Source organism: Candidatus Binataceae bacterium (genome assembly GCA_036495685.1).
Lineage (GTDB): Bacteria > Desulfobacterota > Binatia > Binatales > Binataceae > JAFAHS01.
Genome location: DASXMJ010000172.1, coordinates 57672 through 106780, shown reverse-complemented (window position 1 = coordinate 106780; position 49109 = coordinate 57672). Strand labels below are relative to the sequence as shown.

Sequence of the window (49109 nt, the reverse complement as noted above, 5' to 3'; positions counted from 1 at the left end):
GTCCCCTAGGGGTAGACTTGGCCAGCTCATCGGCCTCCACAGGGGTCGGAGCAGCGGACCAGGCCTCGCAATGGCTGATGTAATCGGGAAACTCAAGTTCGGGGAGCGGCTCGACTGACTCCCGCTGTGCGGGCTGAGCGGCCGGCAGCCGCACCTCGGGTACAACCCGCGCCGCACGCATCTCCGCAACCTTGAGCATCATCTCGTCAACTGAGAGATATCGAATGGGAATTTCGCTTTCGGCTCTGGCACTCATGTGCACACCTTGTGGCAGCGAGTTTTCGGCGACTCACGCGCCAAATACGCCTCAGCCACCTCGATGGTCAGAGAAGGCGTGACCTACCCGACCCTCTCAGGTCCGCTTAGCGGAATTTGAACTCAACTAGCGCGCAGGCCCAACTTCTCAAGCTCAGCTTAGCAAACTCTCGCAACTTCCGCCAACTTTGAATAGGCAAGGAATATGAAGAAATTTAGCCCAAGTAAATAAGCAAAAGAATGCTGGCCAGCAGTTTTTAGCTCAGATTGCCTCACTAACCGCATCTTCACGTTGTGTTGGCTTGGGTCTTTTCTCGATTGGAGTGTAATGGCGCAGCTGCTCGCCGCCATAAACCTGCCGGGGCCGGGCGATGGCTTGCTCGGGGTCGCGTACCATCTCCGCCCATTGCGCCATCCACCCGGCGGTCCGCGGGATTGCGAACAGTACCGGGAACATCGTCATGGGGAATCCCATCGCCTGGTAGATGATCCCCGAGTAGAAATCGACGTTCGGATAGAGCTTGTGGTTAACAAAGTAGTCGTCTTCGAGGGCGATATGCTCCAGTTCGACCGCGATGTCGATAAGCGGGTTCTTGCCGGTAACTTCGAACACCTCGTAGGCCAGCTGTTTGAGGATCTTGGCCCGCGGGTCGTAGTTCTTGTACACCCGATGTCCAAAGCCCATCAGGCGGCGCTCGCGGTTTTTCACGCGCTTTATCATGTCCGGAATGTTCTGCACGGAGCCGATTTCCATCAGGCCGCGGATAGCCTGTTCGTTGGCTCCGCCGTGCAGCGGTCCATATAGAGCCGCCACGGCGGCGGCCGCCGCCGCGTAGGGATCGGGTTGTGAGCTCCCCACCGCCCGCATCGCGTTGGCCGAACAGTTCTGCTCGTGGTCCGCGTGCAGGATAAACAGAACGTCGAGTGCGCGCTCCAAAATCGGATCGGGCTTGTACTTCAGTTCCGTCATCTTGAACAGCATTGACAGAAAGTTGCCCGTGTAGCTGAGTTCGTTGTCAGGATACACATAGGGGAGACCCCGCGTATGCCGATAGGCGAACGCCGCTAGCGTGGGCATCTTGCCGATTAGCCGGCGAGTCTGCAGGCGACGCGACTCGAGGTCGTGAATGTTCGCGGCGTCCGGGTAGAAGGTTGAGAGTGCGCCCACAGTCCCGAGCAGCATTCCCATCGGGTGCGCGTCGTAGCGATAACCCTCCATGAACTGCTTGATACTCTCGTGGACCATCGTGTGAATCTTGATATTGTTTTCCCATCGCGAGTAATGCGCGGTGTCGGGGAGCTCGCCCTTGACGATCAGATATGCGGTCTCGAGGTAGTTGCTCTTCTCTGCCAGTTCTTCGATCGGGTAGCCACGATAGCGCAGGATACCTTTGTCGCCATCGATGAAGGTGATGCGGCTGCGGCACGATGCGGTGTTGACGAACGCCGGGTCGTAGGACATCAGCCCGAAATCGTCGGGCGATGTCTTAATTGCGCGCAGCGCGGCGGCCCGAATCACGCCGCCCTCTTCGACTGGAATTTCGTAGCTCTTGCCGGTCCGGTTGTCGACTATGCTGAGACTGTTCTTTGCCATCGCCTTCCACCCAGAGTTCTGCGGCCGTCCCATCGGTCCACGGCCCGTCAACATATATGCAGTAATGCCAGTGAGCAGTCTACGTCAATCGCGCGCGTTGGAGCAATCGCGAACGTCTCGCTTTGCCGCGCGTCCCATGGCAGGCTCGGACCGCGTCCTGCCACTTGGTCCGACACTTTTTTTCGAAGGCGGCGCGACGCTGGCGATCTCCGAAATGAGGCGTGCCGCACGGGTGCGAATGGCGAAGCCGCGGTTGTGGCCCTGACCCAACAATGAGTGCGAGGATTTTTTCAGCAGTATCAGCGTTCATCATCACCACCATTTCGTCGCTTGGTTACGGCGGCATCATCCTCATGATGGCGATCGAGAGTGCCTGCATTCCGCTGCCATCCGAGATCATCATGCCGTTCTCCGGCTACCTGGTTCATACCGGACGGTTCGACCTACAAATGGTCGCGGTAGCAGGAGCAATTGGATGCCTGCTCGGTTCGTATGTCGCCTACTATTTCGGCGCGAGCGGCGGGCGCTGGTTCCTCCTGCGATACGGACGATGGGTCCTGATAGCGCCTCACGAAATCGAACTAGCCGATTGGTTCTTCGCTCGCTGGGGTAAACCGGCGGTGTTCATCAGCCGCCTGCTGCCGGTCGTGCGAACCTTCATCGCATTTCCGGCCGGCGTGTCACGCATGCGCCTCATTCCCTTCAGCGTGTACACGCTGGCGGGCTCGTACCTGTGGTGCCTCCTTCTCGCGTATGCCGGGATGAAGCTCGGCCAGCATTGGGAGTCGCTCGCGCCGTATTTCCACCAGTTCGACGCGGTTATCGGGATAGTGATCGTCGCGGGCGTCGCTCTTGTGGTCTACAATCGGGTAAGGAGCATCATGAGTGCGCCCGCACGCGACGCGGCCAGCGACTAGCTGACCGAGTAGGCGCTCCTTTCGGCAGGGAACCGTTTTCTTGCCGGTTCGGTGCTCGGACGAACTTGCGCGTGCGGGAGTCGGTTTCGGTCGGGCAGAAGTTGAACTTGCGTGAGGGCCAGACGCTCTGCCAGAGCGCTTCCCTCCTGATGATCGAAGAGACCTCGTAGGAGCTTTAAAATGACTCCCAACGATTCCCCGCCTTCGCCGGACGAGCTCGAAGAGGTATTCAACAGCATCGACGCGGTCGAAGTTGGGATGGCGCGCGATCTGCTGGAAAGCTCCGGGATGGAATGTTTCGTCTTCGATGCCAGCGCATCGCAAATGCTTGGGTCAACGGCTGCGATCACGGTGCGCCTGATGGTCCGCGCCGAGGACGCGGTCGAAGCGCGCGAGGCCCTAAAGGAGCTCGGCTTCTAGAACACCTGTGCTAAAGAAGTGAGCTTCCGGCGATCAACGCCACCACAGATGACAGGCGCTCTCTTGCATCATTCCGGAGCCAATCCCCTAAAGCGAAAGGTTACGTCCAAGACAAATGTCTTCTGAATGGTGGCGCAGCGCGGTTTTCTATCAGATCTACGCACGTAGTTTTGCCGATTCCAACGGTGATGGCATCGGCGACCTCGACGGCATCACCGCGCACCTGGACTACCTGAATGATGGCAGCGATCGATCGTTGGGTATCGATGCGATTTGGCTCACCCCCATCAATCCCTCGCCGCTCCAAGATTGGGGCTACGATGTCAGCGACTACTGCGGTATCCATCCCGAGCTGGGCGACCTCGGCGCGTTTGAACGATTGATTCGCGAGGCGGGCCGCCGGGGCATCCGGATAATCCTCGACCTGGTCCCCAATCACACCTCCGATCAGCATCGCTGGTTTCGCGAATCGCGCTCCGTGCGCAACCACCCCAAGCGCAACTGGTACATCTGGAAGCCGGGAACCCCGGAGCGCACGCCGAACAACTGGGTCAGCATCTTCGGCGGCCCGGCCTGGAAATGGGACGAGGCGACCCGGGAATGGTACCTGCACCTGTTCCTCGCAGCACAGCCCGACCTCAACTTCCGCAATCCGGAGGTCGTGGCCGCGATGCACGAGGTGATCCGCTTCTGGCTCGACCGCGGCGCCGCGGGGTACCGGGTCGATGTGATGCACGGGCTGATCAAGGACGCAATGTTTCGCGACAACCCAGCGCTCGACAAGGTTGAGCGGGGTTCACAAAACGACGTCAGCTTCAAGCAGAAGCATCTCTATGACTTCGACCAGCCCGAGGTGCACGAGATCATCCGGGGATTCCGCCGGGTCATCGATGAATACGACGCTCGAATCATGGTTGGCGAAGTGTGGCCGCACAGCAATCAGTCGCTGGCGCTTTACTTGCGTCCCGATGAGCTCCAGCAGGCATTCAATTTTCGTTTCCTGTTCTGTCCCTGGGAGGCCGCGCGCTTTCGCGCCCAAGTCGAGGAAATCGAACGCATTCTCCCTGCGGACTCGTGGCCAACCTGGACGCTATCGAACCACGATTTTGCGCGACACCTCACGCGTCATGCGCATGGCACCAGCACCGCGGCGCGCGCACGCCTGGCCGCAGTAATGTTGCTGGCGCTGCGCGGCACCCCGTTCCTCTACTACGGCGAGGAGATCGGAATGCCCAATGTCTCGATCGCGCGGGAGCGATGGCGCGATCCGGTGGGACGCGACGGATGTCGTACTCCCATGCAATGGTCGGACGCGCCCGGAGGCGGCTTCACGAGCAGCAAAACCCCGTGGCTGCCGCTTGGAGATTGCGCGGCAGTCAACGTGGCTAGGCAGATAGACGATCCCGGTTCGATGCTGTCCCTTTACCGGCGCGCAATCCGGGTTCGGAGGGCATCGCCGGCGCTGAGGGTGGGGACGATTCGCGTAATCGAGCAGGCACCCGAAAACTGTCTGGCGTTCGTTCGCGAAGCCCCCGCCAGCCGGGCGATGGCAGCGCTTAACTTCAGCGAGGAGCCGCGCGACATCGAAGTCCCATCGGGGAGAATCCTGCTGAGCAGCGATCCCGGGCGTGACCCGGGCAAGACAACGCTGGGCAAGTTTCGTCTCGCGCCAAATGAAGCGATCGTGATCGAATGCTGAGGGCTCTTTGCTGGACAAGCTCGCGCCTGTCCTCACACGCCTCGCTTCTTTGTTAAGATCGCGGTCATGTATAAGCCGCGATTCCTGGACGAAGTTGCCGAGCAGCTGGGAGACCGCGACGCGTTCGCTGGACATCTCGTTGCCGGGCGCCGCCCGTTTCAGCCATCCGATGTTGAACCGCAGTGGCCGCGCGATCGCGCGGTCGACATTCTGCACATCAAACTGGACGTCGCACTCGACTTCGAGCGCAAGCGCATCGCCGGCACCGCCACTCACCGCCTGACTGCGATAGTGGATGAGCTCAAGACGCTCGAGTTCGACGCGACCGAACTCGAGATCGGCTCGGTGCGCGTCGGCAGAGAGTCGGCATCCTTCCAATCACAGGACGGGAAAGTGCAGGTGACGCTGCCACGCGCGCTCAAAGCGGGCGCCGAGGTTGAGGTGGCCATTGAGTACTCGGGAGCGCCCCGCCGTGGTCTCTATTTCGTCGGTCCCGACAGCGCCTACCCGGACAAGCCCGTCGAGGCCTGGACCCAGGGCGAAGATGAAGATTCGCGCTATTGGTTCCCGTGCTACGACTACCCAAACGATCGCGCGACCAGCGAAGTCATTGCGACCGTTCCCGACCACTTCACTGCGATTTCCAATGGCGCGCTACTGTGCAATAGGCACAATCCGGCAGCGCGCACCCGCACGTTTCACTGGCGTCACGACGTGCCGCATTCCACCTATCTCATCACCCTGGCCGCCGGTGAATTCGTCGCCATCGAGGATCGCGCGGGCAACACTCCCGTCCTGTACTACGTGCATCCGGGGCGCGAGGATGACGCGCGCCGCGCGTTCGGCAATACGCCGCGCATGATTCAATTCTTCGAGCGGATCATCGGCGTTCCCTACCCCTACAGCAAGTACGCGCAGGTCGCGGTCAGCGATTTCATCTTCGGTGGGATGGAAAACACCTCCGCGACGACCCAGACCGCCGACACCCTGCACGATGCGCGCGCGCATCTCGATTTCAAAAGCGATCCGCTGGTCGCGCACGAACTGGCCCATCAATGGTGGGGCGACCTGCTCACCTGCCGTGATTGGTCGCACGCCTGGCTCAACGAGGGCTTCGCCACCTATTTCGAAGCGTTATGGTGCGAAGAAAACCTGGGGGCCGACGAGTTCGCGTGGAACCTGCGGCAGGATCGCGAGGCCTACCTCGCGGAAGACTCGCACGACTATCGGCGCCCCATCGTATGCAACCGCTATCGTGCGCCGATCGAGCTGTTTGACCGGCATCTTTACGAAAAAGGATCGCTGGTCTTGCACATGTTGCGGCGGGAACTGGGCGATACCCTGTTCTACAAATCCTTGAACGTCTATTGTACCCGGCATCGCGGCGGCAACGTCGTTACCGCTGATCTGGAACGCGCCTGCGAGGAGTCGACCGGGCGGAACCTCGAATGGTTCTTCGACCAATGGGTATACAAGGAGGGCCATCCGGAGATCGAGGTTGCGAGCTCGTACGACGACCAGCGCAAGTTGGCCAGCATCACGGTTAAACAAACCCAGAAGACCTCCGCGACGACTCCGCTATTTCGATTCACCACCGCGCTCGCGCTGCTGGACTCGGAAGGCAAAGAGACGCGTCATCAGGTCGAGATTCGCGAAACCGAGCAGGTGTTCAATCTTCCATGCGATAAGGCGCCCAAGTCGGTTCGCCTCGATCCGGACTTCGACATCGCCAAGACCCTCAAGCACAAGCGTGGGCGCGAGGCCCTGGAATTAGAGCTCAAGCAACTGCCCGAGGGGATCGGACGCGCGGCCGCTGCGCGCGAGCTGGGTAAAGAAGGCAGCCCACAGGCCACGGCGGCGCTCAAGGACGCCCTGCTGAGCGACAAGTTCTGGGGCGTGCAGGCCGACGCCGCCGCGGCGCTCGGGGAGGTTCGCACCGACGCCGCACTTGATGCACTTATCGAGGGTCTCGGCGGTCAGCATCCCAAGACGCGCCGCGCCGTTGCTCGCGCACTCGGGCAGTTCCGCGACAATGAGCGGGCCGCATCCGCACTCGCCGCGCTGCTCGAGAAGGGGGACGAGAGTTATTTCGTCGAGGCGGAAACCGCACTGGCGCTCGGCAAGACCCGCGACCGTCGCGCGGGTGGAATTCTGGAGCGCGCTCTTCAGCGCCCGTCGTATTTGGATGTGATCCGCGCTCACGCCCTCGGCGGTATCGCCGAGAGCCGCGACGAACGCGCGCTTGGGGTCGGCCGGGAATGGAGCACGTACGGGAAGCCTCCACGCGCTCGAGTCGCGGCTCTCGGCGCTCTAGCCAAAATAGCGCGGCAGCGCGAAGCTTGGCGCGAGGAGATCATTGACTACCTGATGCCGCTGAGTGACGACCGTGAATTCATGGTTCGCATGCGGCTGCCCGGAGCGCTCGAGGAAATAGGCGATTCACGTGCGATAGCCCCGTTGCGACGGCTGGCCGACCGCGAGCTCGATGGCAGAATCCAGCGGCGCGCACGCGCCGCGGTCGCCGCGATTAGCGAAGGCCGCAACCGTACCGAGCAGGACACCCGGGTGCGCGAGGACTTGGACAAGCTCCGCGACGAGAACAAGAAGTTACAGCAGCGCCTCGAAAAACTGGAAGCACTGGCCAAGAACAAAGCCTGAGAAACCGCTATGGCAGGGAGACGCCGATGGAAGCCAAAGTCACGGTCTGCCTCACCTTCGATTTCGATGCACTCTCGCTCTGGATCGGCGGCTTTCGCGCGCGATCGCTGAGTGCCATCTCGCGCGGGGAATTCGGCCGGGTCGGCGCGTTGCGCCTCATCGAGATACTCAAGCACTGGAAAATCCCGTCGACCTGGTTCGTTCCCGGTCATAGCGCCGAGACGTTTCCTGAAATCATCGAACGATTGGTTGCCGAGGGCCACGAGATTGGCAACCACGGCTACCTACATACCCATCCCAAGAACCCGGAAGACGAAGAGCAGATTCTGCTTCACGGCAACGAAGTGTTGTCGCGGATGACCGGCCTCAAACCGGTGGGATTTCGTTCGCCCGGCGCCGGGCTTAGCGAAAACATGGTTCGTCTGCTTCTGAAGCATGGCTTCGAGTACGACTCCAGCCTGATGGGTGACGATTTCACGCCCTATTACATGCGAATGGGTGACCAGGCGCCGGACGATGGCCCCTACGTGTTCGGCAAACCGGTCAACGTACTCGAGATTCCGTTTACCTGGGGCCTGGATGATTTTCCCGCCTTCGAGTACACCGTTATCCGCGGTTCCATCCAGCCGGGACTGGCCTCGCCCAACGCGGTTTTCGACATCTGGGCGGGCGACTTCGATTACCTCTACGATCGGCTCGGCGAGGGCATCTACACCCTGACCATGCATCCGCAGGTCATCGGCCGCGGCCACCGCTTACTGATGTTGGAAAGACTAATTGATCACATCCACTCTCATCGCCGGGTCGAGTTCAGCACGATGTCGGCGGTCGCCAGCGCTTGGAAGCAGGCTCACCCGATAAGCGCTTAAGCCTCTCTGTGGGGTGAGCCGCGGGATGGTCCGCCGGCGCGACGGGCGTTAAGTGTGCGTCACGCGCCTTCTCGAGTCGTTTTGGCCGACCTGGCGCCAACTCGACCAATGGACGAGAGTCGTCGAAGACAAAATCCCGCTCCGCCTGAACCGACCTGCAGATGCTCGCTTTGAACCGATCGTCAAAACCGACACCAGACCGCGTGAGGTCACCGGTCGCTCGTGGCTCGGCACCTCATAACAAAAGCGGCGGGCTGTCGCCCGCCGCGTCGGTTCTCGGTTGCAAAGCCGCCGCGTCGTCTACGCGTCGAAGTACAGCGCGAATTCGTACGGATGCGGGCGCAGGCGCATCGCGCTCACTTCCTTGGACATCTTGTAGTCGATCCAGGTCTCGATGAGGTCTTCGGTGAACACATCGCCCTTGAGCAGGTACTCGTGATCGTTCTTCATGTTGTTCAGTGCTTCATCTAGGGATGCCGGCATGCTCGGCACTTCCGCCAACTCCGCAGGCGTCAACGCGTAGATATCCTTGTCCAGCGGCTGACCCGGGTCGAGCCGACGCTGGATGCCGTCGAGACCGGCCATCATCATCGCGGTGAACGCCAGGTATGGGTTGGCCAGCGGATCCGGGAACCGCACCTCGATGCGCTTGGCCTTCGGCGACGGCGAATACATCGGGATGCGCACCGAGGCCGAGCGGTTACGGCTCGAGTACGCCAAATTGATCGGCGCCTCGAAGCCGGGCACCAGACGCCGATAGGAATTGGTGGTGGGGTTGGTGAACGCCGCGATCGACGGCGCGTGGTGCAGGATGCCCGCGATGTAGTGCATCCCGAGCTCCGACATCCCTGCGTACCCGTTGCCTGCAAACAACGGCGTTTCCCCCTTCCACAGGCTCTGATGCACGTGCATGCCGGTGCCATTGTCGCCGAAAATCGGCTTGGGCATGAAGGTTACCGTTTTGCCGTGCCGGACCGCGACGTTCTTGCAGATGTACTTGTACCAGGTCAGCCAGTCCGACATCTTCACCAGCGGCTGGAAGCGCATGTCGATTTCGGCCTGCCCGGCCGTCGCAACCTCGTGATGCTGCTTCTCGACTCGAATTCCAACCCGCTCCATCTCGAGCACCATTTCGGTGCGGATGTCCTGCATGGTGTCGGCCGGCGGTACCGGGAAGTAGCCTTCCTTGTTGCGCGGCTTGTAGCCAAGGTTGCGGCCCGGGTCGCTCACGTTGAACTCACGACCGGTGTTCCAGTTGCCTTCATTCGATTCGATATAGTGGAACGACTGATGCTGGCTCGTCTCGTAGCGCACTCCATCAAAGATGAAAAACTCCGGCTCCGGACCGAAGTACACGGTGTCCGCGATGCCGGTTGACTTGAGATATTTCTCCGCCTTTCGGGCGACGTTGCGCGGGTCGCGCGTGTAATCGGCGCGGGTAATCGGGTCCGAGATATCGCAGATCATGGTGAGCGTTGGATCCTTGGTAAACGGATCCATCACTGCGGTGCTCGGGTCCGGGATCACGAGCATGTCGCTCGCGTCGATTGCCTGCCAGCCGCGTATCGAGGAGCCGTCGAAGCCTAGTCCTTCCTCGAATGGCCCCTCATCCTTGAACTCGGAGATCGGTGCGGTGAAGTGTTGCCAGGTACCGAGCAGGTCGATGAACTTCAAATCGACCATCACCACTCCCTTGTCCTTGATCGTTTGCAAGACTTCTTTGGGCGTCATCGAAGCCGTAACCCTCCTCGCCGTTTATATACGGGGACGGCGAACCCTAAGTATGTGCGTTTGATGATGCGAATCGCGGACGCTGTAGCGCGCTTCATTTGGCAATGCGTGCGCTGTCTCACCCAATTCGATCATCGTTTTTCTCACGAAAACCAGCCTAAGGCAACGGTCGCTTCTCGCGGCAGGTGCGAGGGTATCCGCCGGGAACTGCCGCCCGTTTGGACAGCAGCGATCCCTGCGATCTCGATCTCAGATCGCGATAACACCAACGATTCTCGACTTTGTTTTCGCATCGGCGCCTTCTCACGCCATGACCTTCAGCAGAGCAAAATAGATGCCCAGACCTGCCAGACCGATGGGTATGCCGATGCGCGCCCATGCCGCACTGCCGATCTTCAGGGCGCCAGCACTGATGACGTTGGGAATGTTGCCCGGAATGAGCATCCCGCCCGAAACCAGCAGCGAGATGATTGCCTCGCGGGCGCGCGGCAGACTCATGCTGTGAACTTCGAGGGCCACCAGCGTGGCGTTGTCGAGCACCGCCGATATCGTATTGATCCAGAACAACGCGTCGTTCGATAGCGCACTGACCAGTTGCGTCGCAATTTGGGCGTATGCATCGCTCACCAGAACCAGTCCGGCGACAAACACGTAAACCTTGACGCCCTGAATGATCGCGGCCAGCGGCGTTTCGTGCACGTGCACACCGACCGCGGGGTCGTGATAGTCGCCTCGCGCAAACCACCCCGCCAGCGCTGACGCAACCGCAACTCCGGGTAAGATCCACGGGCCCAGCAGGAGGAACAATCCCGTAAAGGGCAGGTTCAAAGCGGAGGCCGCGAGCGCCGAAAGCGGCTCGCCGACACGGGTCAACGCGGCGCCCAGACCGATCGCAAAACAGGCCGCAACCGTCATCCGCGTGCGCGCCTCACCCTGAAGATGCAGCAATCTAACCATCTCGACCAGCACCAAGGCGGCCACTATCGCGGTGATGATGCCCGCAAGGACCGCCAGCACGAACGTCGCGAGCGCGGCCAGTAGCGGACGGCTTATGCGGCGGCGAAGTCGCACGAACGCCCGGTCGAGACGATGGCGGGAAAAACTGAACAGAATTCCGGCGATGACCACCGCCAGGGTTATGAGGATCGGTTCTTCACTTGCCTTCAGTACCAGCGTCCGGTCGAACCCGGACCCCGTGAGTGTCGCGACGATACCGATGATGAAGATGTAGATCTCGATGTTCTGTTCGATGAAATGTATCGAGAGCGGGCCGATTAGGAGCAGAAGCAGGATAACTATCGCAGCGGGAACGTTCATGCGGAGCTAGATTCGCGCACCGGAGCTGACGCGAGTCCAGATCGATACCAGAAAGCGGCGCGGTCGCGCGATAAGCCGAGCGGCGGAGCCGGTTGCCCGGTCCGCCGCTCGTGCTGCTTTGACGGAAACCCTCCCCAGCGAGGGATGGAGCTTACCTAAAAAGCGTAGATAAAGTTGGCACTGAGAGTGTCCTGTCCCTCCCACAGCTGCTGCTGGTGGGTCGTGGGGTTGACGAAGTTGTTGTTCGGGAAGATCGCCACGTTCGAACTGTCGTGCCGGTATTCCAGGCGCGCCAACAATCCGGTGACTTCGGGGACCTTCCAAGTGACGGTCTGCGTAAGCTCCCACAGGGTCTGCGCGGTTCCCGTGCGGGCGCCATCCTCGTCGTCGAAGAATTCACCGCGCGTTGCGAGTTCCCAGGCGTTCCAGTCGTAGACGAAGTACCCGGCCAGTCCCTGCCAGGTAGCCGAATGCCCGTTCACCACCGGCCCGCTTTGGCTGGCGTACAGATATTCCGACTCCAGTGTAACGCCGGGAAGCCATGCCGGTTTGTAGGTGACAATCGGGTCGATCGCGCCCAGATTCTGGTTGGAGTGGCTGGTGGTGGTCGGCGAAGCGGGGTTCGGTCCCCAGATGCCATTGACGACCAGCGAAAGACTCTTGTCCTTGGTATTAAGAACCAGCTCGCCTTCGTAGTTGGGACCGTTGTTGCTATTGAGCTGCGGATTATCCCATCCGTTGTTGAGCCCTCCGGTGACCGACACGTAATCGTTGAAGGTATACGCACCCTGGATGCCGGTGTGGGTCAGCGGCTCGCCCAGGGTGAACAGGAAGCTGCGCGTTTCGTTGTAGTTCTGGTTCTGGTAGGTCGGAATGACTTCCGCGCCAAGCAGAGTCACAAACCGGCCCGCCTGCGCCGCGATCCCGGCACCTAGCGGGATGGTATAGGTCAGGTAGTACTGGGTCGGATCGATCCACTGGGCGCTGGTCTGGTGCACCGGCCCAAAGTTGGTCGCGGACGAGATTGCGTTGGCAACGTTGCCGAAGTTGATGTCGCTTACGAAGCCGACGGTCCCGTCTCTTTCGATATGCAGATTGGCCTGCGTGAGCTGAAAACCATCTGCGTCCCAAGCACGAAACAGGTTGGTGTTTCCGTTGGGCTGGTTGAAGTTGTGCTCATAGCCGGCATCGACCAAGCCGTGGATTGAAACGCCCAGATTGGTTTTAAGGTCGCTCTCAATCTTGGCTACGTGTTCGCCGACGGTCTGCGGCTGCGCGCCTTCGGCGGGCGGGGCCACGGTTATTGCCTTTTCGATCTGTTTCACTTCTCCCTGGGTCTGAGTCACCTCCCCCGCGAGATTGGTTACGTTCCCGCTGAGCGCATCGAGCCGTTGTTGTTCACTGACTGAGGTTCCCCCCGCAGCGAGCGCTTGCGACGTTGCAAAAAGCAACGACAGCGTCGTCGGACCAAGCCACGATACAGCTTTTCCTCTTGTCCTCCGTTTCACTCTTTTCCTCCCTGACGGCTGATAAGCCGATCTCACCCGCGCACCACGGCGGCGCCGGGGCCAAGCCGCACGCTTGGTTTCAAGATTCATACCGGCGTAATGTTCCGTTTTAGTCGTCTATTCAGTATCAGCGCCCGCGATGGATCCCATTAACTGGCGCCTATCGAACGTGCATGTGCCGCTTGACTACTCATTGAGGGATGCAGATAACCCTGGCAAGGGAGTCAAAGATGGATTTCGAATTGACCGAAGCACAGCAGGAGATCGTTCAGCAGATCCGCGCGATGGGACAGAAGTTCCCCGACGAATATTGGCGCGATCGCGATGCGCGCGCCGAATTTCCCCACGAGTTCTATGCGGAAGTCGCGCGCGGCGGGTGGCTCGGCGTAGCGATTCCCGAGCAGTACGGCGGCAGCGGGCTTGGAATCACCGAGGCGGCGCTGGTGATGCGCGAGGTTGCCGGATCGGGGGGCGCGATGGCGGCGGCGAGCGCGATTCATCTCTCGATCTTCGGCGTGAGCCCCCTCGTGTTTCATGGCAGCGAGGAACAGAAGCGCCGCTTTCTGCCCGAAGTTGTGAGCGGAAAGCTGCACGTCGCATTTGCAGTTACCGAACCTGATGCGGGCAACGACATCACCCATATCAAGACCGCCGCGCGGCGCGACGGCGACAACTATGTGATCAACGGGCGTAAAGTCTTCACCACCAAGGCGCGCGAGGCGCAGCGCATGCTGCTGTTGACCCGAACCACGCCCTTTGAGCAGGTCCAAAAGAAGACCGACGGAATGAGCCTGTTCTTCGCCGAGCTCGAACCCGCAGCGGTCGAGGTTCGCGAGTTGCACAAGCTCGGCCGCGCCGCGGTCGATACCAACATGCTCTTCATCGACAACCTGCGCGTGGCGGTCTCGGATCTAGTGGGAGGGGAAGGGCGAGGGTTTCATTGCCTGCTCGATGGCCTCAATCCCGAACGCATCCTGGTCGCTGCCGAAGCGATCGGAATCGGGCGCGCCGCGATCGCCAAAGCCGTGCGCTACGCGAAGGAACGAATCGTGTTCGGACGTCCGATCGGTCAAAACCAGGCGATCGCGCATCCATTGGCCGATGTGTATGCGAAGCTGGAAGCCGCGGAGATGTTGATGCTCAAGGCGGCTTGGCTGTTCGATCATCGCAAGCCCTGCGGACCCGAGGCCAATATGGCCAAGCTGCGCGCCGCCGATGCTGCCTTCGAGGCCTGCGATCGTGCAGTGCAGACGCTCGGCGGCTACGGTTATATCCGCGAGTACGATGTGGAACGGTACTTCCGCGAATGCCGCCTGCTTAAGATCGCTCCGGTGTCGCAAGAGATGGTCCTGAACTCGATAAGCGAGCACGTGCTCGGGCTCCCGCGCTCGTATTGAATCTCTGCCGACGTCGATGCGAATTTCGAAGATCGCAATCCCGGTTCTGTGCCTGGCATTTGCGGGATGGGTGTTCCACGCGCTGCACACCGCAGAGCCGGTGCGGGTGGTGGAGACCAGCCTGCAGCACGCGGATGGTGGGGTGTTCGTGCAGGGCAAGATTCAAAATACCGGGCCCGACACCGGGCCCGTCGCCATCGAGGTGCGCTACTACGACGGCAGCGGGCATCCGGTCGGCCAGGACAAGATCGTGGTGCAGCACCTGCCACAAGGCCTGGTCGCAAGCTTTCGAACTCCGGCGCGCGCGATCGACCGGGCAGCGAGCTTTTCCCTCTACCTCAACCATGGTCGCAATCCTTACGGCAATTAGACTGTATGAAAAATTCTTATGCTATCTATAAACCACACTTAACTATCGTAGTTATGATGCAGTCTGAGATAGGCATTTCTGCTCAAGATTGCTCATGGATGAGATAAAAACCCTCAAATATGTGGCTTCGCATTGATCTGAGCTTCATTTGCTCAGGTCTCTCGCGCAGTGTTACTACAAATAGTCTACAACATGGTCCAATTGTTTGATGAGCGGTGTGCTCGGGCTGAGAAAGCCGGCCGTTCGTCATGCGAGGCAGAGCATCAATGCCACGGTTCAGGGAACGTAGTTTCGGCCAGACAATTCGCGAACGCCGACGCCAGCTCGACCTCACCCAAGAAGAAGTTGCTCGCCGCATCAGGACCTCCACTCCCTATGTCGGTCATCTCGAATCCGGCAAACGCCATCCCTCCGACAAGATCGTAAATCGGCTTAGCGAAGTACTCGGCCTCGATTGCCGTGAGCTGTTCTTCCTGGCCAATCCGCGCGCCCACGCGCTTCTTAATCCTGCGTCCGAGAACAACTCCTCGTCCGCGTGGGAGCAGTTCAAGAGCAACGAGCAGCTGCGCCGCATTCACAATATCAGCACAGAAGAGATGGACATGCTGTCACGCGTCGCCTTGCTGGGCGAGGTCCGCGAGCCGCGCGACTTCATTTACATCCTGAACACAGTTCGCCACGCGGTCGGCCGCTAATCGGTCCGCGAAAGCGCGCCCTCAGCTCACGAAAATTGCGATAAGCGGCGCGCGCAAGCTGCTGGTAAAGCCGTTCCTGCCGGGGTCTGTTCACGCTTCTTTTGGCACATCCGGTGAGTCCTTTTCAGGGGACATTCTTCTTGCGCAAGGTGAGGGAGTTTCTTTGCAAAACGACACCGACTCTCTTCGCGCGCGCGGTCCAGAATAGCGATGACAGACAGTAACCGCGGAAGTTCATCTCGAGACTGGCACGAGCCGTCTTGCGCGGCTAAGCTCGCGCGCGATGTCCGAGCTGCTGGAGATTCGCGACTCGCCCGCGACAGCCGCGTCGCGGTGGCCCCGACGCTACACAATCGCGGCGCTGTTCTTTTTCGGCACGGTTCTCTGCTACCTCGACCGCGTTAGCATCTCGGTTGCGATAATTCCGCTGGCCGCAGACCAAGGCTACGATTCGGCCGCACAGGGTCTCATCCTCTCGGCGTTCTTCTGGGGCTATATATGGCCGCAACTCGCGGGCGGATGGCTCGCCGACCGATTCGGCGGCAAGCGGGTGCTCGCGTTCGGCGTTGCAGTCTGGTCGGTGGCGACGTTCATCACCCCGGGCGCCGCGCGCATGTCTTTTACGGCGCTCTTCGCCGTTCGAATCCTGCTCGGTCTTGGTGAGGGAGTTAACTTTCCCGTGATTCACAGCCTGACCGCCCGTTGGATGCCACCGCGCGAACGCGCCCGAACTCTCGCGCTGAATTTTAGTGGTATGTACCTGGGGACGGTCGTCGCCCTCATCTTCAGCCCGTTGATAATCGCGAGGTTTGGTTGGCCAGGGTTGTTCTACCTTTCAGGCGCAGCCGGTGTGGTCTGGGTCGCCATCTGGGCAATCAAAGCCGCCGACGGGCCTGCCAATCCTCTCCCCAGGACCGAGGGGCAAACCAGCGAGAGGTACGACACCGGCAGCGAACCTGCCCACCACACGGTCCCGAGCTCCTCGCGCCCAGCAAGCATTCCCTGGCGCGCCATCGCGCGCGAACCCGCGGTGTGGGCGATTGTACTTGCCCACTTCTGCAGTAATTTCGGCTTCAACATCCTGCTGCTCTGGCTGCCGACCTACCTGCATCATGCCTTCGGCGTTACCGTGAGTCGCGTGGGATTATATTCGTTGGTGCCGTGGGTGGCGTCGTTCGCGGTAGTCAACACGGGAGGATGGGTGGCCGATGCGATGCTGATTCGCGGGGTGAGCGTTGGCTTTACTCGAAGACTGATGCAATCTATCGCGTTCGGCCTGGGCGCTCTGCCACTCCTAACGCTGCCGTGGGCCAGCAGTCCCGCCGCTGCGACCGCACTGCTGACACTGTCCGCAGCAGCAAGCGGGCTGGGCCAGTCCGCCTATGGCGTGAACCATCTGGACGTGGGCCCAGAATATGCGGGAGTGCTCATGGGCATTTCCAACTCCGTTGCTACCATCCCCGGAATCGTGGGGGTCGCAATCGTGGGGTTCATCGTTCAAGCAACCGGTTCATTCAGCGCGGTGTTCGTTCTGATCGCCGCGGTCTATGCAATCGGCCTGGCCGGCTACGTAAGGTGGGCCAGGGGTGACCGCCGTTTCTGAAAAGTCCCAGGGTTGCTTTTCGTCCTTTCACCCCGCAGGTCGCAAACCTACGACGCCCTTTCGCTTTGGATTTTCTCCTAAAGTTCGGCTCAACGCGGGTACGGTTTTTTCGTACTTCCCCCGCAGAAACGCGGTGGCAATTGCATCGCCGGACGGGCTATATCGACAGCATCACCCGGGGCGGTTAAGACCATGAATGAACGGGCAAAGCTATCGCCGTATCGTTGGGTAATCGAGCTTCTTCTGCTTCTGCTCCTAACCGTGCAGTCGCTGACCTGGCTCGCGCCAGCCCCGATTCTCGACGAAATCAAGAAAGGACTCGGTATCACGCTGGGCTCCGCCGGGCTGATCATCTCGATAATAGCGCTTTGCATCGGCATCTTCTCGATCCTTGGTGCGGTCGTGATTGAGAAGCTCGGCGCGCTGCGCTGCCTCCAGATCGGCGTGTGGTTGATGGCTCTCGCCGCGATCGCAAGCGGCTTTGCCGGGAGTTTCTCCGTGCTGCTCCTCTGCCGCGTGCTGGAGGGCGTGGGATTCGGGATGGTGATAGCCCCGCCGGGCGCCCTCACCATGGAATGGTTCGGCGAATCCGAATGGCCTTACATCAACATGATAAACTTCGCGTTCGCATACGTCGGGCTGACGGCGGTCTTTCGCATCACACCGACGCTGTTCGTGGCGGTAGATTCGTCATGGCAGTCGGTGCTCTTCGACTACGGCATCGCAACCGCGGGGGTGGCGTTGTTGTGGACCATCCTGGGACGCCAGGGAACTACTGCACCAGTCCCCACCGAGGTGGAGAACTATGTCGCCAGCGAGTCCGCACTGATCGAAGTGATGAAGATGCGTAACGTGCTGCTGATCGCGATCGGTCTATTCGGCGGCATGTGGGTGTTTCAGCTGTATACCGCGTTCCTGCCGCAATTCTTCCGAGGGTTTCGCGGGATGAGCCTGGCAGAGGCCTCGTTGCTGACGCAGGTCTTGCCGCTCACCGGATTCTTCGCGGTGCTCGGAGGCGGGTTTGGGACCGCTCTTACCGGACTGCGCAAACCCTTCACCTGGCCGATCGCAATTTTTACCCTGGTCGGATGTTTCGGCGCGATCGAGCTGAGCAACCCCACGTGGATTGGCCTTTCACTGGTCCTGGTCGGAATCGGCTCGGCCGGATCGCTCGTGGCCATTACCACCCTGATGATGGAGCTCCCGAACATGAATCCCACCCGCCTAGGCGCCTCGTTGGGTTTCGTGTGGGCGGTCGGATACTTCGGGGCGTTCCTGTCGCCGGTGCTAGGCGGCAAGCTGGCCGCATCGATCGGTCTGCGCGAAGTGATGCTCGGATTCCTGGCCTTCCAAATCCTGCCGACGGTCGCACTTTACTTCTTGCCCGAAACCGGTCCGGGCAGGGCCGGCGTTGAAAAAGCCGCCGAACGCGCCGTGCAACCGGCCGTCGAACCGGCCAAATCCGCCTGAGTTTATTGAGGTCCGGATCCCCTCGTCGTGAAGGGAGGGATTTTCCTACTCGGGAGCTCTTTCCGGATGCGGCGCGATCTTTACCAGTTGTTCGTGTAGCACCGTATTGTCCGCGATCATTCCCGCCACCTTCACGCGACGCTGGTTAAACCGGATCATGGCGCCGTGAATGTCAGTCATGGTGCCGCCGGCTTCCGCGAGCAGCGCGGCCCCCGATGCGATGTCCCACTCACTCTTCGGTGAACGCGTGAAGGTCGCGTCGCCTTTCCCGGCCGCCACCAGCGCCAATTTGTAGGCGACGCTCCCGGTTGGGCTCACCTTGAGCCGACCGTGGAATACTTCCCATTCGCCCCGCGCGGTCTCGCTTCGGCTCGCCAGCACGTTTGCGCGATGGAGCACGCGGGTCCGCGTCACCCGCACCGGTTCGGTATTCAAATGACAACCCATCCCGCGCGCCGACCAGAACATCTCGCGGGTTATGGGATTGTAAGTAACTCCCAATACCGGGTGGCCTTCCTCGACCAGCGCGACCGCCACGCAGAATTCCGGAATGCCCTGGATGAATTCCTTGGTTCCGTCGAGTGGATCGACGATCCACACCCGCCGACATTTAAGGCGCGCCTCGCTGTCGGCGGTCTCTTCGGAAAGCCAGCCGTATTCAGGAAATGGATCGTGCAGCAGGCGCTTGAGTGTGCGATCTGCTTCCAGGTCGGCCTGGGTTACCGGATTGTCCTTTCCCTTGGAGCTGATTTGGTAGTCGCCGCGGCGCCAATAGCCGCGCAGGATATCGCCGGCCGCACGCGCTGCCTTTCGCGCCAGGGTGAGTTCGCGCCGCAGGTTTCCATCCGGGGAAATCATCTCGCGTGCTTTGCGAACGGGGGGTTCTGAATGCTTAGAGGCTTTCCTGGGCACTCGATGCGGACCCTGCCCTCCTTCAACTCTCGCCCCGTTTGAGGCGCCTCTTGCGCACCTTCTCGTAGGCGGAAGCCAGCGTGTTCATCATCTCCCCGCGCCGGTCGTAGAGTCGCCGCGGCTTGCGCCGCTTTCGGCGGGCCAGGGCGTAGGCGGTAATGAGCGGGAGTGCCACGGTGGAATCCACGTAACAGACCACCGTGTCCGGCAGACGATTGGGATCGATCTTGCCCCAGCTGACCGCCTCCGACGGGGTCGCACCGGAGAGTCCGCCCGTGTCCGGGCGTGCATCGGTCACCTGCAGGAAATAATCGTGACCTTTTTCGGCGACGCCCATGACTTCCTGGATCTGGGGTTCAGTCTGGAGAACGAAATTTTTGGGCGAGCCGCCCCCCAGAATAAACACCGCGCTCCTGCCGCCGCTTTGCTTGGCCGCGTAGACTATCGACGCGGTTTCATTCACATCGGCCAGCGGGTCGATCCGCAGGCCGTGACCTTCCATCTCCAGCAGCGCCAGGTTCATGCCAATCGAAGAATCTCCCGGCGACGAGGTGTAGATCGGCAGTCCATATTCATACGCCGCCGCCAGAAGCGAACGGCGCTTGAGCTTTAAGATCCGCTCGCGCTCGGCAACGTACCTTCCGGCCCGATAGTGGAATTCGGCCGTACTCATCGGACGCTGAAATTCCTCGAGCCGAGCGATTTCCCGAAAAAAAGTGTCGGTCGAGAGCAGCACGCGGTAGTCGAAAAAGATGTCGTAGATTCGCACCACGCCCGCATTGCGCAGCGCCACATCGTCGGCCTCGGCCGAGCCCTGGTACATCTTGAGCCCGATTCCGAAGTGGGTATCGTGGTAGAGGTTCGCGCCGGTCGAGACCATCCAGTCGACGAAGCCGTTCTCAATCAGCGGAATCAGGCACGACATCCCGAGACCCGCGGGCGTCAGCGCGCCGGTCACGCTCATCCCGACCACCACGTCGGGTTCGAGCATGCGCTCCGCGAACAGCCGGCACGCGTCGCGCAGCTTACGGCCGTTGTAGGCGAGAAACGCGGTATCGATCAGCTCTGCCGCGGTCATGTCGCCGCGCACCCCGCGTGGATTTATTTCCGCGCCGGCCAGGCGCGGCCGTGCCATTCTTGCTGCCATCGGAATTCGCTTCCCAGCCTCGCTTTTTGCTCAGGTCGCGCGCAGAATTTCACGCCACGAGCAGTCAGAGTAGCCGCCATCCTAGCCGCGCCGCCGCGAGGATTCCATCTCCGACGTTTGCGGTTCGGTGTGTATTGTCCCTAATATGCGGCGCGGGTGCGGATCATCGGGAAGCCGGAGAGATTCCCATGGCGGTCATCGCGATAAGCCAACAAGTCGGAAGCCGCGGCATCGAGTTGGGACGCCTGACAGCGGAGCAGCTCGGATGGCGCTTTAAGACCGGACAGGAACTGATTGCGGAGGCGGCTCGCCGCTTCGGCGTGAGCGAAGACCAGCTGCTGGTGTTCGATTTGCGCACGCCCCACTTCTGGGAGCGGCTGCGCAGCGAAAGCCATCGCTACCTTGCCTACATTCGCGCCGTCTTGCTCAAGGAACTCGCGCACGATTCGATCGTCGTCGCCGGGCGCGCGCTCGCCCATCTGACTCCGCCGCTTCGCTATGCGCTGCGGGTTCGGGTGGTCAGCCCGATGGCTGAGCGAATCAAGTGTACCGAGCAGGAAGAACGGCTCTCGGCGGCCAGCGCGGAGAAACACGTGCGCGAGGTCGATCGCGAAACCAAGGCGCGCAGCCAGACCTTGTCTGGCGTCGATGTCGACGACCCTACCCTCTATGACGTGATCGTGAATTCTTCCGCGCAGCCGCTCGGCGCGATAGCACGACTGCTGGCCAATGCTGCGGCCGAGATCAATGCGGCTGCGGATGCTGCGGCGCGCTCGGCCCTGAGCGATGCGGCCATCGCCGGTGAAGTTCACGCCGCGCTATTGGCACATCCGAAGATTCGCGACGCGCAGATCTCAGTGGCGTGCCGCGCCGGCACCGTATCGCTCAGCGGCCCCGGCCTGGTTGCGCCCTGGGACGAACTAGTCTGCGGCGTGGCCCGCACCATCGACGGGGTAACCGCGGTAGAGGTAGGTGCCGAACAACCTCCCATGCCATACCCCACAGCGTGAGCGGCGCCGAGCTTCAGTACAGGCACCAACCCCAAACGGGAGCTGCGGCTCGCCACCGCTCGCGCTCCGAAACCCGATGCGCTCGCTCATTATCTTTATCGCCACCGGCGCCTATAGCGGATTTTCGCCATTCGCACCCGGTACGGCAGGTTCGCTGGTGGGAGTGCTCGTGGTCTGGCTCGCCTTCGGACCGTTGTGGAGCGATTCGCCGCCGCTGGCGTTGGTCGTTTTCGTGGCCGCTTTTGCGATCTCGTGCTGGATCGCGGGACGCGCCGAAGTGATCTTCAAGGAACCGGACAGTTCCAAAATCGTGATCGACGAAGTCCTCGGAATGGTCGCAACCATGTACGGTAATCCGCTCACGGTGCCGTGGATGCTCGCGGGTTTTGTGTTGTTTCGCATCTTTGACGTGATGAAACCGTTCCCCGCCGGCTGGATCGATCGCCGGGTGGAAGGCGGCACCGGGGTGATGCTGGATGACCTGGGCTCCGCGATCTACGCGAACATACTGCTACAGGTCGCGCGACGCGTGCTGGTGCACTAGGCGCATCGCGCCGCATGACCCGTGGGCGGCGCGTCCTGCGTCCGCCCTTTGGAAAGAAGGCCCTTCTTGCGCCACCAAGGCTATCCCAACCGAGGGCTGACCGCGGGACGTCGCCCGTAAGAAGCGGTGATGGTGCCGGATGACCAGGGCCCTTTGCATGAACGGACGCCCTAGGCTACTCAACGAATCCAGAAACTCGCTGCAGTGAGGAGTTACCGATGATCGAACGGGCCGCAATTCTCTCGACCGGCGACGAAATCATGACCGGCAAAGTCGTCGACACCAATTCCAACTACTTGGCCGACAAGCTGGTCGAAAATGGCGTTGACCTGGTGGCCGTGCTCACAACGGGCGATGTGCCCGATCGCCTGCAATGGGCCTGGCGCACCGCAATCGCGATGAGCGACGTCGTTATCTCTACCGGCGGAATCGGTCCGACCGTGGATGACCTCACCACCGAGACGGTCGCCCGCATCGCGGGCGTCAAACTGGTGCGCGACCAGGCCTCGGTCGACCATATGAAGCGGTTGTTCGCCACTATCAACCGCGTGATGCCCGAGAACAACCTCAAGCAGGCCGATTTTCCCGACGGTGCGGAGATCATCCCGAATCCCCTCGGCACCGCGCCCGGCTTTCGACTGCCGATCACGCTCGCCGGCCACAGCTCCCAGCTCATCGTGCTGCCGGGTGTGCCGCGCGAGATGAAGCCGATGATGGAGAACTGGGTCATCCCGTGGATTCAGAAAAATCGCGGCACCGACAAGGTCATCGCCATGCGAATTTTCCAGACCTTCGGAATGAGCGAGTCGGCGCTCGATCAAGCGGTCGCGGGCCTGATCAAGGCCGACGAGGCGCGAGTCGGCTTGCGCGCGAGCTTTCCGCAGATCTCGCTGCGCCTGACCGTCGAGGGCAAGCCCGGAGAGGCCGAGCGCAAGCTCGAGGAACTGGCGCAGCGGGTGCGCGGCAAGATCTCCGAATTCCTGTTCGCCGAGGGCGAAATCACCATGGAGGAAGTAGTCGGGCGGCTGCTGATCGAAAAGAAAATCAAGCTTGCGGTTGCAGAGTCGTGCACCGGCGGTCTGATCGGCCATCGACTGACCAACGTTCCAGGCAGCTCGAATTATCTGATCGGCGACCTGGTGACCTACTCCAACGAGATGAAAACCGAGCTGCTCGGCGTGTCGGAGACCACCCTGCGTACGGTGGGCGCGGTGAGCGAGGAATGCGTGCGCGAGATGGCGGTGGGCGCGCGCAGGCGCACCGGCGCCGAGGTGGCAATCGCCACCTCAGGAGTGGCAGGCCCCGATGGTGGCACGCCGGACAAGCCCGTCGGTACGATCTGTCTTGGACTCGATTCCGAGCGCGGACAGATCTCGCGCCGCTACCAGTTCCGCGGCACTCGCGATTGGATCAAGCTGCTCACTTCGCAGGTCGCCCTGGACTGGATCCGCCGCTACGCTCTGGATCTGCAAATCGCGGAATCCGCCCTCTTCCGCCGGTGATGTGGTCGCCCGCCCTACCCTGTCGAGGGGGGCACAGCGCGAAAAAGTGACGCGGACAGGGCTGTGGGACAGCTGGGTAATCAGCGGATTTCTGCGCGTGAAGACCGCACCAGCATAACCAGGTAAACGCAAGCGTGCTTGTCATGGTTTTCGAAGGTGCAGTCGGAGGGTGGCCCGAGCGTCAGGTGGTCTCCCCGCCGTAACACATGGACGACAGGGCCTTCGGTGAAATGCAGAGTGCCTCGCATCATCCAGATTTGCTGCTCGAGGAAAGCGAACGCTTCCTTTGGAAATGCCACCCGCGCACCGGCCGGCAGCGTGACCTCGGTCACTTCGGCTCGCCCCGCGCCCGGCGGACAGATCGCACGGCGCAAGTAGCCGGTTGCCGGGTCCTTCCATAGCGACTGATCGCTACGGCGGGTCAAGCGTTGAGGGCACGCCGGTTCTTCAAGCAGGCTCGACATCGTAGTCCCGAACGCGCCGGCCAACCGCCCCAACAGACTCGCGGTTGGACTGGCCTCGCCGCGTTCGACCTTGCTGATCATGCTCTTGGAAACCGCGGCGCGTCGGGCCAACTCGGACAGCGCCCACCCCCGCAGCTCACGTTCGCGATGCAATCGTTGCGCTAGACTTCTCCCGGTTGCGTCCACTATAGTGCCGATCCTCTCCACTATAATAAACGAGGAAGGAAATGGAAGTACGCGATGCTAGCGTCGATGACCTGCCGGGAATCCTCGAGATCTTCAATGAAGTAATCACAAACTCGACCGCCGTGTGGTTCGACACCCTCGACGATCTCCAAGGCCGCCGGCGCTGGTTCGAAGCGCGCCAGGCGCGCGGATTTCCAATCAAGGTCGCAGTCGAGGATGGTAGCGTTCTCGGCTATGCAACCTTCGCTGACTTTCGGGCGTGGCACGGTTATCGTCACACGGTCGAGCATTCCATCTACGTGAGAGCCGACCGCCGGCGTTCCGGAATTGGCAGGATTCTGCTCCGCGCACTCATCGAACGAGCCACTGCATCGCGAGCACACGCGATGGTTGGTGCAATCGAAGCTTTAAACCACGCTTCGCTCGCCTTGCACGCTGACCTGGGTTTCAAGCAGGTGGCGAGAATGCCCGAGGTAGGATGCAAATTCGGCCGCTGGCTCGACCTGATCTTCGTGCAGCGCCTGCTCGATTCGCGCATGACACCGTAGACGGGTGCGCCCTGGCCGAAACCTAGCGGAGCGGACGCCTGGCGTATGCAGGGTGTCAGAAAGAGGGCGAGGCTGGGGCGGGCCTCGCTCGGCGGTAGTTGCGCGGCGCGCGGCCCAGCCACCGGGCCCTACTCAGTCCATTCAGTTGAGGGGGCTGGCTTTTGCGGCGGCACGTCGCCCGGCGGCGCAAAGACTTGACTTTGTTGGGGAACGACGTCCGACGATTCCTGAACGGGCTCGGAAGTGAGCGGTCCTCCTACTATCAACGCCCCTTCCACGATTAGCGGGCCCTGCACCGTGAGTGGTCCCGCGACGGCCAGCGAGGTCGCAAAGGACTGACCCGCCGGACCTGGCGGCTCGCCCCGCGGGAGTGTGGTCTTGACGGGACCCCCGATGGTTAGCGCACGCGCCTGGACCGGTCCGTGAATGGTTGCCGGACCGCCGACCCGCAAGTCGCCTTGCACCCGCAACGGACCGGCCACAGCCAGGGGGCCACCGATGGCTGCACCGTCCCCCTGCGCCGCGACATTCACACTGGTGCACGCAGCCAAAGCCAAGCAGCACCCGATAACCGCCACCCCTCGCTTCACGATCGCACCGTCATCCCGTTTCAGCGAACTCGCGCGTAACTGATGATGTCGCCGCCGCTGCCCGAGATGCTCAAGATCCCGGGCGCAGGAGAGCACTTGATTGGACTTGCGGCCGTCGCGTCCGTGCAGAGCACCACGTTGGTATCGCCGGTGAAGCAGTCGTCCCGAATAGTCGCCTCGCCCTGCGACAGGGCGACGCGGCCCGCGCACATGCCAAGGTTGACGTTGACGCTCGCGTCGCCCAGAAAGCCGGCGGTATTAATGTTCATCCCCGTGCCGGCTTCTTTGCGACTGAGATGTTCATGCTGGCAGGCCGCGAAGGGGAGTGCCGCCAGGACTAACACGGCCAGCAGCGAGTCCCGTCGGTGCATCGTTCCGGCTCCTCGGTCTGAAGCGAAATCGAGTGGCCCGGCCTACTGGGCCGGCTCGGAGTATAAAGGGCCGCCAACTACCAGGCGGCCGTCAACGATTAGCGGACCTTGAACCGTCAACGGTCCACCAACCGCTAGGTTGTTCATGTACTGCTGACCGCTGGGGCCCGCCTGCTCGCCAGCCGGCAATGAGGCCTCTCTCGGACCGCCGACGTTGATCCAGCGTGCTTGTACCTGTCCGTGCACGGTTGCGGGTCCGCCGATGTAGAGGTTGCCCCGCACCCGCAGCGGACCATTGACGTCGAGGGGTCCGCCGACGCCCTCGACGTGCCCGAACCAGCGATGTCTGAAGTCGCCCAGGCCGTGTTTGACGTGCACCAGCCTCGGGAGCGCGAGCGACAGCAAAACCCCCAGGGCCAGCACTCCGCACGCCGTCAACAACGAATCAATTGCGTCCCGTCGATGCATCGTTATGGCCCCCTCGCGCTACGCCGATTGCGGATCAGGCTGCTTCGCCATTACCCGGGTGAGGCCGGCCGTTGGCGGCCTCTGCGGCCTGGGTAAAAATATCCATGGGCGCCAGCGGAGGACGGCGACGGCGCTTCAAGTCCGCGAGTTCTGCCGCTGCCTTGGTCTCCGCGTTGCGGCGGCGAATTTCATCGAGCTTCACGCCGAGTTCGGACTCGCCCAACTCGCGATTGACTCCCGCCTGCGCGAGAGTGCGCTGAATCGATTCGCGCACTTCTTCGAGCGCGCGCACGTCCTCGTCGTATGAGAGGCTTTCGAGCGCTTCCTGAATCCTGACCCGCGCTTGCGCGTTCTTGAGCCGCGCCATCATCCGCACTTTTTCGACCTTGAGCTTCTCGATCTCGCCCTTGAACGCGATCAAGTTTTTCTTGGCCTCTTCGGCCTCGCGGGTCAGATCGCCGAGCTCTTCGCGCAGCCGCGCGCAGTCCGCTTCCAGCTCGTGCTTGCGCTGGATCAGGATCAACGCACACTGGTCCTCGTTCATGTCCGCCGCCTGTCCTGCCTGTTCATCCACCTCCTTGAGCTCGACGGACTTGGAGCGCAGCTCGCGCTCCAGCTTGTTGCGCATGTAGATGACGCCGGCGGCGGCGTTCTTCAGTTGGTGGTAGCGGCGCACGCGATCGGTTATCGCAGCTTCATATACTGCCTCGGGGTCGCGCGCCTCGTGCGACTTGAGCCAGCGACGCAGTTTGCCGCCGATCAGGCTAATCATCCGTGAAATAAGCATCTTACTTCTCCTCGGCGATGCGCCATCGCTGGGCCGCATCGACAATTCTCAGTCGGTTCAGAGCCAGCGCCTCACCCGGGTCTTGTAGTCGAGGTATTGCGAGCCGAAGAGGCGCTCCATCGCCGCTTCCTCGTTCGGAATAACCAGCTGATCCAGCGCGACGAAAAATCCGATCGGCGCCAGCATCATCACGACCGAACTGAAGAAGACCGCAAACCCGAGCAGCGCAAGCGTAATTCCCAGATACATCGGATTGCGCGTAAGCGTGTAGGGCCGCTCCACCACGAATCGCGATGGTTCGCGGTAGGGGTTCTTGGTGGTGTCGCGAGCCTGGAACAGTGCCGCGGCGAAGAAGGAAACGCCAATTCCACCAGCCACCAGCAGGAGGCCCAGCAGCTGATGCGCGGCGACCTCGCCGTGTTCAAACAGCGCGTGCAGGATCAGGGTCCCGGCCAGCAGCACCGCCGCAAACAAGGGCGGGTGAATTTTCCAGCCGCCGCGTGATTCAGTGGTCAGATCCGAAGTGTCATTCATCGCATTTTGCTCCGTTCAGTCCTCGTCGGATTTGAGCCCCAGCTCCGCCACCGTGATCCCGAGCTCCTTCATCTTTTGCTGGAAGCTCTGCCGGTACATCCCGGTCCGTTCCGCCGCCCGCGAAATATTGCCGCCGGTGCCACGGAGCGCGCGGACAAAAAATGCGCGCTCCCAGTCGCCGACAAATTTCTCCTTCGCCTCGCGAAAGGTCATCCCGTTCGACCCTGCCACCGACGTCTCATCAACTTCATGGTCGAGCGCCGCCGGCACCGCGGCGGCGTGATTACTCGCCGCTTCCACCTCCGACCCCGAAAGCAGGTCCGCCGGCGTGATCTCGTTGCCCGAAGACAGGATCACCGCCTGGTCGATCGCGGCCTTGAGGGAGCGGGCGTTGCCCTTCCACTGCTGCGCAATGCAGGCACGCATGGCCTCCGCGGTCAGTTGCTTCTCGGGTTTCTCGTAACGCTTGCAGGCCTCGCGGATAAAATGCTGGACCATCAGCGGAATGTCTTCGCGGCGCTCGCGCAATGCGGGCAGTCGGACCTCGACCACCTTGATGCGATAGTAAAGGTCCTCGCGGAACCGCCCCTGCTTAACCATTGCTTCGAGGTCCTGGTTGGTCGCGGCGATTATGCGCACATCGACCGCCAGCGGCTGATTTCCTCCGATGCGCTCGAACTGCTTTTCCTGTAGCACGCGCAGCAGCTTGGCCTGCGTCTCCAGGCCCATGTCACCGATTTCATCGAGAAACAGCGTGCCGCCGTCCGCCGCTTCGAACTTGCCCTCGCGCCGGGCGACGGCGCCGGTGAACGCGCCCTTCTCATGGCCGAACAGTTCGCTTTCGACCAACTCGCGCGAGAACGCGGCGCAATTGACCGCGATAAACGCGGCGCGCGCGCGGGGGCTGCGAAAATGAATCGCGCGCGCGACTAGTTCCTTGCCGGTGCCCGACTCGCCGCGCACCAGCACGGTTACGTCGGTGGGCGCGACCTTTTCGATAGTCTCGTAAACCCGCACCATCGCCGCGGAGCGGCCGATCATGTTCTCGAAGGTGCCAGTCTCCAGGCGCACGCGTTCCAGCAGTTGGTCGTGGGCGCGCCGAAGGAGCTGCGTCTCCATTACCTTGCGGACCTTGAGGCGCAGCTCGTCGTTGTCGAACGGCTTGGGCAGGTAGTCCTCGGCCCCCGCCTTCATCGCCTCTACCGCGATCCGCTGATTGCCGTATGCCGTGATCATCAGGACCGCGCACTGCGGATCCAATTCGTGCACCTGGCGCAACAGGTCCAGGCCACTCATCCCCTTCATGGAAAGATCGGTGATGATCACGTGAAACAGACCAGCCTTGACCCTTTCCAGCGCTTGTTCTCCCGACTCGGAAGTTTCGACCTCGTAGCCTTCTTTGGTGAAGAGGCCTTTAAGCGCGATGACGATTCCGCGCTCGTCGTCGACAATGAGTAGCCGGCCCTTCATTGCGGACCTCGCGGATTTGCACCCTGCGCCGTCATCGGCACTGGGGTTTCGCTCGATGCATTCCCGTTCATCGAGATCGACGTGGTCGCGGGCGAGTCTGCCAGCGGTTCAGTCGCATCGGCCGGGGTCTCGCGGACGGCATCGGCGAGCGGAATCGACACTAGGAACTCCGTGCCGACCCCCAACTCGCTTGACACCTCGATGGTGCCGCGATGCGCGTCGATAACCTTCTTGGCGACCCCGAGCCCCAGCCCGGTGCCGTTCTGCTTTGAGGTGTAGAAGGGATTGAAAATCTTGGCCTGCTTGTCCTCGGGGATTCCGCATCCGTTGTCGCGCACGATCACGGTGGCAACTCCGCCGCGACCTCGATGAATGGCGACTTCGAGCCGCCGTTCGCCGGTGGTCGAGCTCATCGCGTCGATCGCGTTGTCGATCATGTTGGAAAATACCTGCCTCAACTTGTCGGCATCGGCGCGCACCGTCGGGCCGGTCAGGTAGTTGCGCGAGACCTTGACCGAATTCGCCTCAAGTTTGCTGCGCATCTGGGTGAGCGCTCCATCAAGGACGCCCGACAGGTTCACGTTGTCGAAATTGTAGTCCTCTTCCTTGGCGTACTTCAGAAGATGCGAGACACTGCGCTCTACCCGCGCCAGCTCATCGAGTGCGACCTTGGCGTACTCGACGTTTTCCACCGAAGTCGGATCCTCGCCCATCTGCTGCACCAGGCTCTTGGCCGCCGCAATGGGATTGCGAATTTCATGGGCGAAGGTCGCGGTGAGCTCATCGAGCGATGCCTGCTTCTCGGTGCGTAGCACTTCCTTTTCCTTGGTAACCTCGCGGTCGATTTCGCGCTGGATGGCGGGTTCGAAAACGCGATCATGGATCCAGCGCCATCCGAATACCGCGATAAAGTGACTGCCGACCCCGAAGCCCCAACCAATCGCCGGGAACACCCACCACTGAAACGAGGTCGTCATCAGGTTGATGAAGAACAGAAAGCCTATGACGACGCCGTACCACATGAGGTGCGCATAGAATCCGGCCTCGGCTGCCGCACGCTTTCGCGCTCGCTGGTACGCTTTATACGCTTCGGTAGAAGCCTGCAGTCCCTCGCGCACGCCGAGGCCACCGTCGTCGGTCTTCGGCGCATCGGTCTTGGACTCCCCCGGGGCGGCAGCGGGCTGGCCGGGTTCCGTGGCGAGGTCTCCTACATACCGCTTCCAAAGCAAGTCCCATTCGCGGGTGCCGCGCGGTGGCTCGTCCGGTCCTCTCCACCAAGTTCTGTCCGCCCGCCGTTTCTGCCGTTCGAATTTGCGCTGCAACCTTTTTTCGAACTGCGCCGCGTGCCGCTCGAACTTGTCGGCCATCTTGCGCTCGAAGTCGAAGCCCGAACGCTCGGCCTGGCGCTGAATCTTGGCCGCCAGCCGATGCGGGAACTCGGCTGCGAATTGCTCCGCCTGATCGACATGCCGGCGAAATTCGTCGTTCTTCCAGTAGTGGTCGCGCCACCTGAGCGCGCGGCTGCGACGATGCTGCCGGATGGCGAATATAACGATCACCAAAATTAAAAGGCCAAACATTGATTAAAGCCTCTGCGCAGTTGGGGTCCTTTCTGACCTACTCCAATCGATGTAGCGCTCGCAATCGACATTGCCGAACATGGTATCAGTCTGCAAAGCAAGCGCGATGCCGACCTTTCTGGCCCCGAAGGTGTTGATTTCACAAGCTTTTTAGGTTGAAACTGCACTGGCATGCAGCCCAATCACTGCACTATCGAGATTGCAGTAAGCTGCGTCTCATTCGCTCCGGAGTCCGAAACCTCATTCTCCGCTGGCGGCCCATTGGTCGAGGAATCGCCCGGCAAAAGAGAGGTGATCGCAGGACCCTGTATTCGCACTCCGTTCGCCAATACCAAGTGCGGCTCTGAAGAGACTTTCTTCCCGCTCGGATCCTAGAGCTTCTGGTGGAGGACGCCGCTCGGATCCCCTGTCCATCACGTCGCCAGGCGATAAAGGATAGATCGCAACGAAAAGGTAGCTAGAATAGCCGCCGCGCATGTTCACCGAGCCGGACACAGTTTCGTCAACGATAATGTCCTTGCCAAAGAAAACCTCCAGGTCGCCTCTCGAACCCCAATCGCATATCGCCGTCATCGCACGGGGAGCCGTCCGTGCTTGAAATTCTGGTCGGGCTGATCGCCCTGTCGTTCGGAGCCGGACTCGTCGGAGCCATCTCCGGTCTCGGCGGCGGCGTCTTCATCGTGCCCGCCCTGGTCATCGCAGCGCATATGCCGATGGGGGTAGCGGTCGGCGCCAGCTTGATTTCGGTGGTCGCAACCAGTGCGGGCGCCAGCGTCGCGTTCGTGCGCGATGGATGGACCAATCTCAGGGTAGCGATGGTGCTCGAGTGCGCAACCGTCACCGGCGCGGTCGTGGGCGCACTGCTCGCGGGCTTTATTCCGGCCGTGATACTGGAAGTGTTGTTTGCGCTGATGATGCTGCAATCGGCGTACTTCACGATAAGCAAGCAGGATGATGTTCTCATTGCGCACGGCGACCCGCTCGCGCGCAGACTGCAATTGGTCGGCGACGTACCCGACGATGTCGGTAGCCTGACACACTATGAGACCGTCAATCTTCCGGCCGGCAGCGCTCTTATGGTAGTCGCAGGCCTGATGTCCGGACTGCTCGGAATCGGCTCCGGCGCGCTCAAGGTGATCGCGATGGATTACTACATGCACATCCCGCTCAAGGTCTCGAGTGCGACCAGCAATTTCATGATCGGTGTGACGGCGGGTGCGGGTGCCCTGGTGTTTCTTGCGCGCGGGGACGTATCTACCGCGATAGCGGCGCCGGTGGCGTTGGGGGTCACTGCGGGTGCGCTGCTGGGCAGCCGAATCCTGCCCCATGCCAATGTCCACATCCTGCGCCTGGTCTTCGTCGTGATTCTGGTTTTGATCGCGATCGAGATGGGCTGGCGCGCTATCCAGGGAATTTGACGTGGCAGCATCGACTGATATCCATACTCAAACCGCCGAAAACGAAGATCGAATCCTTCGCTTCTGGACGCCGATCCTGTTGCGCACGATCTTGGTCGTCGCTGCGGTAATTCTTATTTTCGGCCTGATCCTGATGACCTCCAAGCCGGACTTTTACGTCGGCCGGTTTCACGCTGCGCAGGCGCATCAGTTCGCAGAGAAAGAGAGTTTCCCGGAGCTGGTGGCGCTCGCAGTGCAGGGTGATCCGCATTCGGTAATGACGCTGGGCTTGTACGTACTGACACTGGTGCCGCTGGCCCGGGTCGCCTTCAGCTTTCTGCTCTTCCTAAAGGAGCGCGACTACGCGTATATCGGCTTCACCGCTTACGTGTTGACGGGTCTAATTGTAGGAATGCTGCTTGGGCGGATGGGCTAGACCGCGAAGCTTTCCGCTCAAGCAATTGGCCGGTAGACTACCTCGCCGCTACCAAAGTCCGCCGCCATAGATCGAATGGCCGGAACCCGGCGCGTCCGGCGCCTCTGCTCAGGAGCTGTCTCGAGCAATGAGATCGAATCGGACGCCGCGAACTCGTTTTGCACAGCGTCCGCAGGCGCGCGCGTAGCCGGAACTGAGTAAGTGCGGTTAGTTGCCGCGTTGCCGCTCGTCCGCGTAGCGGCGTTCCAACTGCGCCATTCTGCCGAACAGCTCCACCGTACTACGCGAGGCGCTGGGCGCGCCAATCTCCCGATATATCGTGTTCACGGTGACCGCCAACCGCTCCGCGTCGAGCCAGTCGCCGAACGAACCCAACGCGATATCCTGCGCAGCCTCCCACGAATTCATTCCGGCTGCATGCCGCTTGCGCGTCTCCGCATCCACATACACCAAATAATCCCGCATCCGCGTGACGCCGGCCTTGTCTGTGATCGGCCCGTGCCCCGGGACCACCGTATCTACCTCCAACCCGAGAATGCGGTCGCAGGCGCCAATCCAGCTGCGCACCGGACCTGCCCACGCAATCGGGGTGCCGTCGATGAACAGAATGTCACCGGCGTAAACGACGCGATTGGCCGGAACGTACGCGATCACGTCGCCGGCAGTGTGGGCGGGCCCAACCTGGATCAAGTGCACCGCCTTGTCCCCCACTTTTAGCGACAGCTCGCCGGTAAAAGTGCGGTCCGGGAGCTTTAGCGTCACGCCGGCGAAATCGAACGCGCCGAAGATCCGTTTGAAGAATGCGCCGACCTCACCCATCGTGTCGGCATTCTTCAACAACTGGGCCAGCAATTGAGGGTTGCCTTCCTCGCGCATCTCGCGCGCGGCCGCCTCCGATGCGATGATCACCGCATTGTTCGCCAGCCGGTTGCCGAAGGTGTGATCCCCATTCGAATGGGTATTGACCACCACACCAATTTGGTCGGCGGCAACGCTAGTCGCCGCTTTGATGACGCCGAGCATCTCGGCCGTCAGCCGTTCATCGAAAAGCGTATCGACCAGCAGCGATTGATCGCCGTCGGTGACCAATCCCGCGTTGCTGTAGCCCCAGGTGCCCGAGGGCTGCAGGTAGGCATACGCGCCGCGCCCGAGATCGTGAAGTCCTTTGGTGAATGGCCATTTGCTCATTTGATTTCTCCCGACCGGTGCGGCCCCCTCCAGTCTGTCATACGACATTCGTTTGGCCCTTGGTAAGGGACGCGCGCGCGTACTATGTACGTAAGATTCGTTACCGCTCTGGCTGCTTGGAGGATTGGTCGATGGAAATCAGAGGAAAAACCGCCCTCATAACCGGCGGCGGCTCGGGAATCGGACGTGCCGTATCGGAACGCCTCGCGCGTGATGGCGCATCGGTAGTGGTCGCAGACGTGGACTCGGCCGGAGGGGCAGAGACGGTAAAGCGCGTCGAAAGTACCGGCGGGCGCGCGGTTTTCGTGCGCGCCGACGTGACCAGCGAGCAGGACACGCGCCGGATGCTCGAGACCGCGGTTCAGCAATTCGGCCGGGTGGATATTCTCCACAACAATGCTGGCATCGGCACCGGTGCTCCGGGGTATCCGCTGGCGGAGCCCGAGCGTTGGCACCTCGTGATCGAGATTGATCTGCAAGCGGTAATTCTGGGTACCGGCCTGGTTGCTCCGATCATGGAGAAGCAGGGCGGTGGCGTGATTATCAATACCGCCTCGATGGCCGGTTTATATCCCCATCGCCAGGATGCGGTGTATGGCGCGGCCAAAGCCGGGGTGGTCAATTTTACTCACTCGCTGGCGGTCTGGTCGGCGGAAAAGAAAATCCGCGTCAACTGCGTATGTCCGGGAATCGTCGACACCCCCCTGGTACGCCGCGGACTCGAACTCGCCGCCCAACACGGCCTCAAAAGCTGGATGCCGGCGAAGATCATCCAACCCGAGGAGATCGCCGACGCCGTCGCAATGCTCATCCGCGACGATTCTCTGTTCGGATGTGCGCTCGAAGTGCGCCCTACCGGCCGCCACGTCGTCGATCCTCGCCCCGCGCCCGGAACCAGACGGTGACACGATGAAGCTGAACCGCCGCCTCGCGAGCCTGTTCTTGATCAGCGGCATGCTATGCGCTTTCGCGTCGAGCGCGCGTGCACAGAGCGAGCAAAACCTGATTCACGCCACACTAGTCGATTTGCCCAATAACACCGGCCGCATCGGATGCATCATCTTCAATTCGCCGGATGGGTTCCCGCGCAACCATGCCAAGGCGACGGCGCAGGCACGGGCACCGATCGCAAATCAGGCCGGGACGTGCGATTTCAAGGGTCTGCCCCCCGGCACCTACGCCATCGCGTCATTTCACGACGAGTTCGAGACCGGAAAGATGGAGACCAACTTCCTCGGGATGCCACAGGAAGTGTACGGGTTCTCCAACGACGCGCGACCATCGGCACTTACTCCGCCACCGTTCAGCGCCTGCGCCTTTACCTATTCCGGCGGTGTGATGAACATCACCATGCACGCACAGCACTGAGGAGCGGCCAGACCACGCGCTTCCCCGGCTCCGGTTCTTTTCTGCGAGCCGTGAAGTTGAGGCCCTACGGGAAGTGGGATTGAGAAGGCTTCTTGCGCTAGAACAGTGCTTCTTGCGTCGGACTGGGAAATCGCGCTTCCGGGATGCCTGTTGCCTGACCGGAGCGCGCCCCGCTGCTTTCCGCGTCGATTCGAGTTCTACGCTGAGGCTCACCTATCCAAAGCGGTCACGCAGCCGCCAGTTTTCCCGGAATTGATCTCGAACAGTCTCGCGCTAGTCGGCGCGATGGGGTTTTATCGCCTCAATTTCATAGATGAGCCGGCCTTCATTTGGGCGCGCTCCACTGCTGGAGATATTCGCGCGCCAGGCGGCGAAAGGACTTGCGCAGCTCGAACCGCGATCCGTGCAGGTACCAGAGTAATTGGAGGCCGGCGGGCGCACTCCACAGCTGGGTGGCCGCCCAATCGACATCGAGATCGCTGGCTAACACTCCGAGTGCTTTTCCGCGCACGACTAGGTCGCGAAGGTATTCGAGCTGACGTGCGTTCGCCTTGCGCATCGTGCGCAGCACCCGCGGGCCGATCTTGTGGGATTCGAGCGTGATGATCATCAGCAAGCGCGAAACCCACGGGTTGGTGGTGTTCAGCTTAGCCGAGGTGTCAAAAATCCTGAGAAAATACTCGCGAAAGTCCGCGGGGGTCACGACCGGACGTTCCTGCGCGAATGCCTTGTTCCACTCCTGGAGAACGCGCTCGGCAACCGCCAGGAAAAAGTCTTCCTTGTCGTTGAAATGCCAATAGAGCGCACCCTTGGTTACCCCGGCGGCACGCGCGATCCGCGCAAGCGAGGTACCGCGATAGCCATAGGATGCGAACAAATCCATCGCGGCATTGATCAGGACCTGATCGAGCCCCCGACGGCGTGGGCCCGCCGCGACGTTTTCAGTCTGCCGTCTGGCCGAAGTGATCATTAACGAGCGGTATGCTGAGTCAGATCACGGTATGGCGTCAAGGGCGCGGCTTAAGACCGTTGCCGCCCGCGATGTCGCTGGGTTTCGTCGACGTCTCATAGCCAGCCGCAAGAGAGCGTCGCGAAACCTGGTCGAAACCGCTCCCTTGTCGTCCAACGGGCGCACCCGGCCAATCGGAAAGCGCGCTACCCGGCGGCATCGCCTCGGAGCGGTGCGGACTTTTCCGAGAGCTCGCGGCCCTAGTTGCCGCTTGAGTCCAAGCCGCGCATGTTGCGCTCCAAGCACCAGCGATCGATTACCTCGGCGTTGAAACGCCAATCAGTACCAATCCTGAAGCCCGGTAATTCGCCGCGGCGCAGAAGCTTGTAAATGGTCGAGGGGTGGACGCGTAGGTACTCGGAAAGTTCCTTTACCGTCATTACTCGCGGCAGGCCATACTTACCATCACTAGCCATCACATCTCCAACGGCGGCTGGTCCGAACAGGTGTCGTCAAGGCCTTGCGATGTAGTCCCCCCGCTGCCAAGTATCGAACCATCCGCTCTTCTTCGCTCACCTTGACTACATTTGAAGTTCGCAAAATCGAAGTTGTGGGTCAAGAGAAATCTTACGGAGACGGAAACTAAAAAGTGCTGATTCTATGGGGGATTATCGGCAATTCCGCGGGTCTTAGGCATCGACGACCACGTGGCGGTCGGTTGCTACCCGCGCGAATTCCTAATTGCTAAGCTCCCATTCATGAGGGTCATCGTCGTCTCTGACTTTGCGCGAACGCTTCGTATTCGAGCAATTTCGACGGTGATGCTTCTGGTTGCTGCACAAGTGCTCCTGATCGGTGTGTTGGCGCGCGCAGACTCCGACTTTAGATTGACCAGTCCTGCATTTAATCCTGGTGCGCCGATTCCCGCGGATTTCTCCTGCACCGCCGGCGATCATTCGCCCGCGCTTGCGTGGACCGGAGCGCCGGCCGGGACTAAATCCTTCGCCCTGATCGTCGAGGACCCCGATGCCCCGATGGGCACCTTTGTCCACTGGCTGGTTTTCAACCTGCCCGCTGGGGCAAGCGGAATGGCCGCCGACGCACCCAAGACTCCACAGCTCGCCGATGCTGCCAGGCAGGGGAGCAACGGGATGGGGGCGGTCGGCTACAAGGGACCCTGCCCCCCGCCCGGAAAGACCCACCACTATCATTTCGAGCTCTTCGCGCTTGATACCGCGCTCGATTTACCCTCTGCTGCCGACGCCGCCTCACTTCGCGCGGCGATGCAAAACCATGTAAAAGCCAGTGCGGAGCTGGTCGGCACGTTCGAACGCTGATTTTACTGGGAACCTGCATCAGCATGAGCAAAACCTACAAGATCATCGCGGCGCTCGTGGTCATTTTCATCGTGGGCTACGGCGGATGGCGACTCTATCAGTCGCGCCGCGCGACCAAGGGCGGGTTGCTGAGCGAGAACATTACGCACACCGGAAACGACTGGACCGCGGACTTCACCGCGATCATTCCCGCCCCTGAGACGGCGGTCTTCAATGCGGTGCGCGACGTGGAGAAGACGAAGTCCGATCAAATCCAGAACGTAAAAGTGATCTCCCGGACCGACAACAGCAAGACCGTGGAATTGGAAATGAAAGGTCCAGGCGATCAGACAATCAAAACCCAGATGGCATTTGATTACGACCCGGCCGGCCATCGTATCTCCTATCACACGCTCGACAACCCCGCCTTCGACATGCACGCCGACTACAAGTTCGAAGACCAGGGCGGCTCGACGTTGATAACCTACCATCAGACGACCACGCTGGCGCAGCAGCTTCCGGTGCCGGAGAGCGTTATCAAGGACGTGATCAGAAGCGTGTTCATCGCCCAGCTCGAAGGACTCAAGCGCACCCTCAACCTCGCCTCGACGGAAGAACCGGAGGACTCCAACGAAGAGCCCTGAATGATTTTCCGCAAAACGGCCGTTTCGTAAGGCCGAGCTGTCAGAGGCAGAGCCCGTCGCTATAGAGTAACTTGCGCACCACGACCGTATACCCCCAAAAAAGACCATGAGCGAGGTTGAGGAGCATTTTCGCGTCGGCATCGAATTGTTCAACCGGGGTGAGTTCTTCGAGGCCCACGAGGAAATGGAAGAGGCGATGAATTCTCTGGAGGACGACACCAGCGATTGGGAGTTTTATCTCGGCCTGTTGCGCGCGGCGGTGGCCAATCACAAGCTTTCGCAAGGTCTGCTCTCGAGCGCCCGCGTTCACCTGCGTGCCGCGCTCAAGTTTCTCGCACCCTATGCAGACCGCCACCGAGGGCTCAAGCTCCGTGAATTTCGCAGTGCTCTGAGCGCCGAGCTCGTGCGTATCGAAGAACTGCTGGCCGGCTCGCACGCAGTCATTTCACCGCCGCACATCGAAACCGCTCCCTGAGTCACTGCCTCGTGGATCGCCTTGCCACTGAGTTTGTCGCGTCGGCTGGGGCGCTCGCCGACTGCCCCCGCTGGGACCGCATCGAGATCGCCATCGTTGGCCGATCGAATGTCGGTAAAAGCTCTCTGCTGAACGCGCTCACCGGCCAGCGCGGACTGGCGCGTACCAGCCGCACGCCGGGCCGCACGCAGGCGATCAATTTCTTCACCTTGGGCGAATCGATCGCGCTGGTCGATCTCCCCGGCTACGGCTACGCCAAGATGCCACAGTCGGTAGCCACGCGAATCGCTGGCGCCATGCGTGAATTCCTGACGGGCAGGGGCAACCTTAAGGGTCTGATTCTTCTGATAGACGCGCGGCGCGGCCCGCAGCGGGAGGAGCTGGATTTGGCCGCTTCGGCACGCGAGCGAGGATTGACGCTGTTTGTGGTCGCCACCAAAAGCGACAAGCTCAAGCGCTCCGAGCGACCTGCCGCGCTCGCCAGAATGCGCGCGCTTGAGGCCGAGCCGATTCTGTGCTCCGTCCACACCGGCGAAGGTATCGACCTTCTGCGCCGTCGGGTTCTTTCGGCCGGACGCTAGGGAAGCCGATTTGCAAGCAAGGGACGAAGGTGCGACCAATTTGATGAAACGGATATCCGCCCCTCGGGCATACGATGTCTCTGGAAGTTAGCGTCATCATACCGACTTTCAACCGCCGCCCGATGGTCGTCGAAGCGATCCAATCGGTGCTGGTGCAACGGGAGGTACGCTTCGAGCTGATCGTAGTCGACGATGGCTCCACCGACGGTACCCCCGCTGCGGTGGAGGAGACTCTGGAGAATGCCACGGCACCGGTTCGTTTTATCCGGACCGAGCGGCGGGGTGTGGCGGCCGCGCGCAACCTCGGTGTGGAAGCAGCGGCGGCACCCTGGATCGGGTTTCTCGACTCCGACGATCTGTGGAAACCCGGAAAGCTCTCGCGACAGCTCGCCCACCTGCGCGATCATCCCGAGCACCAGATCTCCCAGTGTGACGAATTGTGGATACGCAACGGGCGGCGGGTAAACCCGGGCCTGCGCCACCTCAAGCACGCCGGCGATATCTTCGTCGAGTCGCTGCGCACCTGTCTCATCAGCCCCTCCGCCGTGATCATGCGAACCGATTTGTTTCGCGACTTAGGCGGTTTCGACGAGACCATGACCGCTGCGGAAGATTACGACCTGTGGTTGCGCATTCTGCTACGCTACGAGGCCGGCCTGCTTGAGGAAACGCTGGTCACGCGGCACGCGGGCCATGGCGATCAGCTCTCCGCAACCGTGCCCGCAATCGATCGCTTCCGGATTCTCGCGCTCGCGAAGCTGCTCGCTGCGCCCGAACTGATCGGTGCGAAACGTATTGCCGCCGCCGAAGTTCTGGCCGAGAAATCCCGCCTCTACGCGAAGGGGCTCCAGCGGCGCAAGCGCGACGCCAGCCTGTATGACGAAATCGCGCTGCGCGCCTTGCAGAACTGGGCGCGCGATTCCGATCCCACGCTCGCGGTGACTCTCGCCGAGATCCAAAGACACAATCGGCAAGAAGCCTTGCCCGAGAGCCTCCAGTGATCGACGTTGAGGCAGAAATTCGCGACCTCGCGACGCGGCGTCGCCTCCCCCCGACCTACCTGGCGCGATGGCTGCGTCTCGATCAGTCCGGCCGCTCGGCGCTACTCGAGCTCGCCCGCGCGCTCAAGTTCCGCACTGGACAATTGGTTACCGCACTTGACCTGCTCGACGAAATCTCGGTTCGAGAACACACCAGCGCCGCGAAAATCCTCGCGCGCCCTCCCCTTCGCCGCCTGGTGACCGTCGGCGGCTCAGCGCCGGAACGCGCGCGCGCCGTTCTCGAGGAGCTCCGCGCGATCCGCTTTCCACGCCTGCGCGAAACTACCGAGCGGCTGGAGGCGGCGATTGCGGCGCTGCGCTTGCCACGCGGAATTAGGGTACTCTTGCCGCGTGAGTTGGCGTCTGATGAGTTGACTATCCAGCTTGCGGCGTCCGCTCCCGGGGAACTGGACCACCTGCTCGACGCATTGCTGGAGAAACGTGGCGACTTGGCGCGAGTCCTCGCGATGCTTGGCGGTGATGATAACGTTTGATGTGGATGCGCTGGTAGTCGAAGAGGCGGCGCGCGGTTCCGCACTCGCGGATCGCCTCGTGGGCGCGCTCGGTGCATCGGTTCCGGTTACTTATGTGCCCGATGCGCGCGAGGCCACGCGACTGATGCACGGCACCGATCCCTTGGCCGCGGGCAAGCGACGCCTGGTCGTGAAGAAACGCCATGCGCCCTTTCTTATGGCGTGCCCGGCAGGCTCGGCGAAATTCGCCTGCTGCGGATACCTGGTGCTGATACTTGCCTCAAACTGCCCGATGGATTGCAGCTACTGCTTTCTGCAGGAACACGTCGCCAACAATCCCGCCTTTCAGATTTATTCCAACTTCGGTGACTCTTTCGAGGAAATGGATCGCCTGGCTCACGCGGCTCCCGGCCGGCATTTCCGGGTGGGAACCGGGGAACTGGCGGATTCGCTTGCGCTGGATTCGGTCACCAAACTTTCGCTCGATCTGATCGAATTCGTCCGCGAGCGAGAGCATCTGACGTTGGAATTCAAGACCAAGACCGATGAGATCGAAAATCTCCTGAAGCTGGATCCGCGCGGCCGTGCGATCGTGTCGTGGACGCTCTCACCAGACGCGGTCTGGAAAAGTTCCGAGCATCGTACCGCGTCTCCTTCCGCACGCATCGCCGCCGCGCGCGCCGTTCTCGAGGGCGGCTATCGAGTTGGGTTCCATTTCGATCCGATGATCGCTTATGAGGGCGCCGAACATGACTACCTCCTGCTGGTCGATCAACTGCTGAGCGCGATTCCGGCCCCGCGCATCTCATTGCTGAGCATGGGAGCCTTGCGGATGACGCCTGAGTTGCGCAGCGCCGCGCGACGGCGCTTTCCCAACGATCCGATGTTGCTGGGCGAGGAGGTGCTGGGCTCCGACGGGCGCCTGCGTGCCTTCGGCGCGCTCAGGGTTCGTCTCTACCGCGCGCTTCAGGAGCGCTTTGCGCGCGCGGGCGCGCGGATTCCAACCTACCTCTGTATGGAGAGCGGGGCGGTCCACGAACGGGTTTTTGGTGTTGCGCCTGCCAACCCGGCTACAATCGGCGAGCGCCTTGCGCTTGGATAGCGGGAAATGCCCTCACGCAAACCCACCGGCCGGAAGCCGCGGAAACTCCATGACGCGACGACCTCCGCGAACGGAAAAGTCTCCCTGCGCCCTGCGGATCGGGCAATCGGAGTCTTCGACTCCGGAATCGGCGGGCTGACGGTTCTGCGCGCGCTGGTCGAGGAGCTTCCCCACGAGGATTTTATTTACCTTGGCGACACGGCGCGGCTGCCTTACGGCACTAAGACCGACGAGGTCATCATCCGCTATTCGCGGGAGAACACCGAGTTCCTGCTCGCCAAGGGAATCAAGATGCTGGTGGTTGCGTGCAACACCTCGAGCGCGGTGGCACTGGAGGCAATTGCGCGTGACACCACGATTCCGGTCATCGGGGTGATCGAGCCGGGGGCGCGCGCGGTCGTGAAGGCGTCGCGTACCGGCAAAATCGGCGTGATCGCAACCGAGGCTACCGTCGCATCGGGCGCTTACACGCGAACCATCCAGAGCCTGAGGCCGCGCGCCGAGATCTACACCCGGGCCTGCCCGCTGCTGGTCCCTTTGGTCGAGGAGGGATGGACCGACAACGATGTGGCGGAACGCACGGTTTGGTATTACCTGGAAAGCCTAAAACAAAGCGGGATCGATGCGCTGCTGCTCGGATGCACTCACTATCCGCTGCTGGTCGCAATGTTTCAGCGGGTGTTGGGACCAGAGGTCAGAGTCGTCGATTCGGCAACGGCGACTGCCGCGGCGGTGCGTGAGCGGCTGCGCGTGCTCAAGCTGACAAGTCGTGCCACCCAGGGTACCCGGAGTTTTTTCGTCACCGAGAGTCCCGAGCGTTTCGTTCGGGTGGGGCGACGCTTTTTCGGACCGCAAGTGGAATCGGCGGTTCGCATCGAAAGATGAGCGTCTCCCCCGCGCGCTTTGATCAGGATAAAATAGGTGCCAATTTAAACTTGGAGACCTACCGTCGCCCACCCTCGCTCGGCGAGGCGGCGCGCTAAATCCCGACGCATCCACGATGGCCTCAGCGCTCACAGGAATTGGCAGGAAAATCTTCGGCTCGCGGAATGATCGCGAGATCAAACGTCTTCGCCCGGACGTCGAAGCGATAAATCGGCTCGAGCCCGAAATGGAAAAGAACTCGGCCGAGCAGTTGCGCACCCGCATCGCCGAGTTGAAGGCGCAACTGAGCGCGCTCGAGGAGCGGGAGCGGCGCGAAGAAATGATGCTGGAGGTACTGCCCGAGGTTTTCGCGATGGTGCGCGAGGCCGCGAAACGTACTCTGGGCCAGCGCCACTTCGACGTTCAGCTCATCGGCGGGATGATGCTGCATCAGGGCAAAATCGCCGAGATGAAAACCGGCGAAGGCAAGACCCTGGTCGCGACCCTGCCCGCGGTGTTGAATTCCCTCAGTGGACGAGGGGTTCACGTCGTCACGGTCAACGACTACCTCGCCCGGCGCGACTCCGAGTGGATGGGCCAGATCTACAACTACCTCGGACTCAACGTCGGCGTCATCGTGCACGGCCTGACCGACCAGCAACGCAAGCTGTCCTACGGAGCAGACATTGCCTACGGACAGAACAACGAGTTCGGCTTCGACTACCTGCGCGACAACATGAAGTTCAACCTCGAAGACTACGTCCAGCGCGAGCACAACTACGCCATCGTTGACGAAGTCGATTCGATCCTGATCGATGAGGCGCGCACTCCGCTTATCATCTCAGGCGCTTCCGAAGAATCGACTGACACCTACTACGTGGTGGATCGGGTCATCCCCCGGCTTAAGAACGAAGAACACTACACGATCGACGAGAAGCTGCGCACCGTGGCTCTGAGCGAGGAGGGGGTGGAAAGAGTTGAGCAGCTGCTGGGGGTGGATAACCTTTACGATCCACGCAACATCCTCCTGCTGCATCACACCAATCAGGCGTTGCGTGCACACACCCTGTTCAAGCGCGATGTCGAATACGTGGTCAAAGACGGCGAGGTGATCATCGTTGACGAGTTCACCGGCCGGCTGATGCCGGGACGACGCTGGAGCGACGGGCTCCATCAGGCGGTCGAGGCCAAAGAAAACGTCAAGATCGAATCGGAAAACCAGACCCTGGCCACCATCACCTTCCAGAACTACTTCCGCATGTACAAAAAGCTCGCCGGGATGACGGGCACCGCGGACACCGAGGCGGCGGAATTCCAGGAAATCTACAACCTGGAGGTCGCCGTTGTCCCGACCAACATGCCGATGATCCGCATCGACAACCACGACCTGGTCTACAAGACCGAAGCGGAAAAGTTCGATGCCGTGATCGAGGATATCAAAGGCTGTCACGAGCGCGGGCAGCCGGTACTGGTCGGCACCGTCTCGATCGAGAAATCCGAACGGGTCGCGGAAAAGCTCAAGAAGACTGGGGTCAAGCATGCGGTGCTCAACGCCAAAAATCACGAGCGCGAGGCCGAAATCGTCGCGCAGGCCGGCCGCGAGGGTGGCGTCACCATCTCGACCAATATGGCGGGACGCGGCACCGACATCGTGCTCGGCGGCAATCCCGAGTTCATGGCGGCGGCTGAGGCGGGTACCAGGGAGGCGGCCGATCCGAAATTCCAGGCGGCGCTGACGAAATACCGCGCCCAGTGCGGCGCCGAACGCGAACGGGTGCTGGCCGCAGGCGGCTTGCACATTCTCGGGACCGAGCGCCACGAATCGCGGCGCATCGACAACCAGCTCCGGGGCCGGTCGGGCCGCCAAGGTGACCCTGGATCATCGCGCTTCTACATGTCGCTAGAAGACGACCTGCTCCGTATCTTCGGCGCCGACCGCTTGAAGGGGTTGATGGGAAAGATCGGGATGGAAGACGGCGTTCCGATCGAGCATCGATGGATTTCGCGCGCGATCGAGAACGCGCAGAAGAAAGTCGAAGCGCACAACTTCGACATCCGCAAGCATCTGCTCGAATACGACGACGTGATGAACAAGCAGCGCGAGGTCATATACGCCCGCCGCCGCGAACTGCTCTCGGGTGCGCCGCTGAAGGACGACGTGTTCGACATGTGCGACCAGCTCACCGAGGAAATCGTCGAAGCGCACGCCGACCCGGAGGTCGATCCCAAGGACTGGCAGTGGAAGGCCATTGACGAAGCCTTTTTCCGGCAGTTCAAGTTCCATCCCGGGATAACGCACGAACGCGGCCCCGAGGGCGGGACCATCGAGTCCGCCGCAGATTTGACCGAAGTGGCCGAGGATGACTTGCGCAAGTTCTACGAGCAGCGGGAAACCGAGTTCACCCCGCCGGTGATGCGGCAGATCGAAAAGATCGTGATGCTGCAGACGCTCGACTCGTTGTGGAAGGACCATCTGCTCGCCATGGATCATTTAAAGGAGGGCATCGGTCTGCGCGGCTACGCGCAACAGAACCCCTTGGTCGAATATCAGAAAGAAGGGTTCACGATGTTTGAGGCACTGATGGCGACGATGCAAAAGGACGTCGTCGAGAAGTGCTTCTCGGTGCAAGTCACTCGCCAGCAGGACGTCCAGCAGATGCAGGAGCAGCCCAACCCGCAGAAGATGGTAATGAGCCACGGCGGCGAGGCCCAGGATGCAGGAGCACAGACCGTCAAGCGCGACGCCGACAAGGTCGGGCGCAACGACCCCTGTCCCTGCGGCTCCGGCAAGAAGTACAAGCGCTGCCACGGCAAATAGTTCGCGACTGGGAGACGCTGGTCTGCGATGGAGGTTCCATCGGCGTGGCTATCGTCCGCCCGCGTTTCTACGCAGGCTAAATCGCGTTTTCTCCGCCGCTCCTCTTGCGTATAGTGCCGCCGACGGAGGAGTCCGATGAACATCGATCTCGCAGCGGCACGGGTGCCGGGTTTTCGATTCGCCGGGGTAAGCGCGGGCCTCAAAACCGTGCCGGGCGCGAAGGACCTGGGATTGATCGTGGCGGACCATCCCTGTCCCGCGACCTCGGTCAACAGCGCCAATAAGGTCAAAGCCGCGTCGGTCTACGTAACCATCGAGCGGTTGCGCAGGGGCCGGCTCCAGGCCGTGGTGGCCAACTCCGGATGCGCGAATAGTTTCACCGGCAAGCCGGGATTGCGCCTGGCGGAAGCCTCCTGCGCTGTGGTCGCGCGTCAACTCGGCATTGCGCCCGCGCTGGTGGTTCCCGCATCGACCGGGGTTATCGGGCATCTGTACGACTTCGCGAAGTTCAGCGCCGGTGCGCACGCGGCCCTCGCAGCGCTGTCTGCCGACTCGATGGAAGATTTCGCCCGCGCGATCATGACCACCGACACGAGGCCGAAGATGGCCTCGACTGCGGTCAGGCTGAACGGCAACCAGGTGACGGTGGCCGGGGTCGCCAAGGGGGTCGGCATGATCTCGCCGCATATGGCGACCATGCTCGCCTACGTGGTGACCGATGCGGCCGCGACCACCCCGCAGCTTAAAAGGGCGCTGAGGCTCGCTCTGCCCTTAAGCTTCAACGCGATTACGGTCGATGGCGACATGTCCACCAACGATTCGGTCATCGTGATGGCGAGCGGTCTGGCGAAGAACGGCGCGATGAACCGCCGCGACACCGACGCATTCAATGATGCGGTCGGGGGCGTGTGCGCGGCACTCGCCGCTGAATTGGTGCGTGACGGAGAAGGCGCTACCAAACTCGTGACCGTGAAGGTAACCGGGGCGCGATCCGCCGCAGACGCGGAACGATGCGCCCGCCAGATTGCCAACTCGCCGCTCGTAAAGACGGCATTTTTCGGCTGCGATCCAAATGTGGGGCGTATCCTGATGGCTGCCGGATCGTCGGGTGCCGCCGTCCAGTCTGACAGACTGGTGCTCTACATCGGTGGCGTAAAAGTCGCGGCCCGGGGCGCGCTGCTGGTGGATGCTCTGGCTGCGGCCGCGGCCAAGATGCGTGAACGCGAATTCGATGTGCGGCTCGATTTGAAGCTAGGCCGCGCAAGCGCAACCATTCTGACCTGCGACTTAAGCTACGACTACGTAAAGATCAACGCCGAATACACGACCTGAAGGCCGCGCTTTATGGTCCGCCGGCCTACGCCATCGGCGGGGCGTTGAATTCGCGTCAAAGTGCCAAGTCGGTCTGCTGCGGGGCAGATTCCTAGCTCGAAAAGAGCGGCGCGAATTTTTCCCGATAGCTCCAGGCCAGAAAGAGTTCAAGTATCACTACTATCGACGCCAAGGGCAGACCGCTGGGCGCCAGGAAGAAGTGAAAAAGGAAAATGTTCACGATTACCGGCGCCAGGATCAGAAGGGCGAGTGGGACGAACAGGCCGATTAGTATCAGGACACCCCCGAGAACCTGCGCCGCGAAAATGAGCCGAATCATGTAACCGGTGTGGAACAAGGCGCCGAAAAAATCTGCTGGCGGCCCGCTCATCGGCGGCATCGGCAGAAAGTGCAAAAACCCGTTGAGTCCGAAGACTGTGAAGATCAGGCCGAGCAGAATTCTGGCAATCAGTCGCGCGACTCTCATGTTCCCCTCCCCTGCGGCTTCGCGAATGCTCCCCACTATCGCAGCGCCACGACAAGCGCAACATGGCCATTTGCCGAGCGTGCGGGGGCTCGTAATAATCGGTGGGGCCAGCCGTGGAGGTGGACTAAATCGTGGGTAACTTCGTCAAAGTTGCATCGCGCGCGGACGTCGCCGAAGGCAGCGGTAAGCTCGTCGAGGCTTCAGGCATAAAGATCGCGCTCTTCAATGCGGGCGGGAAATATTACGCGATCGGGAACGATTGCAAGCATCGCGGCGGCCCGCTCGCGGAAGGCGAGTTGGACGGTACCCAGGTGACCTGTCCATGGCATGGTTGGGAATACGACATTACGACCGGGAAGAATCTCGACGATCCCAGCGTCACGGTTGGATGCTTCGCGGTAAAGGTCGAAGGTGACGACATTCTGGTCGAGACTTGAGGGTTTAGGCAAAGTGGCGCGACAAGAATGCCTCGACGATCGAGGCGCGTGGGGAAACTCGCCTTGATTTTTTACAGGAAGGGGCTGTGCGCCCGGAATGCCGTGGCTTATCGCGCGCCGAATAGCCGGCCCGCCGCGTAGGTTATGCTGGCCGCGACGACTCCGCTCAGCATGCTTTCCAGACCGCTGCGCCACCACGGGCGGCTGGTGATGATGGTCTTCGCCGCGCCGACCGCGAACAACACGACGATGGTGACGATCGCGGAGGCGAAAACCCCGCGCGCCGGCTCCGTGAACAGATAAGGCGTTACCGGCACCGCCGCGCCGAGAAGGAACGAAGCGCCGACGGTTAGCGCCGACTTGGTCGGCGACTCGAAGGTCTCGGCGGCGAAGCCCAGCTCCTCGCGCATCATCACGTTCGCCCAGCGCTCGCGGTCTGCAGTGATGTGCCCGACGATTCGGTCGAGTAGCTCTCCGGAGAATCCCTTGCCGCGGTAGATGGTTCTGATTTCGTCGCGTTCCCGATCCGGCCATTTTTCGATTTCATCGCGTTCGCGAGCTATCTCGCTTTCATGGAACTCAAATTCGGAGCGTGCGGAAATGAATGCCGCCAGCCCCATCGAGACGGTGCCACCGAGCATCTCCGCTAGGCCTGCCATGGTCACGATATGCGAGGACGAAAACGCTCCGGCGATACCCGAGGTAACTGCGAAGGAGGCGACCAGACCGTCGTTAAGACCAAGCATCAGGTCACGCACCCAACTCCCGCCGGCGGCATGAATCTGTTCGGTATGGTGGTCGTACTCGCGCTTGCGAACCGTGAATGCCATAAGCGTTTGTCCGCCGCCTAACCGCGCACAGAGTCCAAGCCGGAGGCTTCGGTACGCGCTGGATGAGTCGTCGCGAGCGTGGCGACTGCGCCGCGCGAATGGCGGCGTTCCATTTGCGCGCGCAGGACCAGTAGCTCGTGGACGATTCTGCGCGCGTCAGCGCGCTCCGGTTTGCCGCCGAGATAAGCGTACAGAAAGGCGAGGCGGGCGGCGCGGCATAGGAAGCGCCCGATGCTGCGATCAAGATGGATCAGGTTGCGCGCCCGCTGCGGCCATCCGAGTCGGCGGATCCGGCGGAAATCCTCCAGGTCGAGGAACCACACCCGAAACCCCTGCCCCGCATCATCTGCAACCATCACGTTGGTTTCCTGCAGATCACGCGTGTAGAGCCCAGCATCATGGATGCGCCGCACTTGGCGTGCGACGTTGTCCAGGATCCGCCTCCGCCGGCGTGCATCGCGGCCCTTGATCTCACCCGGCCCGAGCGCAAAGCGGCTCAGCGTGTCACCATCCAACAGCGCTTCACTCACCAGATACGACGCGTGGACCACGCCTCTGCCAACCGTCTCCGCTGCCGCGAGCGGGCTGGGATGCGGAATTCCTGCCGCATCCAGCAACGCGGCACCTTTCAAGGCGCGCACCGCCGGTGAACCGGCAATCGGCATGAGCGCTGCGCGCAGCCACGACCTCGGCGCCGACCGCTTGATAAAGACCGCGCTGCCATCGGCCAAGCGGAGCACCCCGGCGATCGTATGCCCCTCAGACTTGACGGGGGTG

At 61.4% G+C, this 49109-nt stretch carries 50 protein-coding genes (1 of these 50 only partly in view); 29 read left to right on the top strand and 21 right to left on the bottom strand.

Annotated elements, in window-relative coordinates; translation table 11 throughout:
• Together VGI36_16185 and VGI36_16180 are read right to left on the bottom strand one after the other, a co-directional pair.
• The coding region (locus VGI36_16185) for a hypothetical protein (protein ID HEY2486687.1) at positions 1-256 on the bottom strand (256 nt) is incomplete at its 3' end.
• Positions 257-517: 261 nt separating this feature from the next.
• Entirely contained in the window at positions 518-1849 is a 1332-nt protein-coding gene (locus VGI36_16180) for a citrate synthase (GenBank protein HEY2486686.1), read from the bottom strand.
• A gap of 272 nt (positions 1850-2121) precedes the next feature.
• Between VGI36_16180 and VGI36_16175 the strand changes: the two genes are divergently transcribed.
• The 5 genes from VGI36_16175 to VGI36_16155 all read left to right on the top strand — a co-directional run bounded on the left by VGI36_16175 (position 2122) and on the right by VGI36_16155 (position 8412).
• Positions 2122-2766 carry a DedA family protein gene (locus VGI36_16175; GenBank protein ID HEY2486685.1) on the top strand — a complete coding sequence of 215 codons (645 nt, stop codon included), beginning with the start codon at positions 2122-2124 and terminating at the stop codon, positions 2764-2766.
• A gap of 180 nt (positions 2767-2946) precedes the next feature.
• Complete coding sequence (locus VGI36_16170) at positions 2947-3186, top strand: DUF2007 domain-containing protein (GenBank protein HEY2486684.1); 240 nt, start codon at positions 2947-2949, stop codon at positions 3184-3186.
• Positions 3187-3301: 115 nt separating this feature from the next.
• Positions 3302-4885: an alpha-amylase family glycosyl hydrolase gene (locus VGI36_16165; protein ID HEY2486683.1), complete on the top strand. Its 1584-nt coding sequence runs from the start codon at positions 3302-3304 to the stop codon at positions 4883-4885.
• Between the two features lie 66 nt (positions 4886-4951).
• The gene (locus tag VGI36_16160) at positions 4952-7543 is read left to right on the top strand and encodes a M1 family aminopeptidase (protein HEY2486682.1); all 2592 of its coding nucleotides are present in this window, start codon (positions 4952-4954) and stop codon (positions 7541-7543) included.
• Positions 7544-7569: 26 nt separating this feature from the next.
• A complete protein-coding gene (locus VGI36_16155) occupies positions 7570-8412 on the top strand; it encodes a polysaccharide deacetylase (GenBank protein ID HEY2486681.1) in 843 nt (280 codons plus the stop codon).
• 300 nt (positions 8413-8712) lie between these two features.
• Here VGI36_16155 and glnA read toward each other — a convergent pair whose 3' ends face one another.
• The 3 genes from glnA to VGI36_16140 form a co-directional block, all read right to left on the bottom strand.
• Positions 8713-10143, bottom strand: coding sequence for a type I glutamate--ammonia ligase (glnA, locus tag VGI36_16150; GenBank protein HEY2486680.1), 1431 nt, complete (start codon positions 10141-10143; stop codon positions 8713-8715).
• Positions 10144-10446: 303 nt separating this feature from the next.
• Entirely contained in the window at positions 10447-11460 is a 1014-nt protein-coding gene (locus tag VGI36_16145) for a DUF1646 family protein (protein ID HEY2486679.1), read from the bottom strand.
• Between the two features lie 155 nt (positions 11461-11615).
• Positions 11616-12968, bottom strand: a complete 1353-nt coding sequence (locus VGI36_16140; protein HEY2486678.1) for an outer membrane beta-barrel protein — start codon at positions 12966-12968, stop codon at positions 11616-11618.
• Positions 12969-13198: 230 nt separating this feature from the next.
• Here VGI36_16140 and VGI36_16135 point away from each other — a divergent pair, with 230 nt between their 5' ends.
• The 5 genes from VGI36_16135 to VGI36_16115 all read left to right on the top strand — a co-directional run bounded on the left by VGI36_16135 (position 13199) and on the right by VGI36_16115 (position 18503).
• Positions 13199-14365: an acyl-CoA dehydrogenase family protein gene (locus tag VGI36_16135; GenBank protein HEY2486677.1), complete on the top strand. Its 1167-nt coding sequence runs from the start codon at positions 13199-13201 to the stop codon at positions 14363-14365.
• Positions 14366-14381: 16 nt separating this feature from the next.
• Positions 14382-14735 carry an FxLYD domain-containing protein gene (locus VGI36_16130; protein HEY2486676.1) on the top strand — a complete coding sequence of 118 codons (354 nt, stop codon included), beginning with the start codon at positions 14382-14384 and terminating at the stop codon, positions 14733-14735.
• 266 nt (positions 14736-15001) lie between these two features.
• Entirely contained in the window at positions 15002-15430 is a 429-nt protein-coding gene (locus VGI36_16125) for a helix-turn-helix domain-containing protein (GenBank protein ID HEY2486675.1), read from the top strand.
• A 283-nt stretch (positions 15431-15713) separates the two neighbouring features.
• On the top strand, positions 15714-17033 hold the full coding sequence (locus VGI36_16120) for an ACS family MFS transporter (GenBank protein HEY2486674.1): 1320 nt from the start codon (positions 15714-15716) through the stop codon (positions 17031-17033).
• 192 nt (positions 17034-17225) lie between these two features.
• On the top strand, positions 17226-18503 hold the full coding sequence (locus VGI36_16115; protein ID HEY2486673.1) for an MFS transporter: 1278 nt from the start codon (positions 17226-17228) through the stop codon (positions 18501-18503).
• Between the two features lie 45 nt (positions 18504-18548).
• Here the strand turns inward: VGI36_16115 and VGI36_16110 are convergent, their stop codons facing one another.
• The gene (locus tag VGI36_16110) at positions 18549-19361 is read right to left on the bottom strand and encodes a 3'(2'),5'-bisphosphate nucleotidase CysQ (protein ID HEY2486672.1); all 813 of its coding nucleotides are present in this window, start codon (positions 19359-19361) and stop codon (positions 18549-18551) included.
• 76 nt (positions 19362-19437) lie between these two features.
• Complete coding sequence (gene speY, locus VGI36_16105; GenBank protein ID HEY2486671.1) at positions 19438-20562, bottom strand: deoxyhypusine synthase; 1125 nt, start codon at positions 20560-20562, stop codon at positions 19438-19440.
• A 188-nt stretch (positions 20563-20750) separates the two neighbouring features.
• Here speY and VGI36_16100 point away from each other — a divergent pair, with 188 nt between their 5' ends.
• The 3 genes from VGI36_16100 to VGI36_16090 all read left to right on the top strand — a co-directional run bounded on the left by VGI36_16100 (position 20751) and on the right by VGI36_16090 (position 23618).
• Complete coding sequence (locus VGI36_16100) at positions 20751-21572, top strand: cytidylate kinase family protein (GenBank protein ID HEY2486670.1); 822 nt, start codon at positions 20751-20753, stop codon at positions 21570-21572.
• 76 nt (positions 21573-21648) lie between these two features.
• A complete protein-coding gene (locus VGI36_16095) occupies positions 21649-22116 on the top strand; it encodes a phosphatidylglycerophosphatase A (GenBank protein ID HEY2486669.1) in 468 nt (155 codons plus the stop codon).
• A gap of 218 nt (positions 22117-22334) precedes the next feature.
• Complete coding sequence (locus tag VGI36_16090) at positions 22335-23618, top strand: competence/damage-inducible protein A (protein ID HEY2486668.1); 1284 nt, start codon at positions 22335-22337, stop codon at positions 23616-23618.
• Between the two features lie 80 nt (positions 23619-23698).
• Here VGI36_16090 and VGI36_16085 read toward each other — a convergent pair whose 3' ends face one another.
• Positions 23699-24235: an XRE family transcriptional regulator gene (locus VGI36_16085; protein HEY2486667.1), complete on the bottom strand. Its 537-nt coding sequence runs from the start codon at positions 24233-24235 to the stop codon at positions 23699-23701.
• A 74-nt stretch (positions 24236-24309) separates the two neighbouring features.
• On the opposite strand from VGI36_16085, the gene VGI36_16080 reads away from it, so the two are divergent.
• Entirely contained in the window at positions 24310-24816 is a 507-nt protein-coding gene (locus VGI36_16080) for a GNAT family N-acetyltransferase (GenBank protein ID HEY2486666.1), read from the top strand.
• A gap of 128 nt (positions 24817-24944) precedes the next feature.
• Here the strand turns inward: VGI36_16080 and VGI36_16075 are convergent, their stop codons facing one another.
• From VGI36_16075 to VGI36_16045, 7 genes are read right to left on the bottom strand one after another with little or no spacing between them, the layout of a single operon-like run.
• The gene (locus tag VGI36_16075; protein HEY2486665.1) at positions 24945-25406 is read right to left on the bottom strand and encodes a hypothetical protein; all 462 of its coding nucleotides are present in this window, start codon (positions 25404-25406) and stop codon (positions 24945-24947) included.
• Between the two features lie 20 nt (positions 25407-25426).
• Positions 25427-25777 (bottom strand): hypothetical protein, encoded by a 351-nt coding sequence (locus VGI36_16070; GenBank protein HEY2486664.1) that lies wholly within the window; start codon positions 25775-25777, stop codon positions 25427-25429.
• 42 nt (positions 25778-25819) lie between these two features.
• A complete protein-coding gene (locus VGI36_16065; GenBank protein ID HEY2486663.1) occupies positions 25820-26245 on the bottom strand; it encodes a hypothetical protein in 426 nt (141 codons plus the stop codon).
• A gap of 34 nt (positions 26246-26279) precedes the next feature.
• On the bottom strand, positions 26280-27032 hold the full coding sequence (locus tag VGI36_16060) for a PspA/IM30 family protein (protein HEY2486662.1): 753 nt from the start codon (positions 27030-27032) through the stop codon (positions 26280-26282).
• A gap of 57 nt (positions 27033-27089) precedes the next feature.
• Entirely contained in the window at positions 27090-27566 is a 477-nt protein-coding gene (locus tag VGI36_16055) for an isoprenylcysteine carboxylmethyltransferase family protein (protein ID HEY2486661.1), read from the bottom strand.
• Between the two features lie 15 nt (positions 27567-27581).
• A complete protein-coding gene (locus VGI36_16050) occupies positions 27582-29036 on the bottom strand; it encodes a sigma-54 dependent transcriptional regulator (GenBank protein HEY2486660.1) in 1455 nt (484 codons plus the stop codon).
• Complete coding sequence (locus VGI36_16045; protein ID HEY2486659.1) at positions 29033-30616, bottom strand: ATP-binding protein; 1584 nt, start codon at positions 30614-30616, stop codon at positions 29033-29035. The genes VGI36_16050 and VGI36_16045 overlap by 4 nt, the downstream gene beginning before the upstream one ends.
• A gap of 590 nt (positions 30617-31206) precedes the next feature.
• Here VGI36_16045 and VGI36_16040 point away from each other — a divergent pair.
• Both VGI36_16040 and VGI36_16035 read left to right on the top strand, forming a co-directional pair.
• Complete coding sequence (locus VGI36_16040; protein HEY2486658.1) at positions 31207-32034, top strand: sulfite exporter TauE/SafE family protein; 828 nt, start codon at positions 31207-31209, stop codon at positions 32032-32034.
• Position 32035: 1 nt separating this feature from the next.
• Positions 32036-32449 (top strand): DUF1634 domain-containing protein, encoded by a 414-nt coding sequence (locus tag VGI36_16035; GenBank protein ID HEY2486657.1) that lies wholly within the window; start codon positions 32036-32038, stop codon positions 32447-32449.
• Positions 32450-32656: 207 nt separating this feature from the next.
• On the opposite strand, the gene VGI36_16030 is transcribed toward VGI36_16035, so the two are convergent.
• Positions 32657-33637, bottom strand: coding sequence for an MBL fold metallo-hydrolase (locus tag VGI36_16030; protein ID HEY2486656.1), 981 nt, complete (start codon positions 33635-33637; stop codon positions 32657-32659).
• A gap of 131 nt (positions 33638-33768) precedes the next feature.
• Between VGI36_16030 and VGI36_16025 the strand changes: the two genes are divergently transcribed.
• A complete protein-coding gene (locus VGI36_16025) occupies positions 33769-34542 on the top strand; it encodes an SDR family oxidoreductase (GenBank protein HEY2486655.1) in 774 nt (257 codons plus the stop codon).
• Positions 34543-34546: 4 nt separating this feature from the next.
• The gene (locus VGI36_16020; protein ID HEY2486654.1) at positions 34547-35005 is read left to right on the top strand and encodes a DUF2141 domain-containing protein; all 459 of its coding nucleotides are present in this window, start codon (positions 34547-34549) and stop codon (positions 35003-35005) included.
• Positions 35006-35330: 325 nt separating this feature from the next.
• On the opposite strand, the gene VGI36_16015 is transcribed toward VGI36_16020, so the two are convergent.
• Positions 35331-35975 carry a TetR/AcrR family transcriptional regulator gene (locus tag VGI36_16015; protein HEY2486653.1) on the bottom strand — a complete coding sequence of 215 codons (645 nt, stop codon included), beginning with the start codon at positions 35973-35975 and terminating at the stop codon, positions 35331-35333.
• Positions 35976-36214: 239 nt separating this feature from the next.
• Positions 36215-36430: a helix-turn-helix domain-containing protein gene (locus VGI36_16010; GenBank protein ID HEY2486652.1), complete on the bottom strand. Its 216-nt coding sequence runs from the start codon at positions 36428-36430 to the stop codon at positions 36215-36217.
• Between the two features lie 345 nt (positions 36431-36775).
• On the opposite strand from VGI36_16010, the gene VGI36_16005 reads away from it, so the two are divergent.
• The 10 genes from VGI36_16005 (at position 36776) to argJ (ending at position 46599) form a co-directional block, all read left to right on the top strand.
• Positions 36776-37291 (top strand): YbhB/YbcL family Raf kinase inhibitor-like protein, encoded by a 516-nt coding sequence (locus VGI36_16005; GenBank protein ID HEY2486651.1) that lies wholly within the window; start codon positions 36776-36778, stop codon positions 37289-37291.
• A 23-nt stretch (positions 37292-37314) separates the two neighbouring features.
• Positions 37315-37914: an SRPBCC family protein gene (locus tag VGI36_16000; protein ID HEY2486650.1), complete on the top strand. Its 600-nt coding sequence runs from the start codon at positions 37315-37317 to the stop codon at positions 37912-37914.
• Between the two features lie 106 nt (positions 37915-38020).
• Complete coding sequence (locus VGI36_15995) at positions 38021-38389, top strand: DUF309 domain-containing protein (GenBank protein ID HEY2486649.1); 369 nt, start codon at positions 38021-38023, stop codon at positions 38387-38389.
• 11 nt (positions 38390-38400) lie between these two features.
• Positions 38401-38970 (top strand): ribosome biogenesis GTP-binding protein YihA/YsxC, encoded by a 570-nt coding sequence (gene yihA / locus VGI36_15990; GenBank protein HEY2486648.1) that lies wholly within the window; start codon positions 38401-38403, stop codon positions 38968-38970.
• Between the two features lie 74 nt (positions 38971-39044).
• On the top strand, positions 39045-39971 hold the full coding sequence (locus tag VGI36_15985; GenBank protein ID HEY2486647.1) for a glycosyltransferase family A protein: 927 nt from the start codon (positions 39045-39047) through the stop codon (positions 39969-39971).
• The gene (locus VGI36_15980; protein ID HEY2486646.1) at positions 39968-40504 is read left to right on the top strand and encodes a hypothetical protein; all 537 of its coding nucleotides are present in this window, start codon (positions 39968-39970) and stop codon (positions 40502-40504) included. Before VGI36_15985 ends, VGI36_15980 begins: the two co-directional genes overlap by 4 nt.
• Positions 40491-41585, top strand: a complete 1095-nt coding sequence (locus VGI36_15975; protein HEY2486645.1) for a hypothetical protein — start codon at positions 40491-40493, stop codon at positions 41583-41585. Before VGI36_15980 ends, VGI36_15975 begins: the two co-directional genes overlap by 14 nt.
• 6 nt (positions 41586-41591) lie before the next feature.
• A complete protein-coding gene (gene murI / locus VGI36_15970) occupies positions 41592-42470 on the top strand; it encodes a glutamate racemase (GenBank protein HEY2486644.1) in 879 nt (292 codons plus the stop codon).
• A 115-nt stretch (positions 42471-42585) separates the two neighbouring features.
• Positions 42586-45267, top strand: coding sequence for a preprotein translocase subunit SecA (secA, locus tag VGI36_15965; GenBank protein ID HEY2486643.1), 2682 nt, complete (start codon positions 42586-42588; stop codon positions 45265-45267).
• A 135-nt stretch (positions 45268-45402) separates the two neighbouring features.
• The gene (gene argJ, locus VGI36_15960; GenBank protein ID HEY2486642.1) at positions 45403-46599 is read left to right on the top strand and encodes a bifunctional glutamate N-acetyltransferase/amino-acid acetyltransferase ArgJ; all 1197 of its coding nucleotides are present in this window, start codon (positions 45403-45405) and stop codon (positions 46597-46599) included.
• 91 nt (positions 46600-46690) lie between these two features.
• Here argJ and VGI36_15955 read toward each other — a convergent pair whose 3' ends face one another.
• On the bottom strand, positions 46691-47065 hold the full coding sequence (locus tag VGI36_15955) for a DoxX family membrane protein (protein HEY2486641.1): 375 nt from the start codon (positions 47063-47065) through the stop codon (positions 46691-46693).
• 131 nt (positions 47066-47196) lie between these two features.
• Between VGI36_15955 and VGI36_15950 the strand changes: the two genes are divergently transcribed.
• A complete protein-coding gene (locus VGI36_15950; GenBank protein HEY2486640.1) occupies positions 47197-47502 on the top strand; it encodes a Rieske 2Fe-2S domain-containing protein in 306 nt (101 codons plus the stop codon).
• A gap of 107 nt (positions 47503-47609) precedes the next feature.
• Here VGI36_15950 and VGI36_15945 read toward each other — a convergent pair whose 3' ends face one another.
• Positions 47610-48332: a VIT1/CCC1 transporter family protein gene (locus VGI36_15945; protein HEY2486639.1), complete on the bottom strand. Its 723-nt coding sequence runs from the start codon at positions 48330-48332 to the stop codon at positions 47610-47612.
• 17 nt (positions 48333-48349) lie between these two features.
• A protein-coding gene (locus tag VGI36_15940; protein ID HEY2486638.1) for a lipopolysaccharide kinase InaA family protein crosses the window boundary here: on the bottom strand, positions 48350-49109 show its 3' portion. The gene runs 86 nt beyond the window's last position; 760 of the gene's 846 nt are visible here — the last part of the coding sequence; the start codon falls outside the window, past its right edge; the stop codon is at positions 48350-48352.

Bases quoted from the DNA above. Each gene is read 5' to 3' on its own strand.
- VGI36_16130 (HEY2486676.1), top strand. From the start codon at position 14,382: ATGCGAATTTCGAAGATCGCAATCCCGGTTCTGTGCCTGGCATTTGCG.
- VGI36_16180 (HEY2486686.1), bottom strand. From the start codon at position 1,849: ATGGCAAAGAACAGTCTCAGCATAGTCGACAACCGGACCGGCAAGAGC.
- VGI36_16160 (HEY2486682.1), top strand. From the start codon at position 4,952: ATGTATAAGCCGCGATTCCTGGACGAAGTTGCCGAGCAGCTGGGAGAC.
- VGI36_16110 (HEY2486672.1), bottom strand. From the start codon at position 19,361: ATGATTTCCCCGGATGGAAACCTGCGGCGCGAACTCACCCTGGCGCGA.
- VGI36_16080 (HEY2486666.1), top strand. From the start codon at position 24,310: ATGGAAGTACGCGATGCTAGCGTCGATGACCTGCCGGGAATCCTCGAG.
- speY (HEY2486671.1), bottom strand. From the start codon at position 20,562: ATGGCAGCAAGAATGGCACGGCCGCGCCTGGCCGGCGCGGAAATAAAT.
- VGI36_16015 (HEY2486653.1), bottom strand. From the start codon at position 35,975: ATGATCACTTCGGCCAGACGGCAGACTGAAAACGTCGCGGCGGGCCCA.
- VGI36_16010 (HEY2486652.1), bottom strand. From the start codon at position 36,430: ATGGCTAGTGATGGTAAGTATGGCCTGCCGCGAGTAATGACGGTAAAG.
- VGI36_16170 (HEY2486684.1), top strand. From the start codon at position 2,947: ATGACTCCCAACGATTCCCCGCCTTCGCCGGACGAGCTCGAAGAGGTA.
- VGI36_16095 (HEY2486669.1), top strand. From the start codon at position 21,649: ATGCGCTCGCTCATTATCTTTATCGCCACCGGCGCCTATAGCGGATTT.
- VGI36_16120 (HEY2486674.1), top strand. From the start codon at position 15,714: ATGTCCGAGCTGCTGGAGATTCGCGACTCGCCCGCGACAGCCGCGTCG.
- VGI36_16145 (HEY2486679.1), bottom strand. From the start codon at position 11,460: ATGAACGTTCCCGCTGCGATAGTTATCCTGCTTCTGCTCCTAATCGGC.
- VGI36_16125 (HEY2486675.1), top strand. From the start codon at position 15,002: ATGCCACGGTTCAGGGAACGTAGTTTCGGCCAGACAATTCGCGAACGC.
- VGI36_16000 (HEY2486650.1), top strand. From the start codon at position 37,315: ATGAGCAAAACCTACAAGATCATCGCGGCGCTCGTGGTCATTTTCATC.
- VGI36_16065 (HEY2486663.1), bottom strand. From the start codon at position 26,245: ATGCATCGACGGGACGCAATTGATTCGTTGTTGACGGCGTGCGGAGTG.
- VGI36_16060 (HEY2486662.1), bottom strand. From the start codon at position 27,032: ATGCTTATTTCACGGATGATTAGCCTGATCGGCGGCAAACTGCGTCGC.
- secA (HEY2486643.1), top strand. From the start codon at position 42,586: ATGGCCTCAGCGCTCACAGGAATTGGCAGGAAAATCTTCGGCTCGCGG.
- VGI36_16175 (HEY2486685.1), top strand. From the start codon at position 2,122: ATGAGTGCGAGGATTTTTTCAGCAGTATCAGCGTTCATCATCACCACC.
- VGI36_16100 (HEY2486670.1), top strand. From the start codon at position 20,751: ATGGCGGTCATCGCGATAAGCCAACAAGTCGGAAGCCGCGGCATCGAG.
- VGI36_16135 (HEY2486677.1), top strand. From the start codon at position 13,199: ATGGATTTCGAATTGACCGAAGCACAGCAGGAGATCGTTCAGCAGATC.
- VGI36_16050 (HEY2486660.1), bottom strand. From the start codon at position 29,036: ATGAAGGGCCGGCTACTCATTGTCGACGACGAGCGCGGAATCGTCATC.
- VGI36_16165 (HEY2486683.1), top strand. From the start codon at position 3,302: ATGTCTTCTGAATGGTGGCGCAGCGCGGTTTTCTATCAGATCTACGCA.
- murI (HEY2486644.1), top strand. From the start codon at position 41,592: ATGCCCTCACGCAAACCCACCGGCCGGAAGCCGCGGAAACTCCATGAC.
- VGI36_16005 (HEY2486651.1), top strand. From the start codon at position 36,776: ATGCTTCTGGTTGCTGCACAAGTGCTCCTGATCGGTGTGTTGGCGCGC.
- VGI36_16045 (HEY2486659.1), bottom strand. From the start codon at position 30,616: ATGTTTGGCCTTTTAATTTTGGTGATCGTTATATTCGCCATCCGGCAG.
- VGI36_16025 (HEY2486655.1), top strand. From the start codon at position 33,769: ATGGAAATCAGAGGAAAAACCGCCCTCATAACCGGCGGCGGCTCGGGA.
- argJ (HEY2486642.1), top strand. From the start codon at position 45,403: ATGAACATCGATCTCGCAGCGGCACGGGTGCCGGGTTTTCGATTCGCC.
- VGI36_16155 (HEY2486681.1), top strand. From the start codon at position 7,570: ATGGAAGCCAAAGTCACGGTCTGCCTCACCTTCGATTTCGATGCACTC.
- VGI36_15995 (HEY2486649.1), top strand. From the start codon at position 38,021: ATGAGCGAGGTTGAGGAGCATTTTCGCGTCGGCATCGAATTGTTCAAC.
- VGI36_15945 (HEY2486639.1), bottom strand. From the start codon at position 48,332: ATGGCATTCACGGTTCGCAAGCGCGAGTACGACCACCATACCGAACAG.
- VGI36_15975 (HEY2486645.1), top strand. From the start codon at position 40,491: ATGATAACGTTTGATGTGGATGCGCTGGTAGTCGAAGAGGCGGCGCGC.
- VGI36_16070 (HEY2486664.1), bottom strand. From the start codon at position 25,777: ATGCACCGACGGGACTCGCTGCTGGCCGTGTTAGTCCTGGCGGCACTC.
- VGI36_15985 (HEY2486647.1), top strand. From the start codon at position 39,045: ATGTCTCTGGAAGTTAGCGTCATCATACCGACTTTCAACCGCCGCCCG.
- VGI36_16055 (HEY2486661.1), bottom strand. From the start codon at position 27,566: ATGAATGACACTTCGGATCTGACCACTGAATCACGCGGCGGCTGGAAA.
- VGI36_15955 (HEY2486641.1), bottom strand. From the start codon at position 47,065: ATGAGAGTCGCGCGACTGATTGCCAGAATTCTGCTCGGCCTGATCTTC.
- VGI36_16020 (HEY2486654.1), top strand. From the start codon at position 34,547: ATGAAGCTGAACCGCCGCCTCGCGAGCCTGTTCTTGATCAGCGGCATG.
- glnA (HEY2486680.1), bottom strand. From the start codon at position 10,143: ATGACGCCCAAAGAAGTCTTGCAAACGATCAAGGACAAGGGAGTGGTG.
- VGI36_16115 (HEY2486673.1), top strand. From the start codon at position 17,226: ATGAATGAACGGGCAAAGCTATCGCCGTATCGTTGGGTAATCGAGCTT.
- VGI36_16030 (HEY2486656.1), bottom strand. From the start codon at position 33,637: ATGAGCAAATGGCCATTCACCAAAGGACTTCACGATCTCGGGCGCGGC.
- VGI36_16090 (HEY2486668.1), top strand. From the start codon at position 22,335: ATGATCGAACGGGCCGCAATTCTCTCGACCGGCGACGAAATCATGACC.